This is a genomic window from Nesterenkonia sandarakina (assembly GCF_013410215.1).
Lineage (GTDB): Bacteria > Actinomycetota > Actinomycetes > Actinomycetales > Micrococcaceae > Nesterenkonia > Nesterenkonia sandarakina.
The window spans coordinates 1,303,806-1,360,819 of record NZ_JACCFQ010000001.1; the positions used below are offsets into that span (position 1 = coordinate 1,303,806).

A 57,014-nucleotide genomic window follows, 5' to 3' on the forward strand; every position below is an offset into this window, starting at 1 on the left:
ACCGCCGGCCGCGCCGGCCTGGCCCCGATCTACGATCCTGAGATCGCCGCCGAGGAATACCTCGACCCGCTGCCTCAGGCGCTGCTGCTCACCGCCATCGTGATCGCCTTCGCCCTGGTCAGCATCATGCTGGCGCTGATCTACCGGTCTTGGGTGTTGGCGCGTCAGGACGAGCTCGCCGATGACGAGGAGGACCGGCGCATCGCCTCCTACGCCAACGTCCACGACGTGGAGGAGGACGCCGAGCTGGCCACCGAGACCACCGAGTTCACCGACGAGACCGATGCCGCGGGCCGACAGCTGCTCAACCCACGCCGCGGATCAGACGCCGCCGAGACCGCCGAGGTCACCGGGGCCACGAGGGTCACAAGCACCGCGGGGGCCACGAGGACCACGCAGGCCACTGAGGTCAGCGACACCACGGAGGCCGCCGATGCGACCGATGCGGTGCGCGACGGCGGGACGCACCCTGATCAGCTCGATGTCACCCTCGGCGCCGGACGCGCCGACGGCCCGCCGCGGAAGGCCGCTGTCGACCCCGACGCCGATCCCACCGACGATGGTGCCCACACCGACCTCACCGAGAACCCTGAGGCCGGCGGATCGGCTTCCGAGACCCCGACCAGCGATCCCGACGACGGACCGGACCCGAGCGAAGGAGGTCTGCGCTGATGAACGCCGAGCTGCTCAGCTTCACACCCCTGGCCGTGCTGGTCCCGTTCTTCGGCGCCGGATTCGCCTTCGCCTTCTACCGCAGCAAGTCGGCCCAGCGCGCGATCACCATCGGAGCGCTGGTGATCACTGTGATCCTGGAGATCACGCTGCTCAGCCAGGTCTGGAACGGCGGTGCCCACGCCATCCACCTGGCCGGCTGGCCCGCGCCGTTCGGCATCGTGATGGTCATCGACCGGTTCGCGGCGCTGATGCTGCTGGTCTCCTCGATCATCACCCTGTGCGTGCTGCTCTACGCGGTGGGCCAGGGCGCCGCGGAGGAGAAGGATGACTCCGGCCCGGTCTCGATCTTCTATCCCACCTATCTGATCCTGGTCGCCGGGGTCTCCAACGCATTCCTCGCCGGTGACCTGTTCAACCTCTATGTGGGCTTCGAGATCTTCCTGACCGCCTCCTATGTGCTGCTGACCCTGGGCGGAGGTGAGTCCCGGATCCGCGCGGGCGTGACCTATGTGGTGGTCTCGATCGTCTCCTCGATGCTGTTCCTGATCACCATCGGGATGATCTACGCCGCCACCGGCACCGTGAACTTGGCCGATCTCGCGCTGAAGCTGGGCGATCTTGACCCGAGCATGCAGCTGACCCTGCACGTGATGCTGCTGGTGGCCTTCGGCATCAAGGCGGCAGTCTTCCCGCTGGCCTTCTGGCTGCCGGACTCCTACCCCACGGCTCCGGCTCCGGTCACCGCGGTGTTCGCCGGCCTGCTCACCAAGGTGGGCATCTATGCGATCATCCGCACCGAGACGCTGCTCTTCCCGGGGGAGCGGATCAACACGGCGCTGATGATCGTCGCGGCGCTGACCATGATCGTGGGCATCCTCGGTGCCCTGGCCCAGGCGGACATCAAGCGGATGCTCTCCTTCACCTTGATCAGCCACATCGGCTATCTGGTCTTCGGACTGGCGCTGAGCTCGATCATCGGGATGGCCGCGACCATCTACTACGTGGCTCACCACATCACCATCCAGACCACCTTGTTCCTGGTCACCGGGCTGATCGAACGCCGCTCTGGGACCTCGAACGTGCTGCGCCTGGGCGGACTGGCGAAGATCTCCCCGGTGCTGGGGCTGCTGTTCTTCATCCCAGCGATGAACCTGGCCGGGATTCCGCCGTTCTCCGGCTTCGTCGGCAAGCTGGGCATGATGCAGGGCGGAATCGCGGAGAACACCTGGATCACCTGGACGCTGGTGATCGCCTCGGTGGTGACCTCGCTGCTGACCCTGATGGCGGTGGCCAGGATCTGGACCCGCGGCTTCTGGCGCAAGCCTGAGGACGCCGACGAGACCCCGGAGCGCCAGCTGATGTCCAAGACGCTGGCCCACTCGCGTGCCGCGAACAAGCGCTTCCTGCCGATGTCCATGGTGGCGCCCACGGCGGCGCTGGTGGCGCTGTCGCTGGCCTTCACCGTCTTCGCCGGACCTCTGATGGACTTCTCGCGGGCCGCCGCCCAGGACATGTATGAGCGCACCCCGTACCTGGAGGCGGTCTTCGGACCCGAGCGCACCGAGGGCGTCCGCGATGAGCTTCAGGACTACGCCGCCACCTTCCTGATCGACTATGAGCTCGACGACGACGGCGCCGCCGAGCACGCCCCCGTGGAGACCTCGCTGCAGCCCGATGACGAAGAGGCCGAGGTTGTCCCGGAGATCACAGACGAGGATGATCAGTGATGAAGAGACCTAAGACGCCGCTGAAGTTGGAGCTGCCGCTGATCGCGTTCCTCGGCTTCTTCTGGATGGCCATCTGGCAGGACTTCACCCTTGGGACGCTGATCATCGGTGTGGTCTATGCCACGATCATCGTGCGGGTGTTCTATCTGCCCCCGCTGCGCGGCAGCGGACGGCTCAACCCGCTGTGGGGTCTGGTGTTCACCGTGCGCTTCCTGATGAAGATGGTCGCGGCCTCCTTCCAGGTGTCTTGGATCGCGATCGTCGTCGGGCCCAGGGTGAAGAACTCGATCATCTCCGTGCAGCTGCGCAGCCACGATGACCTGATCGTCACCCTCACCGGGCACGCCCTGGCCCTGGTGCCAGGCTCGTTGGTCCTCGACGTGGACCGGACGACGGCGACGCTCTACCTCCACGCCCTGGACGTGAACTCTGATGAGGACGCCGAGAAGATCCGCCAGGATGCGCTGAAGACCGAGGCGCTGCTCATCCTGACCTGCGGGAACCGCTCGGATGTGGCGGTGGTCAAGGCGGAGAAGCGACTGGGCAGGATGTCGGGCTTCTCCAAGACCGAGCGCGACACCCCGTTCATCCACCGCGGAGATGCTCCGCGCGGGGCTGACCGGGATGCCGAACGCTCCACCTGGGACTCCGCCGCGACCCGGACCCCCGGCGGTCCCGTCCCGTCCGAGCGGACCACGATCGAGGAGGTGGAGCACTGATGCTGGAGATCGCGGTGCCCATCACCCAGGTCCTGCTCGCCGTGGGCGCCCTCGGCAGCGTCTACCGGGTCTATAAGGGCCCCTCCGTGCTGGACCGGGTGATCAGTCTGGACGTCATGCTCATCATCGTGGCCTCGATGATGATCCTGGACATGGTGGTCAACGACCACCAGGACTTCATCATGTTCGTCGTGATCACCGCCGTGATCGGGTTCCTCGGCGCCGTGGCCATCGCCCGCTACGTGGTCGTGCGCTCTCCGGAGGAGGTGGCGAGCCAGACTCCTGAGCAGGACCCATACCCCGCCCCGCCGGTCGCGCCGGCCATCCCGGGTGTCGCCGCGGAGAACGAACCGGAGGCCCCCCATGATCCGGTGAGCACGCCTCGGATGCCTGGCCTGGCAGCCGAGGAGGGCGAGGACGAGTCCACCTCGTGGTTCTCCGCGCTGACCCGCTCCGGGTTCACTCCGCGCCGGCACGATGATCCGACCCCTCCTGCGCGCACCTCAGGCGAGACCGAGTCCGGTGCTGATCCTGCCTCGGGCCGGACCCCAGGCAGGTCTTCGACCCAGGAGGGGCACGATGCTTGACGCTCTCGACACGGACCTGATCCTCGACGCCGTGGCCTCGGTCCTGCTGCTCATCGGCGGTCTGATGTCCCTGGCCGCGGGCGTCGGGCTGGTCCGGCTGCCTGACCTGCACTCGCGGATGCACGCCGCCACCAAACCCCAGGTGCTCGGCCTGCTGTCCCTGCTGCTGGCCGCCGCCATCACCTGGCGATCCTGGGAGTGGGTGGCGATCGTGCTGCTGGCCTGGGGGCTGCAGCTGCTCACCGCCCCGGTCAGCGCGCATGTGGTGGGCCGCTCCGGCTACCGCACCAAACACATGCGCCGGGACCTGCTCACCCACGACGAGCTCGCCAGCGCAGTGGAGCGGATCAGCCGGGACATCCCACCCTCCCGCGGCTGAGCCGCCGGTTCACCGAGGACCGGCGAGGGTCCGCCGTAGGCAGGTCGGCGCAGGCAGGTCGGCGCAGGCAGGTCGGCTTAGGCGGGGCGGCTCAGGTCCAGACCAGGTTCCAGGTGCCGCTGAGGATAGCCGCGCCCACGGCCAGCGCCCCGATCGCGGCGCCGGAGAGGATCACCGGGGCATCGGCCAGGCTGAATCGTGCCGGACGGGCCCAGCTGCGCGCTCCGGCGCCGAACCCGCGCGACTCCATGGTCACCGCGAGCCGGGTGGCCAGTCGGATGGCCTGGACCAGCAGCCCGAACCCTTGCGAGGCCGTGCTGCGCATGCGCCGGAAGAGACCTCCCTGCGCGGTGACTCCGCGGGCCCGTCGGGCGTGCCCGAGAGTGGTCCAATGCTCGGCGAGAAGCCCCAGCAGCCGCATCGCCGCCAGCGCCCCGAGCACGAATCGAGCCGGCAGTCGCAGCTGCTGCGCCAGGGAGTCCGCGAGGTCTGTCGGGTCTGTGGTGGAGAAGACGATCACCGAGGGCAGCACGATCGCGAAGGCGCGCGCCCCCAGTGCAAGCCCCAGGGCGATCGAACCCTCGCTGATCGTGGTGAACCCGAGATCAGCGACCACCGGCCCGGACTCCTCTGAGGCGATCGCAGTGCCCCAGGCCGCCACCAGCGCGCCGAGAGCAAAGGGCCAGATCCGCCGCAGGAAGCCCGCCGGTCGGATCCCGGCCAGCGGCAGCAGCGCGAGGCTCGCCAGGATGACGACGCCGGAGCTGACCACATCGATGGTCATCACCAGTGCCGCAGTGATCAGGAAGACCGCCAGAAGCTTCGCCAGCGCGTTGCGCCGCCCCAGCCAGGACAGCGAGCGCTGCGCCCCGAAGAGCTCCCCACCGGGGGCCTCGGAACGCGGAGGGTCTGCCGGCCCGCCCGAGTCAGGGGCCTGGATGTTCAGCTCTCTGGCGTCGACCCCGCGCAGGAAGGCCGCATCATGGGTGACTGCCAACACCGTCCCCCCGGAGTTGAGATGCTCGCGCAGCAGCAAGATCAGCTCGGCGAAGGTGCGGGCATCCTGACCGAAGGTGGGCTCATCGAGCATCAGCACCTCCGGTCCCGCCGAGAGCACCGTGCCGACCGAGAGTCGCCGCTTCTCCCCGCCGGAAAGGGTGAACGGATTGGCCTCGGCGAGCTCGGTGAGTCCCAGCCTCTCCAGCAGCTCAGCGACCCGCTCCTGGACCTGCTGCTCGGAGAAGAGCCGATCCGTGCCGCCGGGGACTCGTGCCTGCTCGGCCCCCAGGGCGAGCTCCTCGCGCACGGTGCTGCGCACGAACTGGTGCTCCGGCTCTTGGAAGACCACTCCGATCCGGGCGATCAGCTCGGCCGAGCGCCACTGGTGCGGGTCCGGGGTGCCCAGCGCACCGGGTCCGCTGCCGGTGAGTTCCGTCGTGGCGGAGACACCGCCGGCATGTGCTGGGAGCAGGCCCGCCAGGGTCAGCAGCAGCGTGGACTTTCCCGCGCCGTTCGCGCCGGTGATGCCCACGCTCTGACCCCGGCGGATCACCAGGTCGAGATCCGTCAACGTCGGTGGAGCGGGGTGCGCCCGCCGCCAGCCGGCCTTGGGGGAGTGGCGCCCGACCGCGAGCCCCTGAGCCAGCAGCAGCGGCTCGCCCTCCGCTGCGGCGCTCGGCTCAGCTCGATGCTCCATGCCGGGTGCTGCGTCGTGCTGACCTGCGCCGTCGTGGTGGTCGCGGGATCCCTGCCGCCACGGGGGCAGCCCCTGCAGCGGGTCCCGGCCGGGCACCCAGAGCCCCATCTCGCCCAGCTCCTCGCGCAGCGGCGCATCGGTGAAGATGTCACCGGCGCGTCGTTGTCCTCGGATGCCGCCTCCGGTCTCCAGGATGAGCAGGGTGTCCATATGCTCCGCCCAGACCTCGAGCCGATGCTCCACCAGGATCACGGTGGCCCCGGTGGCGGCAGCGGCGGCGAGCACCGCGTCACGGACCTGCCGCACACCCTCGGGATCCAGGTTCGCAGTGGGTTCGTCCAGCAGCAGCAGACCTGGACGCATGGCCAGGATCCCGGCCAGGGCCAGCCGCTGCTTCTGGCCCCCGGAGAGCTTCGCGCTGGGATGATCCAGTCCGAACTCCTGCAGGCCGACATCGCTGAGCGCGGCCTGGACCCGCTGCCAGATCTGCTCCCTGGGCACCGAGAGGTTCTCGGCGGCGAAGGCCACGTCGTCGCCGAGCCGGGAGAGCACGACCTGAGACTCTGGGTCCTGCTGCATCAGACCGGCCCTGCCTCGGGCCTTCTCGGGAGGAACCCCGTCGAGCAGGAGCGTGCCGTGGGCCTCAGCCTCCTCGTCGTGGAGCACCCCGGCCAGCGCGTGGAGCAGCGTGGACTTCCCAGCACCCGAGGGTCCGGCCAGAAGCACCTTCTCGCCTGGCTGGATGCGCAGGTCCAGGTCCTTCACCGCGGGATGCGGGCGTTCGGAATGCGTCCAGGACCAACGCTGCGCGGTGACGTCCACCCCGCGTTCCCGGTGCCCCGGGGATGTCGCCGTCAGCCCCGGTGCAACCTCGGGGACCGGATGGTCACGGACACGGCGGCCTGCGGGCTCACCCACGGGAGCGCCCGAGGCTCAGCCGCGGCTCCCGGTGGGCTCGGCGAGAGGCCAGCGGTCCCAGCACCGAGGCTGCCGCGAGCCCGCGGGTGGCGAGCCAGGGGATGATCCCGGCGATGATCGCTCCGGAGAGCGCGAAGCAGCTGATGTGGATGGCCGTCTCGACCGGTGCGTAGGCGTACATCGGCACGATCCAGTGATAGGTGATCCCACCGGTCAGCCCGGAGGCGGCGCCGGCGAGCATCGCGAACTCCAGCGAGAACCGGCGGTAGGCCACCGCCAGGAAGATCAGCTCCGCGCCGAGGCCCTGCATGAAGCCGGAGGAGAGCACCGTGAGTCCCCACTGCGAGCCGAGCAGCGCCGAGACCGCCGCGGCGACCATCTCGCAGTAGATCGCGGCACCGGGCTTGCGGATCACCAGGGCACCCAGGACGGCGGGAAACAGCCACATCCCGTGGACCAGGGTCTCCACCGGCGGGTAGAAGACGAAGAGGTTGCCGATCAGGTGGTAGCTGAGGTTCCAGCCCCAGAAGATCACCCCGGAGGCGACGGCGAGCACCGAGGCGACCACGATGTCAGAGACCGACCAGCGCCAGGACCGGGCGGGGGAGTGGGCGGTGCCGCTGCGGGCGGAGGAGGTTGCGTGCTGGCTGCTGCTCATGATGCTTCTCCCTGAGTGGGGGGTGGACCAAGAGCACGCAGGAGGGAGGCTCGCGCCGCAGCATGAGCATCCGAGTGAAGATTCTCGACTTCCTTCGCAGGTCCTAACCTGATCAGGTGCGAGGGTCTGGGCCTTCAGCCCACTCTCAGCACCCTGCCGACGCGGTGCTGGCCTTCCGGCCAGGCATTCCGTCGAGGGGTGCTCCCCTGTCGTGTCTCAAATGACGTGCACTAGAGTAACACCAGGACACCGACCCACCACCTGAGGAGAACCCCGTGGACAAGCTTCTGGACAAGGGCATGGCCCTTGGCATCTCACTGGCCGGCGGCTTCGTCGCGACCCGCATCTTCGACTTCGTGTGGAAGCAGGCCACCGGCGACGACGCTCCGCGGGTGGCCAACGATGAGATGACGCTCAAGCGCGCACTGGCCTTCTCGATCGGCTCAGCCGCCGTCTCGGCCACCGTGCAGGTGCTCTCCCAGCGCGGCGCGAGCTCCACGGTGAAGAAGCTGCGCAAGAAGGTCGGGGACCGCGCGGAGGTCTGATCGATGCTCTTAGCTGCTGCGCAGGTCACCACCGGCCCGGACCCGGACGCCAATCTCGAGCTGATCCGCGACTACGCGCAGCGCGCCGCGCAGGCCGGGGCGCGCGTCGTGGTCTTCCCCGAGGCCGCTCAGCGCGCCTTCGGGCATTCGCTCGCCGAGGTCGCGGAGCCGGTCACCGGCCCCTGGGCCGAGCAGGTCCGCGCCATCGCGCGGGAGTCGCAGATCGTGATCGTCGCAGGGATGTTCACCCCGGGAGTGCCCAGCGCCGATGGCCGCCCCCGGGTGGCCAACACGCTGATCGCGGTGGGCCCGGCCGGCTCCGAGATGGAGGTCGACGTCGCCTACGACAAGATCCACCTCTACGACGCCTTCGGCTTCAAGGAGTCCGACGGCGTCCAGCCGGGCCGCAGTCCGGCGCAGTTCCAGGTCGACGGGGTCACCTTCGGGCTGGCGACCTGCTATGACATCCGCTTCCCGAACCTGTTCACCGCCCACGCCCGTTCGGGCGCCCATGTGACCCTGGTGCCGGCCTCCTGGGGCGCCGGGGAGGGCAAGCTCGCGCAGTGGCGGCTGCTTGCCCAGGCCAGGGCGCTGGACTCCACCCAGTACATCCTTGCCTGCGGGCAGGCAGATCCTGCTGCCGCCGGCGTGGATGCGGTGCCGGGAGCTCCTACCGGGGTGGGGCATTCCATGATCGTCTCACCGCTGGGAGTTCCGCTGAGCGAGGCCCAGGCGGCGCCGGAGCTGCTGCTCGCGGAGGTGGACGTGGACGTGGTCAGCCGGACCCGAGAGCTGGTTCCGGTGCTGCAGAACGCCCGCCCGCTCTGAGCCGACGCCCGCCCGCTCTATGCTGACGCATGCGCGGTCTGCGCCTGCGCCCGCACAGTCTGCGCATGCGCACGAACCGGGACGTCAGTCCGTCGGGTGGTTCACCGGGAGGTCCTGGTCCAGGAAGCTGTTCAGCTGCGCGGTGAGCTCCGGGTCCACGGCGAGCTCGTGCTCATCGATCCGATTCACCGGGGCGGCGAGTCGGACCGAGGAGAGCAGCCAGACGTGGTCTGCTGCCCGCAGGTCTTCCGGGGTCAGCGGGCCGTAGCCGAGCTTCCACCCGGCTCGTTCCGCGGCGGTGAAGATGGCGCCCTGTGTGGTGCCGGGCAGGATGCCGGTCTCCAGCACCGGGGTGATCAGGGTCGGGGGCTCGCCCTCGCCCCCCGCCCGGGCGATCAGCACGGTGGAAGTGGGGCCCTCAAGGACCTGGCCGTCGGAGGTGGTGAAGATGACGTCGTCGAAACCTCCGGCCTCGGCGTGACGCAGCGCCGCCATGTTCACCGCGTAGCTCAACGTCTTGGCGCCGAGCACCAGCCAGGGCGCGCGCTCTGCGGCCGTGGAGTCGTAGCCGCGGTCCAGCAGCGTCACGGCCAGCGGCTTCCCGCGGTTGGCGCGAATGCTCTCGGCCACCGGGGTCAGCATCAGCCAATAGGTGCCGGCGAAGGCCGGGTCCTCAGAGGCTGGTTCGTTCTCCACCCCACGGGTGGCCACCAGCTTGATCGCCAGCTCCTCGGGCACCCCGCCCCGGGCACGGTATTCCTCAAGGCCCAGTCCGACCGCCGCCTCCCAGGATTCCGCAGGGGGGACGCCGATGTCGAGGATGGCCGCGGAGCGACGCAGCCGTGCCAGGTGGGCATCGAGCTTTCGTGGCGTCCCATTGACGGCGAACATGGTCTCGAATATCCCATCCCCGCGAATGGCACCGAGGTCGGTGATCCGCAGTTGGGGCTGGTGCGGGTCAAAGACCGCACCGTGGGGGTGTTCGGCGTCGATCCGTACGGCGACGGCGGCCACAGAGTCATCACGAAAGTGCTCAGCCATGGCTACAGCCTAGCCGCTGTGCGGCGCACCGGGTGCGAGGGTGCGGGACGGACCAAGTAGGCTTAAGCCGGGAAGGACGGGGGGATGCGGTGCTGTGGCCATTCAGCGGGTTGGGACTCGACGACCTCCCGCAGTGGATCTTCCTGATCATCCTGGTGTTCGAGGTCGGCGTCCGGGTGGCAGTGATCGGGATCATCCCGTCGAACAGACGCCCCAACACGGCCATGGCCTGGCTGCTGGCGATCTTCTTCATCCCCGCGGTGGGCCTGCCGCTCTTCCTGCTCCTGGGCCGCAGCAAGCTCTCCTCACGTCGCCAGGAGCGGCAGCGCAGGATGAACGAGGCGCTGCTGGAGGCGACCAGCCAGATGGAGCTCTCGGACCAGCTGCGCGAGCATGAACAGCTCAGCGCCACCGTCGTGCTCAACCGCAATCTCGGAGCCTTCCCCATCCAGGAGGGCAACCAGCTCACGCTGATCACGGACTACCGGGCAACCTTCACCTGGCTGGTCGATCAGATCGATGAGGCTCGGGAATACGTCCACGTGCTCTTCTACATCGTCGGCGATGACCCCGAGTTCAGCGGACCGGTCCTGGATGCGATGGAGCGCGCCGCGGAGCGCGGGGTCAAGGTGCGCTTCCTCTACGACCACCTCGGGACGTCCCGGGTCAAGGGCTACCGCCGGCTCAAGCGCAGGCTGCGCCGGTCCAAGATCGAATGGCACCGGGTGCTGCCGATCCGCCCGCTGCGTCGTCGCTTCTCCCGGCTTGACCTGCGCAATCACCGCAAGATCGTCGTCATCGACGGTCTCACCGCGCTGACCGGCTCCACGAACCTGATCGAACCGCACTACCAGCGCCCGGCGGCGGTGCGCATGGGTCGCCACTGGGTGGAGCTCAACGTCGTGCTCACCGGTCCGGCGGTGACCGGGCTCGACATCGTCTTCGCCTCGGACTGGTATGCCGAGACCAACGAGAATCTCGGAGAGAAGCTGCTGGTGGACCTGGAGGCCGACGAAGCCTCATCCGGGGGCTCCCTGGTCCAGGTGGTCCCCTCCGGACCGGGGTTCCCGGATGAGAACAATCTGCGGCTCTTCAACGATCTGATCTATCAGGCCACGGACCGGATCATCATCTCCACGCCGTATCTGGTCCCCGACGACTCGCTGCTCTACGCGCTGACCAATGCCGCGCACCGCGACGTGGAGGTGATGGTGCTGGTCTCGAAGAAGGCCGACCAGTTCACCGTCCAACATGCTCAGCAGTCCTACTACCAGATCCTGCTCGAAGCGGGGGTGCGCATCTTCCGCTACCCGGACCCTGATGTGCTCCACGCCAAATTCATGATCATCGACGAGCACGTCGCGGTGCTGGGCTCCTCGAACATGGATATGCGCTCGTTCTCGCTGAACCTCGAAGTCACCCTGATGATCGTCGACGTCGCCAAGGTCGCCGAGATCGAAGAGGTCTTCACCCGATACCTGCTGCTCTCCACCGAGCTGGACCAGGAGGAGTGGGCGCGCAGGCCCTGGCACGTGCGGTACCTCGACAATACGTTCCGGCTGACCTCGGGCCTGCAGTAGAGCCCTCCGCCAGGAGGCTATATACTCTCTGCCCAGGATCCCGGAGCGCTGGCTTCGGCCCGTTCACCTGTGCCGATGAGACCTGAGGAAACATGATCGGATTGCGTTCGAGCTCCCGCCGAGCCGCGCCCTCCGCGACCCGAACCACGCGTCTCCTGGCCGTCCTCGCCGCCGCGACCCTGACCATGACCGCGTGCTCGCCCGGCGCCGAGGATCCGCAGCCCGCACAGGATGCCGCCGCAGCGAGCTCCCTGCCAGCCGAGAGTCCTGAATCCGGGAGTCCTGGGTCTGCGAGTCCTGAGTCCGGAAGTGCCCCGGAAGGCGGCGACGACGCAGACCAGGACGAATCGGGCACCGAGGCCTCGGCCGATCCGGAGCCCCAGGAGCTGCTCACCCAGCGTGAGATCTCACAGATCCTGCTCACCCAGTCGGAGCTGCCGTTCACCCCGGACAGCCACTCCACGCTCACCGGGCTGGACTTCTTCCAGAACCAGCTCGGAGTCGCCGCCGAGGTGTACACCGAGAGCTTCGGCGAGGGGGAGTGTGCCTCCGCCATGGACCGGATCAATGCCGATCTGATCGGGGAGCGGCCAGAGCTCGGCGTCGTCCAGGAGTACCAGCACGAGCACGATGATCGCACCGAGAGCCTCTACGTCTGGATGCTCGGTCTTGAGGAGTCGCCGGACTCGGGGGCCATCTGGGACCGGGTCGTCGAGGCCTGCACCGCGCAGCCGCTGCGCGGCGAGACCGATTCGGTGGACTTCGAAGCCTACGAGGCCCACGATTTCCGAGGCCTGGAGCTGGACATGGAGGTCCACGACGGGGAGTCCGTGGTGGAGGTCCTCGGGTTCTCGGCAAGCATGGACTACGGCAGGCACCTGCTGATGGTCAGCGCCGCGAATATGGACGCGGAGACCTTCGATGCCATCGTGGAGCTGCAGGCGAAGAAGCTCGCCACCTTTGACCACCAGCGCGGGGAGTAACACCGGGGCGACGAGCAGCACCAGCGCGGCAACCTCGACCGGCCGCGCTGAACAGCGCCGGCGCGGCCAGCGCGTCTCACCCCTCCCGGTGGGCGGCGGCAGGCTCGGGGAACGGCGCCCCGAGGGCCTGCAGCACACCGCGTGACTTGGTGCGCACCTCTTCCCATTCCTCGGCGGGCTCCGAATCGGCGGTGATCGCCCCGCCCAGCCCCAGGTGGAAGCGGCGAGCCTCCGGTGAGCCGCTGAGCACGACCGTGCGGATGAGCACCGCCAGGTCCGCAGCGCCGTTGAGGCTGAAGTACCCTGCCACTCCCGAATAGGGCCCGCGGGCCCCGGTCTCCAGCCGCTGCAGGATCTCCATCGTGGAGATCTTCGGCGCCCCGGTCATCGAGCCCGGGGGGAAGGCATCGGCCACGACCCGCGCCCGGGAGGTGTGCTTCGGGATCTGTGCGCTGATCGTGGAGACCAGCTGGTGCACCGTGGGATAGGTCTCCACGGCGCAGAGCCGCTCTGTGCGCAGACTCCCGGGCACGGCGTGGATCGAGAGATCGTTGCGGACCAGGTCTGCGATCATCACGTTCTCGGCACGATCCTTCGGGTGGGTGCGCAGATCCTTCACCAGCGCCTGGTCCTGCGCCTCGGTGGACCCGCGCGGTCTGGTGCCCTTGATCGGCTCCGAACGCACCCTGCCGGTGGAGCTGATGCTCAGGAAACGCTCCGGTGAGGTGGAGAGGATCTCGGTCTCCCCGATGCTCAGGAACGCCGTGAAGGGCGCCCGGTTCCGAGCGCGCAGCGCCGAGAACACCTCGACGCCGCGCGCGCTGCCCGGCGTCAGGGTCCCAGTGATCGCGGTGGTCAGGCAGATCTCGTAGCTGTTCCCGGCGGTGATCTCCCGCTTGGCCTGCGCGATCGCGGCAAGGTAGGCGCTGCGGGAATCCCGGACCGCAGCCTCGCGGAGAACATCGCGCTGCTCTGACGCTGCGCCCCCGGCGTCGGGGTCCTCCGACCCATCCGACCCATCCGACCCATCCGGTGCTGCGGGGCGGCGCGGGAGTCCTGCCAGGGACCCGGTCACCCGTTCCTCCCAGTCGCCCATCGTGTCCGCCTCCAGGCACTGCAGCTCCAGCTGCCCCCGGTGATGATGAATGACCACGGCGTGGGTGGCGCGGAACAGGCTGGCCTCCTCCGAGGGGAGATCTCCGGACCGGGAGGCGCTCTCGGTCGGCTCGGCGGGATCCTCGATCGGGTCGGGGGAGCCTGCTTCGCGCTTGAGCTCATAGCCCAGCCAGCCCACCCAGCCCAGCGCGAACCGAGGAGCGTCGGCCTGCGCTGGGTCGCCGAACCCCTGACCAATCTGCCAGTTCTCCGCGAGCCAGTCGAAGAAGGACTGCCGGTGCCGGGTGGCTCCGCCGTCGTCCCGCACGCTCATCTGCCCCCGCGAGTGGCTCACCGTCGCCGCCTGAGGCCCGAAGGAGAAGGCCAAGATGCTGTATGCGCTGCGGGCTGGCTGCGTGGTCCGGGCGTGATCGCTGCTCTCCAGCAGTGCGGCCGGGACACCCGGCAGCTGGGAGGTCAGGGCAGCGAAGAGCCGTGCCGCAAGGTCCTCGGCGACGCCGTCCGGGACTCCGCCGGCGCTGCCCCCGGCTCGGGCGAGCAGCTCGTCAAGGTCCAGCAGCCGGCTTCTCGGCGCAGCCCTCATGGAGTCCCCGGTGCAGCGGTCATGGATCAAGGATGGCACAGGCCCGGGGCGCGTCTCGGCGCGCTACGATGTCGCCCATGGCATCTGAGGCACAGCGGTCCGAGATCGTAGAACCGCGACGGGGGCGTCCGCGCAGCGAAGCCTCCCACCAGGCGGTCCTGGACGCCACGGCACGGCTGCTCCGTGCGAGCCCCTACGAGGAGCTCACGGTGGAGGCCATCGCCTCGGAGGCGGGGGTGAGCAAGCAGACCATCTATCGCTGGTGGAAGTCCAAGGCGGCCGTGGTGCTGGAGGTGATGCTCACCGGGGACGCCGAGATCGAGCTGGTCCCCATGCCCTCCACCGGTGACCTGCGCGCGGACTGCCTGACCTGGATCCGCGGCATGATCGTCGAAGCCTTCCGGGAGACCCATGTCGGGATGGCGCGCAGCCTCGTGGTGGCCGGGCTCCAGGGTGATCCTGGAACGGAGCGCCTGCTGCAGCAGGCGAGCATGTGGGATCACGGGCTGCTCGCGGAGCGGCTCCGCGAGGCCGAGCGGGCCGGGGAGCTTCGCGAGGGCGTGGACGTCGCCGCGGCGGCCTCCGCGATCGGAGATCCGCTGATCTTCCGGATGCTCATCGGCTCCGCCCCCAGCCGGGGCTGGGCGGAGAGCCTGGTCGACGTCGTCCTGACCGGGCTGCTGCGTCCCGAGGCGGGAACCGACCGCCCCTGATCCGCTGAGCCTGGTCGCAGACCTGCTTTACAAGCCCGCTTCACAAACCCGGCAGAGAATTTCGAGACGCCGCGTTCCGTTTATGATCGTGTCATGGCAAAGCTCCTTTATCGCCTCGGCCTGCTCTCCGCGCGCCGAGCCAAGACCGTCGTGGCAGCCTGGTTCGCCATGCTCGCCCTCGCCGTCAGCTCCTTCCTCGCCTTCGGCGGACAGCTGACGGATCAGATCACGCTTCCTGACCTGGAGACCACCGCGGTCGCCGATCGCCTGGCCGAGGAGATGCCGGACTCCGGCGGCGGCAACGCCTCGGCGCTGCTCCGCACCGAGGACGGCGAGCCGTTCACCGCGGAGCAGGAGGAGCAGGTCGCGCAGTTCATCGAGGAGCTCGAGACCGAGGACATCGTCAGCGGCGTCACCGATCCCTTCGCCACCGAGGACCAGATCGCTGACGCGCGCAGCGAGATCTCCTCGGGTGAGGAGGAGCTTGAGTCCGGCCGCCAGGAGCTCGAGACCAACCGCGAAGAGCTGGACTCCGGCCGCGAGGAGATCGAGTCCGGGCTCGAGCAGGTCGATGCGGGCCAGGAGCAGCTCGACGCGGCCATCGCCGATGCTCAGGAGCAGGGCATCTATGACGCCGCCGTGGCCCAGTTCGACGCGCAGCAGGCAGAGCTCGACGCCAGCCGCGCCGAGCTTGAGGCCGCGCAGCAGGAGCTCGAGGCCGGGGAGGAGGAGCTGAACTCCGGCGAGGACGAGCTCACCGCCGCCGCCGAGGAGCTCGAGCGCGGCGCCGCGCTGCTGGAGCTCTCCTCCGGGGCCCAGGTGGTCTCTGAGGACGGCGACGTCGCGGTGCTGATGATCAACTTCACCGAGCCCATGGAGAGCATCGGGACCGAGGACCTGGCGACCGTCTCCGAGGCGATCACCGAGGCAGAGATCGGCGGCGTCGAGGCGCTGCCCGGCGGGGACCTGGACTTCGAGCTCCCGCACCTGTTCTCCATCGCCGAGCTGATCGGTCTGATGATCGCCGCAGCGGTGCTGCTGATCATGCTCGGCACACTCATCGGCGCAGGACTGCCGCTGCTCAACGCCCTGATCGGCGTCGGTGTCGGCGTCGCCGGCGCACTGGCGCTCTCCGGCGTCGTCGAGATGATGTCGATGACCCCGATCCTGGGGCTCATGCTGGGTCTGGCCGTGGGCATCGACTACTCGCTGTTCATCATCCACCGGCACCGCCGGCAGCTGAAGGACGGCATGGCGATCCCCAAGTCGATCGCGCTGGCCACCGGCACCGCGGGCAACGCCGTGGTCTTCGCCGGGGCCACTGTGGTGATCGCGCTGCTGGCGCTGAACGTCACCGGGCTGCCGTTCCTGGCCCTGATGGGCAGCGTCGCCGCCGCCTGTGTGGCCATCGCGGTGCTCATGGCGGTGACCATGACCCCGGCCATGCTTGCCCTGGTGGGCCGTCGGATCCTCGCCCGCAAGGAACGCCGCCGCATCGGTGAGCGTCGCAGCAAGGAGATCACCACTCAGATGGGCCATGGCAAGGCGATCGGCATCGCCGCTGCGGCGCTGATCGGACTCGGCGTGCTCTCCATCCCGACCTTCGATCTGCGCCTGGGGCTTCCCGATGCCAGCTCCAATGCCGAAGACTCGGCCTCCTACCAGGCCTACACCGCCACCGAGGAGGCCTTCGGCCAGGGGGTCAACGGACCGCTCCTGGTCCTCGCCGATCTGCCCGAAGGTCTCGACGAGACCCAGGCGCAGGAGTATCAGATCGAGATCGGCACCGCGCTGCTGGAGAATCAGAACATCGCCGCAGCCGTGCCCGCCGCGCTGAACGAGGACAACACGCTCGGGGTCTTCCAGGTCATTCCCGAGGAAGGGCCCGCCGCGGAGTCCACCGAGAACCTGGTGCATGAGTTCCGCGACGGCAACCCGCTCGCCGGCACGGATGCTGCCGATGTCCAGCTCTCTGTGGCGGGGATGACGGCGGCGCAGATCGACATGTCAGATGTCATCTCCGATGCGCTGCCGCTGTACCTGGCCCTGGTCATCGGGCTCTCGCTGCTGCTGATGATCATGGTGTTCCGCTCGATCCTGCTCCCGGTGATCGCGACGCTGGGCTTCGTCGGGTCCTTTGCGGCCGCGGTGGGCATCGTGGTCGCGGTGTTCCAGTGGGGCTGGCTCAGTGACGTCTTCGGCGTCACGACGCCGGGCCCGGTCCTGACCTTCCTGCCGGTGCTGATGGTCGGCATCCTGTTCGGGCTGGCGATGGATTATCAGCTCTTCACCGCCTCCGGGATGCGCGAGGCCTACGCCCACGGCTCCGCGCCGCGGCTGGCCGTGCGCCAGGGCCTGCATGCCGGACGCTCGGTGGTCACCGCAGCAGCCCTGATCATGGCCTCGGTGTTCGCCGGCTTCGTGTTCACCGATGATCCGATGATCGCCTCGATGGGCCTGGGGCTCTCCGTGGGAGTGCTGCTGGATGCCTTTGTGGTGCGACTGCTGCTGGTGCCGGCGCTGCTCCACCTGGCTGGGCCCGCCGCCTGGTGGCTGCCCAGGTGGCTGGATCGCCTGATCCCAGACGTCGACGTCGAAGGCGCTCAGCTTGAGCGCGAGGTCGTCAGTGATCCCGCCAGCTCCTCTGATGGGATCGAGCCGCTGGGGGACAGGAGGCAGCCTGCGCACACGCGCTGATCGATCCGCATATAGAGTCGCCCGGCACCGCAATGAGGTGCCGGGCGACTCTATGTGATCGCCTGTCCGGTCCTGGCAGGGCCAGGCGGTCCTGTGCGAGGGATCTACTGGGCGTCGTCGTCCTGGTCCACGGGGTCCTCGAGCAGCTCGTAGACGCCGTCGATGATTTGGTTCGGACGGAACGGGAAGTCCGCGATGCTGGCGCGGCTGGAGAGCCCGGTCATCACCAGGATCGTGTGCATCCCGGCCTCCATGCCGGCCACGATATCGGTGTCCATCCGGTCCCCGATCATCGCGGTCTCCATGGAATGCGCACCGAGATGATTCAGCGCCGATCGGAACATCATCGGGTTGGGCTTGCCGACCACATACGGGACCCGCCCGGTGGCCTTGGTGATCAGTGAGGCGATGGCGCCGGTGGCTGGCAGCACGCCCTCCGGGCTCGGCCCGGTCGCGTCGGGGTTGGTGAGGATGAACCGTGCGCCGTCGTTGATCAGCCGGACGGCCTTGGTGATGGCCTCGAAGCTGTAGTTCCTGGTCTCACCGACGACCACGTAGTCCGGATTGGTCTCGGTCATGATGAAGCCTGCCGCGTGGACCGCAGTGGTGAGTCCGGCCTCGCCGATGACGTAGCAGCTGCCCTGAGCGTTGGACTCCGGGTCGATCTGGTTCGCCAGGAACGTGGCAGAGGCCAGCGCTGAGGTCCAGATGCGCTCCTCCGGCACGACCAGTCCGGAATGTCGCAGCCGGGCGCTGAGATCCCGCGCGGTGAAGATCGAGTTGTTCGTCAGCACCAGGTAGGGGAGATCCTTGCGCCGCCACTGCTCCAGCAGCTCTGCGGCACCCGGAAGCGCCTCCTGCTCCCGGACGAGCACCCCGTCCATATCGGTCAGCCAGCATTCGATGTTCTCACCGTTCATGACCTGATCCTATGTCCTCCGGCCACAGGGCTACCAGCAATCAGCCCTGGGACCTGGGACACAGCCGCGATGCAGACCCTTGACGCGGCACTACCTCTATGGTTCATTAGTAGAGTAACTAACCATAGAGGTAGCGCACCGGGTATTGTCGAGGTGATCTCAAGGAGAGGCGGGTCAGGTCGTGGAAGAGGGTCGGGCACTCTTCGTGCAGATCGCCGAGCAGCTGGAGGCCTCCGTCCTTGACGGTTCCCTGGCTGAAGGCGAGCGTGCCCCCTCGACCAATGAGCTGGCATCCTTCCACCGGATCAATCCGGCCACGGCCGCCAAAGGCATCAACCTGCTGGTGGACCGCGGGATCCTGCTCAAGCGCCGAGGGCTGGGCATGTTCGTGGCTCCCGGCGCCCGGGAGATCCTCACTGCCCAGCGTCGTGCGCAGTTCGCCGCGAACTACCTCGACCCGGTCATCACCGAGGGCCGCGCCGTCGGACTCTCGGTGGACTCCATCATTGAGATGCTCCGCGCCAGGGCGTGAACAGCGCGCAGGGCGCCGAAGGAAGGAGTCGGTCATGAGCACCGCCATAGAACTGATCCGAGTCTCGCGCAGATATCGCAGTGCCACGGCGCTGCAGGAGATCTCGCTGCGGCTCGAGAAGGACGTCATCCACGGGCTGCTCGGTCGCAACGGTGCCGGGAAGACCACGCTGATGTCCATCGCCACAGCTCAGGACTGGCCCTCGAGCGGAGAGGTGCGGGTCCTGGGGGAGCGCCCGCATGAGAACGAGCAGGTGCTTCCGAAGATCTGCTTCGTCCGCGAGGAACAGCGCTACGTCGACGACGCGCTGGCCAAGCACGCCTTCGCAGCTGCAGGCCGGGCGTTTCCGAATTGGGACGCTGAGCTGGCCGCTCAGCTGGCCCGCGAATTCAGAGTCCCGGAGAAGACCCGGATCAAGAAGATGTCCCGAGGTCAGCGCTCCGCCGTCGGTGTCATCATCGGGATCGCCTCGCGAGCCGAGGTGACCTTCTTCGACGAGCCATACATGGGGCTTGATGCCGTGGCCCGCCAGCTGTTCTACGACCGGCTGCTCGAGGACTATGCCGAGCATCCGCGCACCGTCGTGATCTCCTCCCACCTGATCGATGAGATCGCGCACCTGATAGAGACCGTCGTGTTGATCGACCAGGGCCAGATCCTGCTCCAGGAGCCGGTGGAGCAGCTGCGCGACCGCGCCGTCACCCTGGTTGGCCGAGCAGACGCCGTGGCAGAGATTGCCGGCGCCAGAGAGGTGCTGCACCACGAAGCGATGGGGCGGATCGTGCGGACCACCGTCCTGGGCGCCCTCGACGAGACACAACGTCGGGCGTTGCAGGAGCGGGATGTGGATGTCGCCCCCGTCTCCCTGCAGCAGCTCATCGTGCGCCTCACGGCACGGGAGCATTCGATTCACCAGACCGTTGCGGATCCGACCGAGGAGGTGGCCCGATGAGCATCACCCTTGACCCCACGACTCCGGAGGCTCAGGGGGTGGGAACGAGGCGCTCCAGCTTCGCCCGAGTTCCCGCAGCCTTCAGGCTGCAGTTCACGGTGCCTTCGGCCATGATCGGAGTCCCGCTGGTCGTGTTCTTCGGTGCCTGGGCCGTGGCCGTCGGCATCGGCCACTGGGTGCGCTACCTGGCAGGCGGCGATCCGGGGCCCGGGTATACCGGGGCTGCACAGGCCACGGTCTGGGCACTGGCCTTCATGGCCGCCTACTCGGCCTCGCACACCTTCCCTTTCGCCATGGCGCTGAGCTACAGCAGAAGGGTCTTCGTGCTCGGGGCGTTCCTGGCCTTCGCGGCGGTGTCTGCCGGTTTCGGTGCACTCTTCTCGATCGCCATCCTCCTTGAACGTGCGACCAATGGGTTCTGGGCCGAGAGCTACAGCTTCGATCTGCCCTTCATGACTCAGAACGCCGGGGTACCAGGTGCTGGGCTTCTCGCGGGGGCACTGTGTCTGGCGGCCATGATGGTCGGGTTCTTCTGGTCGATCCTGTATCGGCGCGTCAGCCTGCTTCTCCTCTGGGTCATCATCCTGGGTCTCGTGGCGCTGTTGGCGGTCGTGGTCATGGTCACGACGCAGAACGAGTGGTGGCCCCATGTGGGGGACTGGTTGGCGGCGCAGAGCGCGTACTCCTTCGCCGGGTGGGTGTTGTTGCTGGTCCTGGGGGTGACCGCGCTGAACTATGGGGTGATCCGGCGAGCGGTGCCCACCGTCTGAACCGCCCCGGCCGCCAGGGCCGGGAAGCAGAAAGAAGGAAGCCCCAGATCGGCCAGCGTGAGGGGGACGCTTCATGGGCCGATCCGGGGCTTCCGAATCACTCGCACCTTGATGAGGTAGTCACTAATCTAAGGGGATTCCATGAACGGACACTTGCCGTTGGCTGGTGATCTACTGGGAATCCAGAACCTCGCGCTGGGCATGAGAAGAGCCCCGAGTCAGCCTGCGTGAGGGGACGCATCTATTGGCTGGCTCGGGGCTCTTAATCACTCGCACCTTGATGAGGTAATTAATACTCTAGGTGCCATTCTTGACGATTTCCCGTGCAGTTCCTGGGAGATCCCTGGGACTCTCTGTAGTCCAGGTCTTCGCCCAGCTGCGGGCGGTCTACTGATCCGGTCGCGGGGTGCCGGGGTGCAGCATCAGATGATCCCCGGAGATGGTGATCTGGTGCGTCCTCACCGGACGCAGCGCGGGGAGGGTCTCCGGGACGCCCGTACGCAGGCAGAACGCGGAGGCATGCATGGGGCATTCCAGGGTGTCCTCTTCGACGTATCCGTCGGAGAGTGACACTGCCTCATGGGAGCAGGTGTCGTCCAAGGCGTAGAAGCCGCCGTCTTCGGCGTGGACCACAGCGATGTCGTCGCTCCACCCAGTGTCCTGGGCGGAGACCCGGAAGACCTCACCCTCCGGGAACTTATCGGCCGGACCGAGGTCGAGCGGCGGGAGTGCATCGGTGGTGGACATCGGTACTGCCTCTCTGCGAAGAACTGTGTGCGCCTGCATTCTTTCAGACACGGTCACTCCGGGAGCTTGCCGCGCAGCTCCTCGAGCTTTCTGCGCTCCCGTTTGGTGGGACGCCCCGATCCACGCGCGCGCACCGGCAGTCCGACGTCGCGGGGCCGGACCCGTTCTGGCGAGTGGTCCCGATAGGCCTCCCTGGCAACAGGGGGTCCCACTCGTTTGGAGAGCGTGTGGACCACGTCCAGGATCAGCTCATGCCCGGGGCGACGGATATGAATCCGGGTTCCCGGCGCGATGCGCAGAGATGCCTTCGCCGGATTGCCGTCGATGGTGATGTGGCCGGCGCGGCAGGCCGCTGTCGCAGCGGAGCGGGTCTTGAAGAGCCGGACGGACCAGAGCCATGCATCGATGCGGACCGGACCGGTGGGGCCGGGGGTGGCGGCGGTCTCTGTCATGGGCTTAGTCTAGAGATTCATCTCCTGCGCTGCCCGGGGGCAGCTGGCGAACACACAGACCCCGCGTCCGGAAGTGTGAGGGGACACTGTTCCGAAACGCGGGGTCTGCTGAATCACTCGCACCTTCAAGAGGCACTCTCCAACCTAGGAGGCCTTCTTGGGTGTCCGGTGTTTGTGGGCTGGGAACTCTCTGAGGACAGGGAGTCGCGACGCCCGGAGGCTAGGCATCGTCCCCGGGGGTCTGGTTGTGATACTCCCCATCGCAGAATTCCACGGTCAGCCAGCCTGCGACCGGCTCGGCGGCCACCAGGACCGATTCCTCGTCGAGAGTCTCCACGTCGGTGTCGAGCAGAGTGAGAATGTTGCGCAGCGGCTCACGAAGCTCCTCGGGCACGAGGATGTAGTTCTGCTCGACGGCAGAATATATGTCGTCTAGAACGTCTTGTTCTTCAATCCCGGAATTCATATCTGATTCCAGTCCATCGATCATTGATCCGACGGACATGCAGGCTTCTTCTTCTGAGAAGTAAGCCCCAAGTTCCTCGGTCCTTTCGAGGTCGAGCGAGTCGGGATCCTGCAGCTCCCCACTGGGTCCTTCGGGCGAGGGAATCTCGCCGAGGTCTTCGCTGGGTGTGTCCTCGTCGGGGGTGTCTGTCTCGTCGGAATTCGGCGTTCCATCGGGCTGTGGGGACTCCGGCGCCTGGGAGCCGGGGGCCTCGGGGGCGTCGCTGGTCTCACTGCCGGTATTGGACTCGTCCTCTGCCATGCATCCCAGGAGCAGCAACGGTGCCATCGCCACCAGGGCAAGCGCGCCGCGGGCGCGAGTCCGCGGGGTCCCGACGCTTCGCTCCGGAGTGGTCTTCGAGGGGATGATCGATGTCATGCGTCCAGTGTTGCACGCGCTTCACACGGCCGGTCACGTTCTCATCACAATGGCTCCGAACCCTGGCGCAGTGAGCCTTCATTCGTCGCGGCAGTGGGATACTTTTCCGGCGGGGCAGTGCAGCGCCACGCGAGCGTCCTGCGGTAGTGACGTTCGTCAGCTGCGCTGCCCTTCCCTCGTTCCACCCGCGGCCAGGCGGCTGCGTGTGTTGACTCCCGCGCGCAGTCTTCGCTGATTCCCCTCGTTCACCTGCGCATCGTGTTCTGTTCGTTTCCACGATCACAGGCTGGTTAAAGTCACGCTGGAAGCTTTTCGAAAAACTCTTGTCGCAGACAACTAATCATGGGTTACAGTAGTCACGACTCGGCAGGCTGTACGCGCAGACTTCCCATCATCAAGTACAGTTCGCTGCTTCCCCAGTCGCCATATCTGCTCACGAATACTCTGCATGCACGTGCCTTGGCGTGCTGGCCCTCACCCACCCCGCAAGGGGCTTCCCGGTCTCCCAGCCGGCGATGAAAGAGGCCTCCAGCCGCTTGCCGCAGGTGCTGCCCCGGTGTTCGTGGAGCCGTTCTGATCTGAACGACTAGTGAGGAAGCACCCGTGCCGAAGAAACTCTCGTCTGCCGTCGTCGGCACTCTGGCCGTTGGCCTGACCATGCCGCTGACCGCGAATGCCGCCGCTGCGGACACCGCGCCGCTGAACGCGATGCCGCTGCCCGCGACCGGGGTGGATGCCCCCGCGATGAACGCCTCCGGGCTGAGCACCGTCGACATCTCCGCCACCCGAAATGCCACCCAGTTCAGGTTCCCGCTGGCTCAGCGCTCCTACAGCTACACCTCCCCCTACGGTCCACGCTGCATGCCAGCTCCGGGCGCCTCGACATGGCATCTGGGGCAGGACCTCGGGGCTGCTGATGGCAGTCCGATCTACTCGGTGGCCGAGGGCACCGTGGTGCGGACCTTCAACGGCAACCGGTACAACGCCGGCTACGTCGTCATAGAGCATCGGGTGGACGGCAAGACCTTCCACAGCGCGTATTACCACATGTGGGATGCGAACTCCCACGTCAGAGTTGGTCAGAGTGTCCAGGCCGGTCAGACGATCGCTCGGATCGGCAACTCGGGCCCGTCCACCGGCCCCCACCTGCACCTGGAGATCTGGGAAGGCGCCTGGATCAACGGCACCTCGCATGATCCGACCACCTGGCTGGCTCAGCGCGGCGTCAACCTGCGCGCCGGAGCTACCACGGTGCTCAACATCTCAACACCGTCCTCCTGCGACTACTACACCTCGACCTCCACCGCGCTGCGCTCCACGGCGAGCAGCTCCGGGGCGGTCATCACGCAGCTTGGAGCTGGCACAGCGCTGACAGCGGCGCCAGGGGCCATCAGCAACTCGATGCTGCGGGTGACGGCCAACGGCCGCACCGGCTGGGTGGCGCACTCGGCTGTGACGCCGAACCGCCCCGCAGGCACCGTGCCCGCCTCGAGCGCCCCGCAGGGCACCTCGATCACCCCCACCAAGTACCGGACCACCGCCTCGCTGAACGCCCGCAGCGGACCCGGAACCAACTACGCCGTCCAGCAGGGCCTGGCGTCAGGGACCGAGGTCACTGTCATCGCCACCCACGGCAGCTGGCTGAAGTTCAGCCGCAACGGCCAGACAGTCTGGTCCCACAGCGACTTCATGACGAAGGTGGCGACAACCCCGACGACGCCGACCACGGCGGCCAGCGGCACCTATAAGGTCCAGGCCGGTGTGAGTCTGCGGGCGCGCAGCGGCCCAGGCACCTCGAACTCGATCGTGAAGGTTCTCGACCCCGGCACCACCGTGAGCGTGACCGGGAAGAACGGTGACTGGTTCAGCTACCGCGATGGATCTCGGACGCTGTGGCTGCAGGGCAGCTTCCTGGAACAGGTGATGACGACTCCGACGACGCCGACCACGGCGGCCAGCGGCACCTATAAGGTCCAGGCCGGGGTGAGTCTGCGGGCGCGCAGCGGTCCAGGCACCTCGAACTCGATCGTGAAGGTGCTCGACCCGGGCACCACGGTGAGCGTGACCGGGAGGAACGGTGAGTGGTTCAGCTACCGCGACGGATCTCGGACCCTGTGGCTGCAGGCCACCTGGTTGGACCAGGTCACCACCCCGACGACGGCGGCCAGCGGCACCTATCAGGTCCAGTCCGGGGTGAGCCTGCGGGCGCGCAGCGGCCCAGGGACCTCCAATTCTATTGTGAAGGTGCTCAACCCGGGCACCACGGTGAGCGTGACCGGGAGGAACGGTGAGTGGTTCAGCTACCGCGACGGATCCCGGACCCTGTGGCTGCAGGCCACCTGGTTGGACCAGGTCAGCGCGTCGTCGGGCAGCTCGTCGAACACCGGGTCGACCACGGCGGCCAGCGGCACCTATAAGGTCCAGTCCGGGGTGAGTCTGCGGGCGCGCAGCGGTCCAGGCACCTCGAACTCGATCGTGAAGGTGCTCAACCCGGGCACCACGGTGAGTGTGACCGGGAGGAACGGTGAGTGGTTCAGCTACCGCGACGGATCCCGGACGCTGTGGCTGCAGGCCACCTGGTTGGACCAGGTCACCACCCCGACGACGGCGGCCAGCGGCACCTATCAGGTCCAGTCCGGGGTGAGTCTGCGGGCGCGCAGCGGCCCAGGGACCTCCAATTCGATCGTGAAGGTGCTCAACCCGGGCACCACGGTGAGTGTGACCGGGAGGAACGGTGAGTGGTTCAGCTACCGCGACGGATCCCGGACCCTGTGGCTGCAGGCCACCTGGCTGGACCGGGTCACCACCTCGACCGGTGCCGGTTCGGGCACCGAGACGATCCCCGGTGGCCCAGAGTCCTCCAGCTCCACGCCCACCACGAGCAGCGGCCAGTACACCGTGAAGAGTGGAGTGAACCTCAACGCGCGCACGGGAGCGAGCACCTCAAGCTCCAGCGCCAAGGTGCTTGCACCCGGCACAAGGATCTCCATCACCGGTGAGCAGAACGAATGGGTCAGCTTCAAGGACGGGTCACGGACCCTCTGGGTGCATTCTGGATACCTGGACCAGGCATCGGCTAACCAGGACGCCGAGCGCACCAGCGCCGCCAGCGGCGCATACCGGGTCAAGAACGGCGTGAGCCTGCGCGCACGCAGCGGCGCCAGCACCTCGAGCTCGATCGTGAAGGTTCTGAATCCGGGCACCACCGTGGAGATCACGGGAAAGAACGGAGCGTGGTTCAGCTACAAGGACGGCTCACAGACGCTGTGGGTGCAGGCAAGCTTCCTTGATCAGGTCACAGGTTCCACCGGCAACGGCTCCTCCTCCAACACGGGCTCAAACGCGGGCTCGAACACCGGGTCCTCCTCGACCAGCGCGGCCAGTGGCACGTTCCAGGTCAAGTCCGGTGTGAACCTCAACGCTCGGACCGGCGCATCGGCGACCAGCTCCAGCGCGAAGGTGCTGGCCCCGGGGACGAAGATCTCCATCACTGGCAAGCAGGGCGACTGGGTCAGCTATAAGGATGGCTCCCGGACGCTGTGGGTGCACTCGGGCTACCTGACCCAGGCGTCGGGATCCAGCTCGAACGGTTCCGGCAGCGGCTCCTCCTCGAACACGGGCTCGAACACCGGGTCCTCCTCGACCAGCGCGGCCAGTGGCACGTTCCAGGTCAAGTCCGGTGTGAACCTCAACGCTCGGACCGGCGCCTCGGCGACCAGCTCCAGCGTGAAGGTGCTGGCCCCGGGCACGAGGATCTCCATCACCGGCAAGCAGGGCGACTGGGTCAGCTATAAGGATGGCTCCCGGACGCTGTGGGTGCACTCGGACTATCTGACCCAGGCGTCGGGATCCAGCTCGAACGGTTCCGGCAACGGCTCCTCCAACACGGGGTCGAACTCCGGGTCCTCCTCGAACACGGGGTCGAACTCAGGGTCCTCTTCAGGGTCCACGGGTTCGACCACCTCGGCGAGCGGGAAGTACCACGTCAAGAACAACGTCTACCTGAACGCGCGCAGCGGCCCCGCCACCTCGCACCCGATCGTGTTGAACCTCAACCCCAAGCGGGAGTTCGAGATCACCGGTCGCAGCGGCAACTGGGTGAGCTTCGTGTTCAGCGGCAAGACCGTCTGGGTGGACTCCACCTACATCAACTCCGGTCCCGCCAGCAGCTCCGGGTCCAGCAGCTCCGGGTCCAGCAGCTCCGGGTCCAGCAACAGCGGATCCAGCAGCTCCACCCCCACCCTGGCCAACTCGACGAACAGCAAAAGCAAGGTCGTCGGAACCGCCTACGCCACGGCCCAGGTCAACGTCCGGATGGGCCCGAGCACACAGAACAGCGCGATGTTCTCCGTGCGCACCGGCACCAAGGTCGAGCTGCTTGAGAAGAAGTCCAACGGCTGGCAGGAGATCAAGGTCAACGGCGCCACCGGCTGGATGTCGGCGCAGTACCTCTCCACCTCCGCCCCGGCGACCTCCGGCTCGAACAACTCCGGTTCGAATTCCGGGTCCTCCGGCAGCGGCTCCTCCACCGCTCCGTCGACCGCGAGCATGCACAAGAAGAGCGCCAACGGACCGTACAGCTCGGCCTGGGACAAGCTGGCCCAGTGCGAATCCGGTGGGAACTGGAAGATCAACACCGGCAACGGCTTCTACGGCGGCATCCAGTTCAGCCCCGAGTCCTGGAAAGAGGTGGGCGGCTCCGGCTTCCCGCACCAGGCGAGCAAGGAGGAGCAGATCAAACGGGCCTACATGCTCTGGAAGAAGCAGGGCTGGAAGGCCTGGCCCCACTGCACCTCCCAGCTGGGCCTCAAGGGCGACCCCGGTGGCTACGGGGACGACTACTACAAGGTCCACCCCAGCGCGAAGACCGCCTCATCGGTCTCCTCCGCCGGAACCTGGACCTCCTCCCACAGTGTGCCGCTGCGCGAGACCGCCGCCACTTCGAGTGACAAGCTCGTCCAGATCCCGCGCGGCGCTCAGCTCGAGCAGCTCCAGCGCGAAGGATCCTGGCTGAAGGTGCGCTTCACGCAGGGTGGGGACACCCACACCGGCTGGGTCAACACCAGCTACATCCTGCAGGCCTGAGCCCCCGGTTCAGTCCCTCGGTGCCCAGCACCGGCAGAACCCTCCAGGACTGTTCAGGAAGCGGCACCACCAGGTGCCGCTTCCTGAACAGCCGCGCTGCGCGCGGGCAACCTGATCACGCACGACGACGGCGGGCTCGACTCCCTGATTCGCGGGAGAGTCGCGCCCGCCGTCGTCGTCTCGGTGATCAGCAGTCCCGAGGAGCGGCAGTGCGCCGTGTCAGCGGAAGCGGGCCTGCACGGCGTCGCCGTGTGCTGGGAGGCCTTCGGTCTGCGCCAAGGCCGAGACGTGGTCTGCCACCGCGCGCAGTCCTTCACGTCCATAGTGGATGACCTGCTGGGAGCGCAGGAAGCTGGAGGCGTTGAGCCCCGAGGAGTAAGCGCTGGCGCCCCCGGTGGGCAGCACATGGTTCGATCCGGCGCAGTAGTCGCCCAGAGACACCGGGGTGTGGGCCCCGACGAACACCGCCCCGGCATTGTGGATCCGCTCCACGATTCCGGCATCATCGCGCGTCATCAGCTCCAGGTGCTCCGCGCCGTAGGCATTGGCGATCTCCACGCCCTGGTCCATGGTGTCCACCACGAGCACCGCAGACTGGGTGCCGCTCAGCGCCTGCTTCACCCGGTCCACATGCCGAGTCTCCTGCGCCTGCTGCTCGACCTGGGTCAACACGGCCTCGGCCAATGACATCGAAGGGGTCACGAGCACCGCTGCCGCCAGTGCGTCGTGCTCGGCCTGGGAGATCAGATCCGCCGCGATCAGCTCCGCGGGAGCCTCCTCGTCAGCGAGCACCATGATCTCGGTGGGTCCGGCCTCGGAGTCGATGCCCACCACCCCCTGGACCGCGCGCTTGGCGGTGGCCACGAAGATGTTCCCGGGCCCGGTGATCAGCGAGACCGGCGGGCACACCTGCTGGCCAGCCTCGTCCTTGGCGCCATAGGCGAACATCGCCACCGCCTGCGCGCCGCCGACCGCGTAGACCTCCTCGATCCCCAGCAGGTGCGCGGCGCCGAGGATGCTCGGGTGCGGCAGCCCGCCGAAGTCGGCCTGCGGCGGAGACGCGATGGCCAGCGAGCTGACCCCTGCCACCTGCGCCGGAACCACGTTCATCACCACCGAGGAGGGATAGACCGCCTGGCCACCGGGCACGTAGAGCCCCACCCGGCGGATCGGGACCCAGCGGTTGAGCACCCGGGCGTCCGGTCCGGGGGAGACCTTGGAGGATTCGGGGAGCTGCGCGTCATGGACCTGCCTGGCACGCAGGATCAGCTCCTGAAGTGCGGCGCGGACCTCGGGCTGCAGCTGCTCGGCCGCCTCCCGGAGCTTCTCCGCCGGGACCCGCAGCGAGGGCGGACGCACGCCGTCGAACTTCTCGGAGTATTCGAACAGGGCGGAGACGCCATCGCGCCGCACGTTCTGAAGGATCGGGGCCACGGTCTCGATGGTGGTCGAGATGTCCTGCGAGGCGCGGGGCAGCACGGCGGCGGCGTCGATCGTGCGCCCGCGCAGATCCTTGAGGGTGAGCATGGGTCTCCTAGTGGGTGCGGTCAGTGTTCACCCGCGGGCTCGCAGGTGGACACCCCTCCATTGTCTCCATACCGGCCGCCTTGCGCCCACTTCGTGACGTGAGAGCCCACACACCGGATGTTCCGCGGTGTTCCAGTGCCCGTTCAGAACGCCATGGCAAGATGCTGGCCATGGTCTTTTCCCGGATGGATTCTTCACCGAGCTCACCTGCCTTCACCGCGGCAGACACCACGGACGTCACCCCGGAGGAGCCGACCCCCACCGAGGGGGTCGGTGACGTCGTCGAAGAGAGCGTCCCGGAGGGACTGGAGTCCCTGATCGTCGAGCAGGGCCCCTTCTTCGGGATCATCACCGGCCTGGTCATCGCGCTGCTGGTCGCCCTGGTGGTCACGGTGATGTCCTCGATGCTGCTCAAGCAGATCTTCCGGCACCACGACGGGGTCAAGCAGGCGGTGAACCGCACCCGGACCCCGCTGTTCATCACGCTGGTGCTCATCGGCGCCTGGTTCACGCTGAACATCACGCTCAGCGCCGCCACCTGGTTCCAGCCGGTCTCCTTCGTGCTGCTGGTCGCCGTGGTGATCGGTCTCGCCTGGTGGGCGCTGCGGATCGTGCGCATCGTCGAGGCGATGATCTACTCCCGGTACATCGGCTACTCCGAGGGGGAGCTGGACGTGGAGGACCGGCGCGGGCGCCGCCTGGCCACCCAGGTCTCGCTGATCCGACGCATCCTCACCGCAGTCATCATCACCCTGGCCGTGGCGGCGATCCTGCTGATGATCCCGCAGGTGCGTGCGCTCGGCGCGGGGCTGCTCGCCTCCGCCGGTGTGGCCTCGGTGGTGGTGGGCCTGGCCATGCAGTCGGTGCTCACCAACGTCTTCGCCGGCATCCAGCTGGCCTTCACCGATTCCATCCGCGCCGGAGACGTCGTCGTGGTCGAGGGCAACTTCGGCACGGTGGAGGACATCACGCTGACCGCCGTGGTCATCAAGTCCTGGGATGAGCGGCGCTTCATCTACCCCTCCAGCTACTTCGTGGCCACCCCGTTCGAGAACTGGACCCGGGTGGGCACCGACATCCTGGGCACCGTGGAGCTCGACGTCGACTGGCGGGTCCCAATGGACCCGCTGCGCGCCCGGCTGAAGCGGCTGCTGGACTCCGCCGAGCTCTGGGACGGCCGGGACTACTCGTTGCAGGTCACCGACGCGGTGGGCGGCATGGTCAAGGCCCGCGTGGTGGTCTCCGCGCGGAACTCCGGGGAGCTCTGGGATCTGCGCTGCCTGATCCGCGAGGACCTGGTGAACTACCTGCGCGCCGAACATCCGTATGCGGTGTTCACCCAGCGGATGCTGCTGACCAACGAAGAAGCCCTGGCGCGGTCCTCGGACCCGGTGCGCACCGGCCAGGTCGGCGTGGTGGACTCCGGGGCCGACTCCCAGCCGGTCACCCAGGCGGGGGAGGGAGCATCGGTCTTCACCGGCTCCATCGCCGCGGTCCAGCGCAACCGCGAGTTCTCCGGCCCCGGTGCCGATGCCTACCGGGAGCGGCTGGAGCGCCAGGAGGAACGCCAGGACGGTCAGGAGCTCGACGCCGACGGCACCGCCTACCCCGAGGATGTCGCCGCCACGCAGGCGATCCAGGTGCCCGAGGGTGAAGCAGCGCGGGCAGAGGCCACGCAGACGCGCGAGGTCTCAGCCAGTCAGGACGCCACTGAGGAGACCTTCGGGGCCGCCGCCAAGCGTCGTCCTGGTACGCCGCCGCGCCCGGGTTCCCAGCGCTGAGCCCAGCCCGCGCTCAGGGCCCTGTCCGCGCGCTGACCCGAGCCCGAGCACTGCCTGCGGGTGCTCCGCCGTGCGAGCTGGCTCAGTCCTCCGGCGGACGTGCCGCCCGGGCTGCGCTGGCCTTGGCGGAGCTCTTCGCCTTGGCCGACTTATAGGCGTCCACGGTGTTGATCGCCTCGGTGGTGGGTTCCGCGGTGCCGTCGCCGCCGCCGTACTCCGCCACTGCCGCGTCCGCGCCGACGCGCTGCTCCGCAGCGTCCTCATCCGGGGAGCCGGTGCGCTTGTCCACGGCCCACTGCACCATCGAATCAGGCATGAAGCGCAGCCCGGCGGTGAGCACCTGGTAGCTGCGCGCCGGCACGCAGGTCGCCGCGCCCTGGGCGTTGGCCGTCAGGGCCTGGCGCACGACGTCGTCGGCGTCCAGCCACATCCAGCGCTTCGCCGATTTGATCGTGATGCCAGAGCGCTGATGAAACTCGGTGCGCACCAGCCCGGGGACCAGGGCGGTCACCGTCACCCCGCGAGAGCGCAGCTGAGAGTGCAGCCCCTTGGAGAAGTTGATCACCCAGGACTTCGCCGCCGAGTAGGTCCCGGTGGGGGTGTACCCCGCCACGGAGGCCACATTGATGATCCGCCCGCCACGACGGCGTGCCATCGCGTTCGCGGCGGTGTGGGAGAGCTCCATGGTGGTCTGAACATGAAGTCGCAGCAGGTCGCGCTCGGCCTGGAGATCCGAGTCGATGAAATCTGTGGCCAGCCCGTGCCCGGCGTTGTTCACCAACAGGTGCACCGGGTGGGTGCGATCGGCGAGTCGCTCCTGGACCGCGGCCACGCCATCGTCGGTGACCAGGTCGGCAACGATGACCGAGGTCTTCACCCCGTATTGGGAAGCCATGGATTCCGCCTGCATTCGCAGGCGCTTCCCATCGCGGGCCACCAGGACGAGGTCGTAGCCCTGGGCGGCCAGCTGGCGAGCAAATGCTGCGCCCAGGCCGGCGGTGGAACCGGTGATGACGGCCGTGTGGTTGCTCATGCTGGCTATCCTAGAGGGCAGAGATGGGCGCTGCGATCAGCGTTCTGTCAGGAGCGTCGGGTCCTGAGCCTGAATCCACACACCAGGAGGGTCATTGCGCTGGAAGAGACGTGCCGCATGGGGACACCGCCCCCTGGCGGCCGATGAATGGGCGGTGCTGCATGCCGAGATCGTCGCCGAGGACCTGATCGCCGTGGATGACGCGGTGGAGGAGCTCACCGGCTTCATGGACCCCTTCCGCGCCGACATCGCAGAGGGACCGCTGGTGGGGGTCACCGATGGCCAGCTGGCCGTGGCGAAGGCCGAGTTCCACGAGCCGCGAGGCCGGCGCGGGCTGAAGCTGAGCTTCTACGCCGCGGGACCGGCCGACGGACCCGCCGAGGACGCCTTCGCCCGGCTGAACTCCGCCGCCTCGGCGTTTCTGGACCACCTCACGGCCGAGGGGATCGCGGTGGAGTCGATCCGCTGGATCGAGGCCGACCACATCCCGCGACCCTTCTGAGGGCCCCTGCCGGTGCGCATCTGAGCGCCCGGGCCGGTGCGCTCACCGGCCCGGGTCACCGCTCGCCGAGGTGTTCCAGATGCTTCAGCTGCGCGGCAGCGATCTTGGTGGTGATCCCTGCCGGCAGCCCCGCCCGCTCGCCGTAGATCAGCCTGCCCAGCGCCGCCGCGTCCAAAGCGACTCCCCGCTGCGCCGCGTCGTCCAAGAGGGAGCGCACCTGGTCCAGGCGTTCCTGGCGGTGGGTGAGATAGCGCCGCGCCGCAGCGGCGACACTGGGCTGGGCCGGCCCGTGGGCCGGCAGGAGCCGCGCGTGGACGTACTGTTCCAGGCGTTGAAGGCTGTGCAGGAAGTCGGTCAGTGTCCCGTCAGGGTGATCCAGCATCGTGGTGCCTTCGCCCAGGATGGTGTCCCCGGTGAACATGGCCTGTTCAGCACCTTCCGCAGCGCCCTGGAGCCAGAAGCAGACCGAATCCGAGGTGTGTCCCGGGGTGTGCAGCACGCTGAGCCGGAGCTGAGCGAGCTCGAGCACCTCACCGTCGGTCAGCGCCGCGGCGGGCCGGCCGGGCGCATCGATGCACTGCTGCGGGCCGTGTCCGCGCACCGGCGCCGCGAAGGCCGCACCGAAGCTCGCAGCCGCCCCGGAGTGGTCGGCATGACGGTGGGTGAGCAGGATCTGCGCCACCTCACGGTCGCCGACGACGGCGCGCACGCGATCCAGGTGATCCGGATGGTCGGCCGGCCCGGGATCGATGATGATCAGCTGCCGCGCCTGATCGCCGCCCAGGACGTAGGTGTTGGTCCCCTGAAGCGTCATCGGGGAGGGGTTCTCGCAGGTGATCGAGTGCACCAGGCTGGCCTGTGACATGAAATCAGCCTACCGAGGTTCACGCGTAGGCTGGGCCCATGGCCCAGAACAGTGAAGCTCAGCCCACCACCGAACCGCAGAAGACCGCAGGCACGGAGCACTCCACCAAGGGTGCCTACGTGACCGGCGGCGAGTTCACCCGTGACACCAACTACATCGAGGATCGCGTCGTCGCAGATCCGCAGGCGGTGCGCTCGGCTCCGCAGGAGGAGCCCTCCTCCATCGGTGATCCGCGCATGGCGGGTCTGACCGAGGGGGGACAGGCCTGGCCGGTCGAGCCCGACCGTTACCGACTCGTCGCGGCCCGCGCCTGCCCCTGGGCCCACCGCTCCATCATCATCCGCCGCCTGCTCGGCCTCGAGGACGTCATCTCACTGGGAACCCCCGGGCCGACCCACGACGCGCGGTCCTGGACCTTCGACCTGGACTCCGGCGGAGTCGACCCGGTGCTCGGCACCGAGCGGCTCCAGCAGAACTACTTCGCCCGGTTCCCGGACTACCCGCGGGGCATCACCGTCCCGGCTCTGGTGGACATCCCCTCCGGGGGTGTGGTCACCAACAACTATCCGCAGCTGACCTATGACCTCTCCACCCAGTGGAGCGCCCATCATCGGAGCGGGGCACCCGACCTGCTTCCCGAGGACAAGCTCGATGAGATGCTCCCGGTGATCAAGCGGATCTTCACCGAGGTCAACAACGGCGTCTACCGGGCGGGCTTCGCAGGCTCCCAGAGCGCCTACCAGGATGCCTACGACCGTCTCTTCACCGCGATGGACTGGCTGGAGGATCGGCTCGCCGGCAGCCGCTACCTGATGGGAGAGCACATCAGCGAGGCTGATGTGCGGCTGTTCACCACCTTGGTCCGCTTCGACCCGGTCTACCACGGACACTTCAAGTGCAATCGGAACAAGCTCTCCGAGATGCCGAACCTCTGGGCCTACGCCAGGGACCTGTTCCAGACCCCGGGCTTCGGCGACACCGTGGACTTCGACCAGATCAAACGGCACTACTACGAGGTCCACGAGGACATCAACCCCACTCAGATCGTCCCGGTGGGCCCGGACCTGCAGAACTGGCTGAGCGATCACGGGCGCGAGGCACTGGGCGGATCGCCCTTCGGCGCCGGCACGGCTCCCGGCCCGGTGGCACCCTCGGAGCGGTCGGCCGGAGCCAACCCGCTCTACGGCTGATAGGTGACGATCACCTGGGAGTCGTCGTGCCGGGTCAGACCGGCGTCGGCGGCTTCCAGGTACTTCGCGCGCGCGGCCTCGAGCATCGGGGCCTGGAAGCCATGCGCGCTGGCAATCTCGCTCACCAGTGACGAGTCCTTCACAAAAATTCCCACTGCACTGGCCACCTGTGCATCCTGGCCCTGCAGCATCCTCGGCCCCCGGTCGCTGAGCATGAATGAGCCCGCCGCGCCTTCGGCCACCGCCTCGAGCACCTGGGCCTGATCGAGTCCCAGCCGATCCGCCAGGGCCAGCGCCTCGGCGGCGGCCACGATGTGCACCGAGCACAGCAGCTGGTTGATCGCCTTGAAGGACTGGCCGTCGCCGATCTCGGTCCCGCATTCCACGATGCCGCCCATCGACTCCAGCAGGGTCCGGTTCTGCTCCACCGCGGTGGGTTCGGCGGAGACAAACAGGCGCAGCGAGCCCTCGGCGGCGCGGGCGATCCCGCCCGTGACCGGTGCGTCGATCAGCGTGATCCCGCGCTCGGTGGCGGGGATGCTCAGCTGCTGCACCGCCTCGGGGCCCACCGTGCTCATCACGATCAGACTCGAGCCCGGCCGCATCGCGCTGAGCAGACCGGCTGATCCCTGATCCGGGGATCCCAGGGCGGCGCTGCGCAGCTGATCCCCGGTGGCCACCATGACGATCACCGCGTCGGCCGTGGCGGCAGAGGCCGCCGAGTCCTCGGCTCGCAGGCCCTGCTGTGCGGCCGCCGCCCGCTGCTCCGCCGAGAAGTCGACGGTGGTCAGCTCGAATCCCGCGCTCGCGACCCGGGCGGCCATCGGCAGGCCGATGGCGCCGATGCCGACGAAGGTTACCTGCTGCGTGGTCGAGTGCTGGCTCATCTGTGGTCCTCGTCTCGTGATTGGCTTCACATTCTGATTCCGCCATGTTAGCTTATGTGAACTTGCTTGTGAATATTCACACAAAGGGACGGGCCGGTCCTCGCACCGGCGGAACACGAGAGGGAGGGACCTCATGGCGCTGCGCATAGGCGTGCTGGCGGACGATTTCACCGGAGCCACCGACATCGCCGGGTTCCTGGTCTCGGCCGGGATGACCACCGTCCAGTTCACCAGCCCCGAGGGCCTGCCGGAACAGCTCGACGATCGCGTGGACGCCGCGGTGATCAGCATGAAGACCCGCTCCATCGCACCCGGCGACGCCGTGGCGCAGAGCCTTCAGGCGCTGAACGCACTGCGAGCTCACGGCGCCGAGCAGATCATCTTCAAATACTGCTCCACCTTCGACAGCACCGGTGAGGGCAACATCGGCCCGGTCACCGACGCCCTCCTCGACGCCATGGGGGAGACCTTCACCGTGCTCGCCCCGGCGCTGCCGGTCAACGGGCGCACCGTGTATCAGGGGCACCTCTTCGTCCATGACCAGCCGCTGGATGAATCCGGGATGCGCGACCACCCGGTCACCCCGATGACCGACTCCAGCCTGGTTCGACTCATCCAGGCACAGGCCCAGGGCAGCGCCGTCGTCATTCCCTATGCCACGGTCCAGGCCGGACCGGAGGCCGTGCAGCAGGCCCTGCAGGATGCCCGGTCCTCCGGCGCGCGCTACGCCGTGCCCGACACCCTGGACATGCGCCACCTCGAGACCCTGGGAGCGGCGCTCACCGACATGCCGCTGATCACCGGGGGCTCCGGGATCGGCTACGGACTGGCCCGCGCAGTGACCCAGACCCGCGCAGTGACCCAGACCCGCGCAGTGACCCAGACCCGCGAGACAGGGCAGGACGCCGGGGCTTCCCGCTCTGCCGACGCGGACTGGACCTTCACCTCCGGGCCCGCCGTGGTGCTCTCCGGATCCAGCTCCCAGATGACCAATGCTCAGGTGCGCGACTACCGCGGCCGCGCCGCGGCCCTGCCCCTGGAGATCAGCTCGGTGCTCGCGGACGCGGAGGGCTATTGCACCGAGGTCGTGAGCTGGGTGATGGAGCAGCAGTCCGCGGACACGCCGGCCCCACTGGTCTACGCCACCGCCTCTCCCGAGGAGGTCCGCGCCGCCCAGCGGGAACACGGCGCCCAGGAGCTCTCCGCGGCGATCGAGAAGTTCTTCGCCCGGCTTGCCCGCGCCCTGCGCGAACACGGCACCCGCCGCTTCATCGTCGCCGGCGGGGAGACCTCCGGGGCCGTCACCCAGGGGCTTGGAGTGCGCGGATTCGAAGTTGGGCCGCAGATCGCGCCGGGAGTCCCGTGGACCCGTACCCTGCCCGGCGAGCATCCGCAGCCCGCCGGCGAGGAGACCCTCGATCTCGCGCTGAAATCCGGGAACTTCGGCGAGGAGGACTTCTTCGCCGCCGCCCAGCAGCTGGTCTCCCAGCAGCCCTCGACCCAGGAAGGTCGAGCCTGATGCCCCAGTTCGCCGCCAACCTCACCCTGATGTTCACCGAGCGTGACTTCCTGGATCGCTTCTCCGCCGCCTCCGAGGCCGGATTCCGCGCCGTGGAGTACCTCTTCCCCTATGAGCATTCGGCCGAGGACGTCGCGGCCGCGCTGCACGGCGCCGGTCTGACCCAGGCGCTGTTCAACGCTCCGGCCGGGGACTGGGCCGCAGGGGAGCGCGGCATCGCTTCACTGCCCGGGCGCGACGACGAGTTTGCCGCCGGTCTGCTGACCGCCATGGACTACGCCCAGGCGCTGGACTGCCGGCAGATCCATGTGATGGCAGGGATCCCGGGAGCCGATCCGGACGCTCGCACCCGCTATGTCCGACGACTCCGGGAGGCCGCCGAGGTGGCCGCCGCCCACGGGGTGCGCGTGCTCGTCGAGCCGATCAACCCGGTGGACATGCCGGGATACTTCGTGGACAGCGTGCGTGCGGGCGTGGAGCTGCTGGAGGAGATCGATCACCCCAACACCGGCCTGCAGCTGGACCTGTACCACGCGCAGATCACCGATGGGGATCTCACCCGGCTGATCAAGCGCGTCGCCCCGGTGACCGATCACATCCAGATCGCCTCCGTGCCGGAGCGGCACGAACCCGACTCCGGCGAGCTCAACCATCCCTACCTCTTCGAGCTGCTGGATGCCGCGGGGTACACCGGCTGGGTCGGCTGCGAATACCGTCCCGCCGGAAGCACCGAGGACGGCCTCGGCTGGTTCGCCCGCCATCGAGAGACCCAGACCGGTGCCGCCCGGCCCGGATTCACCAGGCCTGGATTCACCCAGCCTGGATCTTCGCAGTCCGGTCATCTTCCCGCCGGGGACCAGCCGTGATCCCGGACGAGCGCCGTCGTCGACTGGTGCACATGGTCGCGGAGCAGGGCGCGGTGAGCATCGCCGCGCTCACCGAGGTCCTGGGCGTCTCGCATATGACCATCCGCCGCGACATCAAGATGCTCGAAGACGCCGGCCGCCTGGTCTCGGTCAGCGGGGGAGTCACCATGCCCTCCCGGATCCAGCTCGACGCCACCCACCAGGCGAAGCTGGACATCCGCCCCGGCGAGAAGGACTCCATCGCCGCCCGCGCCGCGGACCTGGTCTCCGCCGGGGACCTGGTCTACCTCGACGCCGGCACCACCATGCTCGCGCTGGCGCGCACCCTGGTGGCGCGGGCCGGGACCGAGGGCCTCGACGTCGTGACCAACGATCTGCTCGTCGCGGCGGCCGTCGGCGAGCACCCGCAGGCCCGGGTCCATGTCCTGGGCGGACGGCTGGACTCCAGGAACATGTCCACCGACGGTCCGCTCACCGCCGCGGAGCTCGCCGAGTTCAACATCGACCTGGCCTTCGTCTCTGCCTCCAGCTTCGATCTGCGCGGACTCTCGGTGCACAGCCAGGCCAAGGTCATCGTCAAACGCGCGATCATCGAGAACTCCCGGCGCGCCTATCTGGCCACCGACAGCTCGAAATATGGGCGGGTGGCCGCCTTCAAGGCCATCCCCTTCGAGGCGTTCGAGGGCATCATCACCGATCCAGCCCTCCCCGAGCCTGCCCGCGAGCGCGCGGCGGAGCTCGGCGTGGACCTGATCACGGCAACTGCTTCCACCCGAAAGGACACCACTGCGCCATGAACATCGTCGTCACCGGAGGTGCCGGCTTCCTCGGCAGCCGGGTCATCACCGAACTGCTCGCCGCCGCCGACGCCGGGAAGCTCCCGCACCCGCTCACCAAGGTGATCTCGCTGGACCTGGCGGCCTGCCCGATCCAGGACCCACGCGTGGTCTCGCTCACCGGGGACTTCGCCGACCCGGCTCTGCTGCGGCAGGCCGTCGACGCCGACACCGCGGGGATCTACCACCTCGCGGCGGTGCTCTCCGGCGGATCGGCCGAGGACTTCGACCTCTCGCACCGGGTCAACGTCGAGGCGACGCATCGGCTGCTCGAAGCAGCCCGCGCCATCGGCTCCCGGCCGACCTTCGTCTTCACCAGCTCGCTGGCGGTCTTCGGCGGAGCCATGCCCGAGGTCGTCCCGGGCAATCTCGCGACCCAGCCGGAATCCACCTACGGCGCGTTCAAGGCCATGGGTGAGCTGCTGGTCAATGAGTACTCGCGCAAGGGCTGGGTCGACGCACGGATCGCCCGGCTGCCCACCATCTCGGTGCGCCCGGGCAGGCCGAACTCCGCGGCCTCCTCCTTCGCCAGCGGGATCATCCGCGAACCGCTTCAGGGGATCCCGGCGGTGTGCCCGGTGCCGCTGGACACCCGGATGTGGCTCTCCTCCCCGAACACCGCCGTGGCCAACCTGGTCCACGCCTACCTGGTGCCCGCCGCCGAGCTTCCCGCCTGGCGGGTGCTCGACATCCCCGGTGTCAGCGTCACCGTGGGCGAGATGCTCCACGCCCTGGAGGCCGTCGGCGGCGCCGAGGCCCGTGCCCTGGTCAGCGAGGTCCCCGACGAATCGATCATGGAGATCGTCTGCTCCTGGCCCGGCGTCTTCGACATCGAGCGGACCCTCGCCCTGGGCTTCGCCCCGGACCACAGCTTCGAATCCGCAGTGCGGCAGTTCCACGCCGAATTCATCGCCTGACCTGCAGACCTGCAGACCCGCATGACGTGTCAAGGAGGACACTATGACTGAAACGATGGGCTCCTCGGAGCTCGCGGCCATCATCGGCCTGGCGGCCGCGGTGGCGCTGCTGATCTTCTTCGTGCTGCGGACGAAGATCCACGCGGTGCTGGCGCTGATCATCGCGGCCTCCATCGCCGGGCTCGCCGCGGGCATGGCCCCGGATGAGGTGATCGACTCGATCACCACCGGCTTCGGCTCCACGCTGGCCACCATCGGCCTGGTCATCGGCCTGGGCGTGATGATGGGCCGGATCTTGGAGGTCTCCGGAGCTGCCGAGAAGCTCGCCTACACGTTGATCCGCTGGTTGGGGAAGAAGAAGGAGGAGTGGGCGCTCGCCGGCGCCGGCTTCATCATCTCGATCCCGATCTTCGTGGACAGCGCCTATGTGATCCTCTCGCCACTGGTGAAGTCGCTCAGCCGCACCACCGGGCGTTCGATCCTGACGCTGGGCATCTCGCTGGCCGGCGGTCTGATCCTGACCCATCACGCCGTGCCGCCCACACCAGGTCCGCTCGGTGCCGCCGGGATCTTCGGCGTCAGCATCGGGGAGATGATCCTCTGGGGCATCATCCTGACCCTGCCCGCGCTGTTCTTGATCGTGCTCTACGCCAAGATCATGGGACCACGCATCGAGGCGATGATCGAGGCCGACACCGGAGAGGCGCTGACCCCCACCGAGGCCTTCGACGAGTTCCAGGTCCGCGCCGAGGAGCGTGAGAAGCAGCTGCCCTCGCTGTTCCTCGCGATCCTGCCGATCCTGCTGCCGATCGTGCTGATCTTCTTCAACACCCTCTCTGCCTACATCGCCGATGCCGGGATCCTCGACCTCCCAGCGACCCTGGTCTCGATCGCGGCCTTCATCGGCAACCCGGTGATCGCGCTGCTCGCCGGCGTGCTGGTGGCCATCTACGGCCTGACCCGCAGGCAGAGCCGGCAGGGAACCCTGGATGACATGGAGCACGGCGTCCAGGCGGCGGGCATCATCCTGCTGGTCACCGGCGCCGGCGGAGCGCTCGGCGCGGTGCTGCGTGACAGCGGCACCGGTGACTCCATCGGCGCCTGGGTCGCAGGACTGCCGCTTCCCACCATCATGATCCCGTTCCTGATCGCCACCGTGGTGCGCATCATCCAGGGCTCCGGCACCGTCGCGATCATCACCGCAGCCTCGATCTCCGCCCCGATCCTCGCCCAGGTGCCCGATGTGAACATGGTGCTCGCCGCGCAGGCCGCCGCACTGGGCTCGCTGTTCTTCGGCTACTTCAACGACAGCTTCTTCTGGGTGGTCAACCGGATGCTCGGGGTGAAGAACGCCAAGCACCAGATGCTGGTCTGGTCCATCCCGACCACCATCGGCTGGGCCACGACCCTGGTGATGCTGCTCATCGCCAGTGCGATCTTCTAGAGCCGCACATGAGAATCTGGCCTGTGCGAAGCCCCTGCCCATCCCTTCTGCCACGCATCCCATCCGCTGCGCCTGCGCAGCCCGACTCGGCGCCCGCCGGGGGAGGACGTCACCGATGACATCACCAGCTGAGAACGAGTCGGCGCTGCGCGAGCGCATCGTGGCCCTGGGGGCAAGCCTGTTCGACCGCGGCTTCTCCGTGGGCAGCGCCGGGAACATCAGTGTGCGCACCCAGGACGGTTTCCTGATGACCCCCACGAACTCCTCCCTGGGACGCCTGGACCCGGAGGCGCTCTCGGTCTTGGACCCGCAGTGGGTGCACACCGCAGGGCCCAAACCCTCCAAGGAGGTGGTGATGCACCAGGCGATGTATCAGGCCCGACCCCAGGCCGCCGCCGTCGTGCACCTGCACTCCACCTACGTGACCGCGCTCAGCTGCCTCGAGACAGAGCCGGCGATCCCGCCGCTGACCCCGTACTTCATCATGCGGCTGGGTCGAGATGTGCCGACGGTGCCCTACTACAAGCCGGGCTCACCAGCGGTCCTGGCGGATCTTCAGGCGGCGGGGGAGCGCGGCCCGGCGGTGATCCTGGCCAACCACGGCTCGATCGTGGCGGGCGGATCGCTGGAGGATGCGGTCAACGCCGCCGAGGAGCTTGAAGTCTCGGCGCAGCTGGCCTTCCTGCTCGAGGGCAGGGCCACCCGGCCATTGAATCAGGAGCAGATTCAGCACCTGCTCGGCTGATCGCGGGCCCTTCCGGCTCCAGGTTCAGTCCTGGCCTGGCCACCGGTAGGGTTGCAGCAGATAGTACGCCAGCCGCATGCGAACGGGAGGGCTCAATGTCCGCATCAGATCAACTCGACGGTCCTTTTCAGAAACGCTTCGTCGCCCTGGGGGACTCGTTCACCGAGGGCGTGGCGGATATCGACCCGTCCAGCCCCAACGGGGTGCGCGGATGGGCCGACCGGGTGGCCGGCCAGCTGATCTCCAACGACTCCTCCTGGGGCTACGCGAACCTCGCGGTGCGCGGGAAGAAGCTCCAGCAGGTGCTCGACGAGCAGCTGGACCCCGCGATCGGGCTCGGCCCCACCCTGGTGACGGTCTACGCCGGGGGCAACGACATCCTGCGCCCCACGGTGAACATCGACGCCCTGATGGAGCGCTACCGCTGGGGCGTGGAGAAGCTGCTCGCCAGCGGCGCCCGCGTGGTGCTGTTCACCGGATTCGACTCCGGCCAGGCCCCACTGTTCAAGGCCACCCGCGGCCGGACCGCGATCTACAACGAGCACGTGCGCAAGATCGCCGCCGACTTCGACCTGGATCTGGTCGACTTCTGGCACATGCGTGAGTTCCAGGACTGGCGCTACTGGGACGAGGACCGGATGCACCTGGGCATCGCCGGGCACATGATGATGGCCAAGGAGGTGCTCAAGGTCCTCGGCGAGAAGGACGAGATCGAGGACCCCGAGGTCGACGACGCACCGCTGGCCTCCCTGCCCGAGCGCCTGATCAGCGAGCTGACCTGGACCAAGGACTACCTCTACCCCTGGGTCCGGCGGCGGGTCACCCGCACCTCCTCAGGCGATGACATGTCCCCGAAGTACCCGCAGCTGACCTCCCGGGTCTGGTAGCCGGGGCCGGCTGACGCACCGGACCGGCGTCGACCGCCGGCCCGCCGCTCAGGCGAGGACGGCGGCCACCGCCTCGGACCACATCGCGACCGCCTGGTCCACCTCGGACTCCGAGACCACCAGCGCCGGGATGAACCGGACCACCTCACCCCAGGAGCCGCAGATCAGCAGCAGCAGCCCGCGACGGGCAGCCTCCTGCTGCACGGCGGTGGCGGTGGCGGGGTCCGGCGCTCCGTGGGCGTCGCGGAACTCATTGCCCACCATCAGACCCAGGCCGCGCACCTCGGCGATGCGCTGCGCACCGGCGCGGGCGTTGGCCTGCGCGGCGACCTCGCGCAGCCCGGCGCGCAGCTGCTCGCCGCGCTCCGCACTGTTCTCCACGAGCCCCTCTTGGGCGATCACCTCCAGGGTGGCCACCGCCGCGGCGCAGGCCACCGCGTTCGCGCCGTAGGTCCCGCCCTGGGACCCCGGCCAGGCCTTGCCCATCAGCTCGGCGGAGGCCGCGATCCCCGAGATCGGGAACCCGGAGGCGATCCCCTTGGCGAACATCATGATGTCGGGCAGTCGTGCAGCGCCCTCGGAGACGAAGTGGTCATGGCCCCAGAACTTTCCGGTGCGCCCGAAGCCTGTCTGGACCTCGTCGATGATCACCAGGATCCCGTGCCGGTCCGCGCGCTCGCGCAGCCCGGCGAAGAAGCGCTCATTGCCCGGGACGTACCCGCCCTCGCCGAGCACCGGCTCGACCAGGAACGCCGCAGTGTCCGCCGGGTTGGACTGGGTCTGCAGCAGCAGGTCCAGCTCCTTGAGCGCGAAGTCGGTGGCCTGCTCCGCGTCCCAGCCGTAGTCGCGATAGTGGCTCGGATTGGGGAACGGCGCGACCACCACGCCTGACATCAACGGGCTGAACCCGGCCCGGAACTTGGTGCCGGAGGTGGTCATCGACGCCGCCGCGACGGTGCGGCCGTGGAAGCCGCCCTGGAAGACCACGATGTTCGGGCGCCCCGTCGCCTGCCGCGCCAGGCGCAGCGCGGCCTCCGCGGCCTCGGAGCCGGAGTTGGAGAAGAAGACCGAGTCCAGGCCCGCCGGCAGCACCTCGGAGAGCCGCTCGGTGAGCGCCAACAGCGGCTGGTGCATGATCGTGGTGTATTGGCCGTGGATCAGGCTGCCCACCTGGGCCTGGGCAGCTGCGACCACATGGGGGTGACAGTGGCCGGTGCTGGTGACCCCGATGCCGGCGGTGAAGTCCAGATGCGGCTGGCCCGCCTCGTCGTAGAGCCACACGCCCTCTCCACGGGTCGCCACCACGGGGGTCGCCTGCTTCAGCTGGGGAGACAGCGTCGCCATCGAAATACACCTTTCGGATTGTTGACAATCTTCTTGGGCTCCAGATTAGCGGTCATCGCGGCGCAAGGCCAGAACCATACCCAGGACTCCCGCAGCACCCAGCGACGGCGGCCGCAGGACCGGCGTAGGCTGGCCCTCGAAGGCCCACGTCACGTCCATCGCACCCTCTCAAGGAGGACCCATGGCAGAGCAGAGCATCACCGCAGAGCGCGAATCCAGCCTGATCCAGGCGACGCCCAAGCGCCTCTACATCAACGGGGAATGGGTGGACGCCGAGGGCGGAGCCACCCTGGAGGTCCACGATCCCTCCACCGGCAGGCTGCTCTGCACCGTGGCCGACGCCTCCGAGCGCGATGGCTGGAACGCGCTGAAGGCCGCCGAGGTCGCGCAGCCCGGGCTCGCCGCCATGCCCCCGCGGGAGCGGGCGAACATCCTGATGCGCGCCTTCGAGCTGATGCATGAGCGCAAGGACGACCTCGCACTGTTGATGACCCTGGAGATGGGCAAGCCGCTGGCAGATTCCTATGGCGAGGTCACCTATGCCGCGGAGTTCTTCCGGCACTTCGCCGAGGAGGCCACCCGGATCAGCGGCAGCTACCAGACCGCGCCCGCCGGAGGTGCCCGCTTCCTGGTGGCCAAGCAGCCGGTGGGCCCCACGATCCTGATCACCCCGTGGAACTTCCCGCTGGCCATGGGCACCCGGAAGCTCGGCCCGGCCATCGCCGCGGGCTGCACCTCGGTGCTCAAGCCTGCCGAGCTGACCCCGCTGTCCATGCTGGCCCTGGCGGACATCCTGCATGAGGCCGGGCTGCCCGCCGGCGCGGTGAACATCCTGGTCACCTCCACCGCAGGCAAGGTGATGGAGCCGCTGATCCGCTCCGGGATCGCGCGCAAGCTCTCCTTCACCGGGTCCACCGGGGTCGGCCGCAAGCTGCTGGAGCAGGCCTCCGAGCGGGTGCTGCGGACCTCCATGGAGCTCGGCGGCAACGCCGGGTTCGTGGTCTTCGAGGACGCCGACATCGACGCCGCCGTGGCCGGTGCGCTGCTGGCGAAGATGCGCAACACCGGCGAGGCCTGCACCGCTGCCAACCGGATCTTCGTCCATCGCAGCGTGATCGATGAGTTCGCGGCCAAGCTGGCCGCGGAGATGGAGCAGCTGCCCCTGGGCCGTGGAGTCCAGGAGGGCGTGCGCGTCGGGCCGCTGGTCGACGCGAAGCAGCTGGCCAAGGTCGATGAGCTGGTCACCGACGCGGTCGACGGCGGCGCCAGGGTCCTGCTCGGCGGTGCGCCGGTGGACCGCGAGGGCTACTTCTACCCGCCCACCGTGCTCACCGACATCCCCTCCAACGCCCGGATGCGTCAGGAGGAGATCTTCGGGCCCGTCGCGCCGCTGACCCCCTTCGACGCCGAGGAGGAGGTCATCGAATGGATCAACGCCACTGAATACGGCCTGGTCAACTACGTCTACACCGAGAATCTGCGTCGCGGCATCCGGGTCGCCGAGGCCGTGGAGTCCGGCATGGTGGGGCTGAACCAGGGCGCGGTCTCCAACCCGGCCGCACCCTTCGGTGGAATCAAGGAATCGGGGCTGGGTCGCGAGGGCGGGGACACCGGCATCGAGGAGTTCCTGGAGACCAAGTACATCGGCATTGCCATGTGAACTCGATCTCACCCAGCCGCGGCCTGCGGGCTGGAGGGAATGGAATCCGCAGAGCCGCGGTTGGACCGGGAGTAGAAAGTTGAGTCACCTGCACTCAAGTCAGTTTGACACCACGTCGAGCGAGTACAAGACTTGAGCGCAGTTCACTCAACACCGCTCTCGAGAAGGAGATCGCATGTCCCGCTCAGTAGGTATCGACCTCGGCACCACGAACTCTGTCGTGACCGTCCTTGAAGGTGGCGAGCCCACCGTCATCGCCAACGCCGAGGGTGCCCGCACCACTCCCTCCGTCGTCGGCTTCTCCAAGTCCGGCGAGGTCCTCGTCGGTGAGGTGGCTCGCCGCCAGGCAGTCTCCAACCCGGACCGCACCATCGCCTCGGTCAAGCGCCACATGGGCACCGACTGGTCCACCGAGATCGACGGCAAGAAGTACACCGCCCAGGAGATCTCCGCCCGCACCCTGATGAAGCTCAAGCACGACGCCGAGTCCTACCTGGGCGAGGACGTCACCGAGGCCGTCATCACCGTGCCGGCCTACTTCAACGACGCCGAGCGCCAGGCCACCAAGGAAGCCGGCGAGATCGCTGGCCTGAAGGTCTCCCGGATCGTCAACGAGCCCACCGCCGCAGCGCTGGCCTACGGCCTGGACAAGGGCAAGGAGGACGAGCTCATCCTGGTCTTCGACCTGGGCGGCGGCACCTTCGACGTCTCCCTGCTCGAGGTCGGCAAGGATGAGGACGACTTCTCCACCATCCAGGTCCGCTCCACCTCCGGTGACAACCGCCTCGGCGGCGACGACTGGGATCAGCGGATCATGGACTGGCTGGTCGCACAGGTGAAGTCCAAGGAGGGCGTGGACCTCTCTAAGGACAAGATCGCCGTGCCGCGTCTGAAGGAAGAGGCCGAGCGTGCCAAGAAGGAGCTCTCCTCGACCTCCAGCGCCAACATCAACATCCCCTACGCCACCCAGAACGACGGCGTCCCGGTCCACGTGAACGAGACCCTGTCCCGTGCGAAGTTCGAGGACATGACCTCGGACCTGCTGGACCGCACCAAGAAGCCGTTCAACGACGTCATCAAGGAAGCCGGGGTCAAGATCTCTGAGATCGACCACGTGATCCTGGTCGGCGGCTCCACTCGGATGCCCGCGGTGGCCGATCTGGTCAAGCAGCTCTCCGGCAAGGACGCCAACAAGGGTGTGAACCCGGACGAGGTCGTCGCCGTCGGCGCGGCCCTGCAGGCCGGCGTGCTCGCCGGTGAGCGCAAGGACGTGCTGCTCATCGACGTCACCCCGCTGTCCCTGGGCATCGAGACCAAGGGCGGTGTGATGACCAAGCTGATCGAGCGCAACACGGCCATCCCGTCCAAGCGCTCCGAGGTCTTCTCCACCGCTGAGGACAACCAGCCCTCGGTGGCGGTCCAGGTCTTCCAGGGCGAGCGCGAGTTCACCCGGGACAACAAGGCGCTGGGCACCTTCGAGCTGACCGGCATCGCCCCGGCGCCGCGCGGGGTCCCCCAGGTCGAGGTCACCTTCGACATCGACGCCAACGGCATCGTCCACGTCTCCGCCAAGGACAAGGGCACCGGGACCGAGCAGTCGATGACCATCACCGGCGGCACCTCGCTGGAGAAGGAAGACATCGAGCGCATGGTCGCCGACGCCGAGGCCCACGCCGAGGAGGACAAGGCTCGCCGCGAGGCTGCCGAGAAGCGCAACGCCGCCGAGTCCACCGCATACTCCGTGGACAAGCTGCTCAAGGACAACGGCGACAAGCTGCCCGAGGAGGTCAAGACCGAGGTCCAGGCCGACGTCGACGAGCTCAAGAAGGCACTCGAGGGTCAGGACAACGAGTCCGAGGTCAACGCCGCCTACGAGAAGCTGCAGGCCTCCCAGGTCAAGATCGGTGAGGCGCTCTACTCGCAGGCTCCCGAGGCCTCCGCCGACGGCACCGGCGAGCCGGCGCAGAACGAGGATGAGGACATCGTCGACGCAGAGGTCGTCGATGAAGAGGACGAAGCCGAGAAGAAGTAAGGGGGCCGCACACATGGCAGATCACAAGAACCCTGAGGTTCCCAGCGGCGAAGAGCCCGAGGAGCAGGACCCGGTGCAGGATCCCTTGGCCCGGGCCGAGAAGATCCTGCAGGACCTCCCGGTGGAGGACGCCCAGGACACCGAGACCCTCGGTGCCCAGGGACAGTCCGAGAGCTACGGCGCGGCCGGGGACCCGGTCACCGAGGAGGAGGTCGCAGGCGTGGCCTCCGACGAGGCCGACCCCCTGATCGCCGAGGAGCCCGAGCTCTCCGAGGTCTCCGCGGAGGACGGGATCACCGGCGGCACCGAGACCGAGCCCGAGGAACGGATTCAGGCGGCCGACGACTTCCTCCGCGGCACGGAGGAGGAGACGATCGCCGAGGCCGCCATGGCGATGGACCCCGAGGCCATCCTGGCCGAGGACAGCATCCGCGAGGATGCTCCCGCTCAGGAAGGGGTGCGCGAGGCTGAGCTGCAGGCTGACCTGCAGCGACTCCAGGCCGAGTACATCAACTACCGGCGTCGGGTGGAGCGTGACCGGGCGACCGAACGTGATCGCACCAAGGGTCAGCTGATCACCGAGCTCATGCCGGTGCTCGATGACATCTCCTCGGCCCGCCAGGCCGGAGACCTGCAGGAGGGGCCCTTCGCGCACATCGCGACCCGCCTGGAGTCGGTGCTGCAGAGCCAGGGCCTTGAAGTGCTGGGAGAGATCGGGGAAGCCTTCGATCCCAACCAGCACGAGGCGATCATGACCCAGCCCCATGAGGAGATCCCCGCCGACCACGTGGCCATCGTGCTGCGCGCCGGCTATCGCCACGGTGACCGCCTGCTCCGGGCGGCCCAGGTGATGGTCTCCTCCGGCCCCGACCAGGGCTGAACCGCAGAGCAGCAGAAAGGAGGGAGGCGCCATGGCCTCACAGGACTGGATCGAAAAAGATTTCTACGCCATCCTTGGCGTCTCCCGCGATGCCTCCGAGGAGGACATCAAGAAGGCGTACCGAAGACTCGCCCGCAAGCACCACCCCGATAAGAACCCCGGGGATGATGCCGCGGAGCAGAAGTTCAAGGACGTCGCCGAGGCCCATTCAGTGCTCGCGGACAAGGAACAGCGCGAGCAGTACGACGCCGTGCGCGCCATGGGCTCGGGCGCCCGATTCTCGGGCGGCCCGGGCCCCGGCGGGGGCGGCGGATTCGAAGACCTCTTCGGCAACCTCTTCAACGGCGGATCCGGCGGCGGACGCGGCGGCTTCGGTCGCGGCGGCAGCGGCGGACCCGACCTCTCGGACCTCTTCGGGGGAGCCGGCGGGTTCGGCGGCTCCGGCCGATTCGGCGGGGGAGCCGCCGCCAAGGGCGCGGACCGCACCGCGCGGACCACGATCTCCTTCGGAGGTGCCATGCGCGGGACCACCGTGGGGCTGCGTGAGCCCGACGGCGGGGTCATCGACGTGCGGATCCCCGCGGGAATCCGCACCGGACAGAAGGTTCGCGTGAAGGGCAAGGGCCAGCGAGGATCCGGCGGAGCTGGGGACCTCCTGGTCGAGGTCGTCGTCTCGGGTCACCAGTTCTTCGAGCGTGAAGGCGATGACATCCGGATCCATCTTCCTGTCGCCTTCGACGAGGCGGCCCTGGGCACCACGGTGCAGGTCCCGACGGTCCACGGTGAGAAGGTCAACATCAAGATCCCCGCCGGAGTGACCTCCGGACGCGTGCTGCGGCTCAAGGGTCACGGCGTGCGCCGGAAGGAGAAGGGCAAGGAGATCGCCGGCGACATGCTGGTCACGGTCCAGGTGCAGGTTCCCAAGGACCTCTCGGCCGACGCGGTGGAAGCCGTGAAGGCCTATGCGGAGGCCACCAAGGGGCTGGATCCCCGGAAAGGCCTCGAGGCGAAGGCGGTGCTGTGATGGTGGAACCCCGGAGCAGGGAACCCCGCACGACGGGCCCGCGGCTCCTCGATGCGCGGCTCCTGGAGCCCGAACATCGGCATGCCCCGATGTTCGTGATCTCCGTGGCCGCCGAACTCACCGAGATGCACCCACAGACGCTGCGGCAGTATGACCGGATCGGTCTGGTCACCCCGCGGCGCCAGGGTGGACGGCACCGCCGCTACTCGCCGTATAACATCGAGCAGCTGCGCCAGATCCAGCAGTTCTCCCAGGAGGGAGTCTCGCTGGAAGGCATTCGCCGGATCCTGCAGCTGCAGAACCGGGTCGAGGTGCTCGAGGAGACCGTGGACGCGCTGCGCCAGGAGCTGCGGGAATCCCAGCGTCACTCCACCAAGCCGCGCTTCTTCGCGGTGGGCCCGCATGGGGACGTGGTCACCGTGGACCGTGGCCGTCGAGCCCGCGCCAACACGCAGGCGCTGGTCCTCTGGGAGCCCGCCCCGCGACGGCGCTGACCTGGGGCCCCTTTGCCCTCACCCCGCGAGTCCTGCCTGTGACGGGTGCGGGGGACCGCGATACTGAGACCATGTCTGACTCCGCACGCTCCCGGCTGATCCTCCCCGGCGTGGTGTCAGCCGCAGCCCTGATGCTGCTCACCAGCTGCAGCGCCGACCCCTCCGAGACCGTGGAGGAGGCCGCCGGCGCGCTGGCCTCCGCGGTCTCCAGCGGGGACTTCTCCGGGCTGAGCTTCGACTCCGGGGATCCCGAGACCATGGCGACGGCCGTGGAGAACCTGCATGCGCCCCTCGAGGACCTCGCCCCGGAGGTCGAGGTCGGGGAGATCGTGCTCGACGAGCCGCCCGAGGACTCACCGCGACCGGTCACCGCCACCGTCCCGCTGCAGCACAGCTGGGACCTCGAAGAGCTCGGCGTCGACGGCGAGGCCTGGACCTATGAGACCTCCGCCGAGCTGGTCTACGACGAAGAGACCGAGACCTGGGCGGTGGCGGCCGAGCCTGCGATCGTCCTGCCGGACTACACCGGTGCCGAGTCGATCGCCCTGGCCACCACCGCAGCGGACCGCGGCCGGATCATGGACGACGACGGACGGGCGATGGTCTATAACCGCGACGTCGTCCGGCTGGGGATCGACAAGTCTCAGCTCGCCCAGGACGGTGAACCCGCCGATGAGGACACGCTGCGCTCCTCCGCCGAGGCGCTCGCCGAGCTGGTCGGGATCTCTGTGGATCCCTACGTTCAGAGCGTGCTCGGCGGCGGCGAGCTGGCCTTCGTGGAGGCCATCACGCTGCGCCGCTCCGAGGACGAGGTCACCGCCGACGACGTCGACGCGATCCCGGGTGCGCTGGCCATCGACGATCAGATGTCCCTGGCCGACTCGCGCGACTTTGCCCCGCTGCTGCTGGGCCGGGTGGGACCGGTGACCGCTGAGGCGTTGGAGGCGGACCCCAGCCTGAGCGTCGGGGACACCATCGGCACCTCCGGGATCCAGGCCTCCTACGAGGAGACCCTGCGCGGGGCTCCGGGCCTGGCGATCCAGAAGGACGGGGAGACGCTGTACTCGGTGGAGGCCGCCGACGGGGGAGACGTGGAGACCACCATGGTCCCGCGGCTGCAGAACCTGGCGCAGGAGATCGTCGACGATCAGGACACCGCTGGCGCCGTCGTCGCGATCCGACCCTCCGACGGCGGGGTCCTTGCCGCCGCCAGCCACGACCCTCAGGAGGGCTTCGTGGAGATCGCCACCCAGTCCAGCTATGCGCCCGGGTCCACCTTCAAGGTGGTCTCCTCGCTGGCGATGCTGCGCGAGGGGCTCACCCCAGACTCCTCGGTGACCTGCTCGAACCAGACCACTGTGCACGGACAGTCCTTCGGCAACTACACCGGCTTCCCCTCCGAGTACCTCGGCGAGATTCCGTTCCGCGACGCCGTCGCCGTCTCCTGCAACACCGTCTTCGCCGACGCCTACGACGATGTGACCTCCGAGGAGGTCCACCAGGCGGCGGTGGACCTCGGGATTACCGAGGAGACCCACCTCGGGGTGCCTGCCCGGATGGGATCCGTGCCGCAGGACTCCGAGCTGAACCTGCATGCCTCCAACCTCTTCGGCCAGGGCGTGGTGGAGGCCTCCACGCTGGGCATGGCCACCGTGGCCGCCTCGATCGCGGCCGGAGGCACCGTCTCACCGCACCTGGTGGTGCCCTCGGATGAGTCAGAGTCGCAGGCCAGCGGCCTCAGCGAGGAAGAGGCTGAGGACCTGCGCACGCTGATGACCGACACCGTGAACTTCGGTTCACTGGAGTCCCTGGTGGAGGTTCCCGGCGAGCCGGTCTACGCCAAGACCGGCACCGCAGAGGCCGGAGAGGGTGACGACTCCTACGCCCATACCTGGGTGATCGCCATGCAGGGAGACCTCGCGGTGGCGATCTTCCTGCAGGAGGGCGAGTTCGGCGGCTCCACCAACGGCCCGCTGCTCCAGGAGTTCCTGGAGGGGGCCTCCGCTATCCTGTAGCGGTGACTTCCCAGCCCGATCCCGCCCAGCCCGACCTCTCCCAGCCCGAGACCGCCCAGCCTGATCCCTCCGACTCCGAGACGGTCTCGCCGCCGATGCGCCGCCCGCTCTCCTTTGTGCGGCGCAGCAATCGGCTCAAGCCCAGCTACCAGCGGACCTGGGATGCAGCTCTGGGGAACGAGCTCCTGGACATACCCCACGGGCAGCGCGACACCTCCGTGGCGGAGGGCTTCCGGATCGACTGGGCTGCAGAGTTCGGCCGCACCGCACCGATCATCGTCGAGATCGGGTCCGGCTCCGGGGAGGCCGTGGCCCATGCCGCCGCCGAGAACCCCGACACTGACTTCCTGGCCATCGAGGTCTATAAGCCCGGCGCCGCCCAGCTGGTGAGCCGGATCCGCCGCGAGGGGCTGAGCAACGTCCGGGTGGCCGTGGCCAACGCTCCTGAAGTCCTGGACCAGCTCTTCGCCCCCGGCCAGCTCGCCGAGGTCTGGATCTTCTTCCCCGACCCCTGGCACAAGAGGAAGCACAACAAGCGCCGACTCGTCGACGAGGACTTCATCGCTCGCCTCGCCCGCGTCCTGCCCCCAGGCGGAGTCTGGCGCCTGGCCACCGACTGGTCCGGCTATGCCGAGCAGATGCGAGCCCTGATCGGGGCCTCCCCGCAGTTCAAGAATCCCCACGCGGGGGAGCGCGCCGGCGCGGATTCCCCGCTCACCGAGGTCCGTCTGCATGATCTTGACGCGATCTCGATGGGCAGGCAGCCGGCGCCGCTGCCGCTCGAAGAGGCCCTTGACGACGACGGCGGCTGGGCCCCCCGGTTCCCCGGCCGCACCCAGACCGACTTCGAGACCAAGGCGCTCGCCGTCGGGCGCAGGATCTTTGACCTCACCTATATCCGGGAGCCGTAGCTCGCCGCCGAAGACGAGCGCCACGCGTGCGCCGAGGGACGCACCACTGACGCTGACCACTGACTTGCACCACTGACTCGCACCTGTACAGATCTTCCGGCGTCAGAGTCGGAAGAGCGACAAAGATAGAGGTACACCACCGATGTCCGAAGAAGAGCCACGCACCCGCAGCCAGCGGCTCGGTGCCGAGACCCGACGGGTCTCGCGCCAGGCCGGTCAGGCGCTGGGCCAGCTGAACCCGATCTCCCGCTCGAGCTACCCGCATGACATCCACCCCGCGCTGGTGCCCGGGATCGGCATCGATGAGCAGCGCAGGCGCTACAGCATCGACTGGCTGATCTTCGCGATCACCGGTGTGCTCACCGTGGCCTTCGTGATCTGGGGGATCACCAGCCCGGAGAGCGTCGGGACCGTCTCCGGGAGGGCCTACGGCTGGACCATGGAGCATGCCGGCTGGCTGTTCAACGCGCTGGCCATCGTGGTCCTGGTCTTCCTGCTGATCCTGGCCTTCACCCGCTATGGCAAGATCCCGCTGGGCAAGGACGGGGAGAAGCCGGAGTACTCCACCTTCGCCTGGATCGCGATGCTCTTCGCCGCGGGCATCGGCATCGGGGTGCTCTTCTGGGGCCCCGCCGAGCCGCTGACCTACTTCCACAATGTGCCAGCGCCGCTGGATCATGCGCCGGAGTCGGAGCAGGCGCTGCACAGCGCCATGGCCCAGACCTACTTCCACTGGGGACTGCACGCCTGGGGCATCTATGCCCTGGTCGGCGGCGCAGTGGCCTACGCCGCGTATCGCCGCGGCCGGGTCCCGCTGATGTCAGCGATCTTCGAGAAGCTCTTCGGCAAGAAGCACTCCGAGGGCTTCGCCGGTCAGATGATCGACATGTTCGCCATCATTGCCACGCTCTTCGGCACCGCCGCGGCGCTGGGCATCGCCGTGATGCAGATCGGGCAGGGAGTGGTGATCGTCTCCGGAGCCTCGGAGCTGACCAACGCCATGATGATCGGCATCATCGCCGTGCTGAGCGCCTGCTTCGTGGTCTCCGCGGTCTCCGGGATCTCGCGCGGGATCCGCTACCTCTCGAGCCTGAACATCGTGCTCACCATCGGTGTCATCGCACTGTTCTTCTTCGCCGGACCCACGCTGTTCCTGCTGAACCTGCTGCCGTCCTCGCTGATGGAGTACTTCGGGACGATGTTCGAGATGATGGGCCGCTCCGCCTCCTGGGGTCAGGACACCCTGGACTTCCAGTCGACGTGGACGGTCTATTACTGGGCCTGGTGGATCTCCTGGTCGCCCTTCGTGGGCATCTTCATCGCCCGGGTCTCCCGCGGCCGTACCATCCGGCAGTTCATCCTGGGCGTCATCCTGGTCCCCTCCTCGCTGCTCTTCGTGGCCTATGGAGTCATGGGCGGAACCTCGATGTGGCTCTCCCGCGAGGGCCAGGGCGATGTCAGCCCTGATCTGAGTGCCCCGGAGGTGCTCTTCGCGGTGATCGATGCGCTGCCCTTCCTGCAGTGGCTGCCGATCGTCGTCGTGTTGATCCTCTCGATCTTCTTCATCACCTCCGCGGACTCCGCCTCCGTGGTGATGGGCATCCTGACCACCCGCGGGGACCAGGACCCGAACAAGATCGTGGTGGTCTTCTGGGGGCTGGTCATGGCCGGTGTGGCCACGGTGATGCTGCTGCTCGGCGATGGGATCGCGCTGGAGGGCCTGCAGTCGCTGGTGATCGTCACCGCGCTGCCCTTCGCCCTGGTGCTGATCCTGATCATGATCGCCTGGTCACGTGAACTGGCCACCGACCCGCACGCGCTGCGGGAGAGGTACGCCGATCTCGCCATGAGCAACGCGGTGCTCGACGGCGTCCAGCGCTATGGCGACGACTTCGCCATCGAGGTGGTTCCCACCCACCCCGGTGAGGGCGCCGGGGCCGAGGTGGACTCCGAGCATGATGACTACACCGAGTGGTACCAGCGCACCGATGAGGACGGAACCCCGGTGGGCTATGACTTCGCCACCGGGGAATGGGCCGACGGCTGGGACCCCGAGACCGGAGAGATCGGCACCGTGGTCGCGGAGAACGGCAGCGCGACCGGCGGCGCGGAGAACGGCAGCGCGCGGCCGGGTGACAAGCCGGCCCGCGGGCCCGATCCTGAGCCGGGTCAGACCACCAGCCGGTAACCGCGCTTGACCACGGTCTTGACCATCGAGGGGTCAGGCAGCGCCTGGCGCAGCCGGGAGACCCACATCTCCAGGGCGTGCTCTGAGCCGCAGTGCGGCAGCATCGCCAGCAGGTGCTCCCTGGAGAGCACCGCGCCCTGAGCCTTCATCAGCGCTCGCATCACCGCGAGCGGCCCCGGCGCCAGCTGGACCGGGGCGGTGTTCGGCGGCGGCAGATGCAGGGTGTCACCGCAGACCTGGATCTCCCCGGAGCTGGTGTGCAGGCGCAGGGCAGAGTCCGCTTCCGCCGGCGGCTGTGCCGGAATCGTCATCGCCGTGCCTCCCCGCCCTAGCCTGAGTGCAGACAGCTGCTGGGCTGTCTGGACTCAGGCTAGAGCGAGGGCGTTTCTCCGCTTTGTCGGCAGTGTGACGCTGATGTGTCCGGGACTTCTCGGCGGGCGTCCAGCACCGGTCGGGCGCCCAGTGCAGCGCAGCTCCCCCAGCGCAGCTCAGCCACCCAGCGCAGCTCGGGCGTCAAGCACCGCTGTGCGGTTCTTCACCGATCGGTGACCTCTCCGAAGGCGCGACGAGCGAAGACCATCAGGCCCACCAGCAGCAGCCCAGGCAGGATCCACCCGGAGACTCCCTGCAGCGTGGCCTGGCGCAGATCCACCATCTGCCCCGCCTCGGCGAACCAGAAGTGCAGGATCGCGGCCGCAGAGATCATCGACTGTGCGAAGGCCGCGGGCCAGATCGACCCGGACTGCATCCGCAGCCAGGCCAGCACGCCTCCGATGATGATCGAGAAGCCCAGCATCAGCGCCAGCGCCTGGAACACCGGAGTCTGGTCATAGAAGAACCCGGCGGCGAGCAGCGGGGCGTACCAGATCCCTGAGATCACCCCGGTCACCACGACGGCGGCGCGCGGTCCCCAGCGCAGCGCCAGCCTGGGGAAGAGGTAGCCGCGCCAACCCATCTCGATCCCGGCGTGCAGGAACACCCCGAGCACCGAGGCGGTGAAGATCAATCCGACCTCCACCAGCACGCCGGTGGCGATGAACTCGGTGGCGTCGCGACCCAGCCGCGAACTCAGATCCTGGACGAAGAGCGGCATCGACGGGTCGAAGGGGTAGACGCCCAGAGCCCCGCCAAGCGGCAGCGCGGCGAGGCTGAAGGCGAAGAAGAGCAGCAGTCCGAGCACCGACCAGCTCAACAGTCGGCGCACCGGACGCAGCGGCGTGATGCCCAGGGCATCGGTCACACTCTGTGGCTTCAGCGTCCGGGCGGGCCGCTCCTGGGGCTGCTCGTCCTGCATCTCCGGCTGCTGGTCCCGGGCAACCTGATGATCCTGGGCAGCCGCTTCGGCGCGGTGGCCATAGAGCACATTCAGCGGCTGACGGCGCTCCAGCAGGTACGCGGCCAGCGCGGCCACTGCCGGGGTGAGCATGAACAGGTTGTAGTAGAGATCCAGCGGTGCGGCGCTGCGCTCCTCGGGGCTCATCAGCACCAGGGGCAGGCCGATCAGCCAGCCCAGTGTCAGCGCCACCAGCACGAAGCTGCTGAGGACGATCAGAGGTGTGCGCGGCGTCGTCGTCGTCGAGACAGGAGAGGGAACAGTCACGCGATGACCCTACCGGCTCCGGCTCCCGGTTCGGCCTGCGGACCGCGCGTGCGGCGCAGCCGAGCCCGGTTCAGGACCGGC

The 57,014-nt window shown here is 68.1% G+C and carries 49 protein-coding genes and 1 riboswitch (2 of these 50 cut by a window edge); of the genes, 33 read left to right on the top strand and 16 right to left on the bottom strand.

The features are described 5' to 3' along the window. The 5 genes in view from HNR11_RS06085 to mnhG are tightly spaced (each overlapping or abutting the next) and all read left to right on the top strand, a layout consistent with a single transcriptional unit that may run on beyond the window. A protein-coding gene (locus HNR11_RS06085; RefSeq protein ID WP_179441558.1) for a Na(+)/H(+) antiporter subunit C crosses the window boundary here: on the top strand, positions 1–672 show its 3' portion. It extends 141 nt beyond the left edge of the window; 672 of the gene's 813 nt are visible here — the last part of the coding sequence; the start codon falls outside the window, past its left edge; the stop codon is at positions 670–672. Continuing rightward, positions 672–2,402 carry a Na+/H+ antiporter subunit D gene (locus HNR11_RS06090; protein WP_179441559.1) on the top strand — a complete coding sequence of 577 codons (1,731 nt, stop codon included), beginning with the start codon at positions 672–674 and terminating at the stop codon, positions 2,400–2,402. Before HNR11_RS06085 ends, HNR11_RS06090 begins: the two co-directional genes overlap by 1 nt. After that, the gene (locus tag HNR11_RS06095) at positions 2,402–3,121 is read left to right on the top strand and encodes a Na+/H+ antiporter subunit E (protein ID WP_179441560.1); all 720 of its coding nucleotides are present in this window, start codon (positions 2,402–2,404) and stop codon (positions 3,119–3,121) included. The genes HNR11_RS06090 and HNR11_RS06095 overlap by 1 nt, the downstream gene beginning before the upstream one ends. After that, on the top strand, positions 3,121–3,708 hold the full coding sequence (locus HNR11_RS06100; RefSeq protein ID WP_179441561.1) for an MrpF/PhaF family protein: 588 nt from the start codon (positions 3,121–3,123) through the stop codon (positions 3,706–3,708). The genes HNR11_RS06095 and HNR11_RS06100 overlap by 1 nt, the downstream gene beginning before the upstream one ends. Further along, positions 3,701–4,087 (top strand): monovalent cation/H(+) antiporter subunit G, encoded by a 387-nt coding sequence (gene mnhG / locus HNR11_RS06105; RefSeq protein ID WP_058888109.1) that lies wholly within the window; start codon positions 3,701–3,703, stop codon positions 4,085–4,087. The genes HNR11_RS06100 and mnhG overlap by 8 nt, the downstream gene beginning before the upstream one ends. A gap of 91 nt (positions 4,088–4,178) precedes the next feature. On the opposite strand, the gene HNR11_RS06110 is transcribed toward mnhG, so the two are convergent. Beyond that, the gene (locus tag HNR11_RS06110; protein ID WP_218849889.1) at positions 4,179–6,641 is read right to left on the bottom strand and encodes an ATP-binding cassette domain-containing protein; all 2,463 of its coding nucleotides are present in this window, start codon (positions 6,639–6,641) and stop codon (positions 4,179–4,181) included. A 52-nt stretch (positions 6,642–6,693) separates the two neighbouring features. Then, a complete protein-coding gene (locus tag HNR11_RS06115) occupies positions 6,694–7,359 on the bottom strand; it encodes an ECF transporter S component (protein WP_083504698.1) in 666 nt (221 codons plus the stop codon). Positions 7,360–7,431: 72 nt separating this feature from the next. Next, a riboswitch (TPP riboswitch) is annotated at positions 7,432–7,577 on the bottom strand. A gap of 57 nt (positions 7,578–7,634) precedes the next feature. Between HNR11_RS06115 and HNR11_RS06120 the strand changes: the two genes are divergently transcribed. Together HNR11_RS06120 and HNR11_RS06125 are read left to right on the top strand one after the other, a co-directional pair. Next, positions 7,635–7,904 (top strand): DUF4235 domain-containing protein, encoded by a 270-nt coding sequence (locus HNR11_RS06120; protein WP_058888110.1) that lies wholly within the window; start codon positions 7,635–7,637, stop codon positions 7,902–7,904. Between the two features lie 3 nt (positions 7,905–7,907). Next, on the top strand, positions 7,908–8,732 hold the full coding sequence (locus tag HNR11_RS06125) for a carbon-nitrogen hydrolase family protein (RefSeq protein WP_179441562.1): 825 nt from the start codon (positions 7,908–7,910) through the stop codon (positions 8,730–8,732). Positions 8,733–8,816: 84 nt separating this feature from the next. On the opposite strand, the gene HNR11_RS06130 is transcribed toward HNR11_RS06125, so the two are convergent. After that, a complete protein-coding gene (locus HNR11_RS06130) occupies positions 8,817–9,773 on the bottom strand; it encodes an aminodeoxychorismate lyase (RefSeq protein WP_179441563.1) in 957 nt (318 codons plus the stop codon). Positions 9,774–9,862: 89 nt separating this feature from the next. Between HNR11_RS06130 and cls the strand changes: the two genes are divergently transcribed. Next, positions 9,863–11,353 (top strand): cardiolipin synthase, encoded by a 1,491-nt coding sequence (cls, locus tag HNR11_RS06135; protein WP_179441564.1) that lies wholly within the window; start codon positions 9,863–9,865, stop codon positions 11,351–11,353. A 92-nt stretch (positions 11,354–11,445) separates the two neighbouring features. Beyond that, complete coding sequence (locus HNR11_RS06140; protein WP_179441565.1) at positions 11,446–12,336, top strand: hypothetical protein; 891 nt, start codon at positions 11,446–11,448, stop codon at positions 12,334–12,336. Between the two features lie 76 nt (positions 12,337–12,412). Here the strand turns inward: HNR11_RS06140 and HNR11_RS06145 are convergent, their stop codons facing one another. After that, positions 12,413–14,035 (bottom strand): anthranilate synthase component I family protein, encoded by a 1,623-nt coding sequence (locus HNR11_RS06145; protein WP_179441566.1) that lies wholly within the window; start codon positions 14,033–14,035, stop codon positions 12,413–12,415. Positions 14,036–14,112: 77 nt separating this feature from the next. Here HNR11_RS06145 and HNR11_RS06150 point away from each other — a divergent pair, with 77 nt between their 5' ends. Next, a complete protein-coding gene (locus tag HNR11_RS06150; RefSeq protein WP_179441567.1) occupies positions 14,113–14,748 on the top strand; it encodes a TetR/AcrR family transcriptional regulator in 636 nt (211 codons plus the stop codon). Positions 14,749–14,841: 93 nt separating this feature from the next. Beyond that, on the top strand, positions 14,842–17,445 hold the full coding sequence (locus HNR11_RS06155) for an MMPL family transporter (RefSeq protein WP_179441568.1): 2,604 nt from the start codon (positions 14,842–14,844) through the stop codon (positions 17,443–17,445). Positions 17,446–17,549: 104 nt separating this feature from the next. Here the strand turns inward: HNR11_RS06155 and HNR11_RS06160 are convergent, their stop codons facing one another. Continuing rightward, the gene (locus HNR11_RS06160) at positions 17,550–18,365 is read right to left on the bottom strand and encodes an HAD-IIA family hydrolase (RefSeq protein WP_058888116.1); all 816 of its coding nucleotides are present in this window, start codon (positions 18,363–18,365) and stop codon (positions 17,550–17,552) included. 181 nt (positions 18,366–18,546) lie between these two features. Here HNR11_RS06160 and HNR11_RS06165 point away from each other — a divergent pair, with 181 nt between their 5' ends. From HNR11_RS06165 to HNR11_RS06175, 3 genes are read left to right on the top strand one after another with little or no spacing between them, the layout of a single operon-like run. Continuing rightward, positions 18,547–18,897 (top strand): GntR family transcriptional regulator, encoded by a 351-nt coding sequence (locus HNR11_RS06165; protein ID WP_179441569.1) that lies wholly within the window; start codon positions 18,547–18,549, stop codon positions 18,895–18,897. A 34-nt stretch (positions 18,898–18,931) separates the two neighbouring features. Beyond that, on the top strand, positions 18,932–19,849 hold the full coding sequence (locus tag HNR11_RS06170; protein WP_179441570.1) for an ATP-binding cassette domain-containing protein: 918 nt from the start codon (positions 18,932–18,934) through the stop codon (positions 19,847–19,849). Further along, on the top strand, positions 19,846–20,619 hold the full coding sequence (locus tag HNR11_RS06175; RefSeq protein ID WP_179441571.1) for a hypothetical protein: 774 nt from the start codon (positions 19,846–19,848) through the stop codon (positions 20,617–20,619). Before HNR11_RS06170 ends, HNR11_RS06175 begins: the two co-directional genes overlap by 4 nt. Before the next feature lie 387 nt (positions 20,620–21,006). On the opposite strand, the gene HNR11_RS06180 is transcribed toward HNR11_RS06175, so the two are convergent. The 3 genes from HNR11_RS06180 to HNR11_RS06190 all read right to left on the bottom strand — a co-directional run bounded on the left by HNR11_RS06180 (position 21,007) and on the right by HNR11_RS06190 (position 22,701). Further along, positions 21,007–21,366 carry a Rieske 2Fe-2S domain-containing protein gene (locus HNR11_RS06180; RefSeq protein ID WP_179441572.1) on the bottom strand — a complete coding sequence of 120 codons (360 nt, stop codon included), beginning with the start codon at positions 21,364–21,366 and terminating at the stop codon, positions 21,007–21,009. 53 nt (positions 21,367–21,419) lie between these two features. After that, on the bottom strand, positions 21,420–21,818 hold the full coding sequence (locus HNR11_RS06185) for an RNA-binding S4 domain-containing protein (RefSeq protein ID WP_179441573.1): 399 nt from the start codon (positions 21,816–21,818) through the stop codon (positions 21,420–21,422). Between the two features lie 220 nt (positions 21,819–22,038). Continuing rightward, complete coding sequence (locus tag HNR11_RS06190) at positions 22,039–22,701, bottom strand: hypothetical protein (protein WP_179441574.1); 663 nt, start codon at positions 22,699–22,701, stop codon at positions 22,039–22,041. A gap of 603 nt (positions 22,702–23,304) precedes the next feature. On the opposite strand from HNR11_RS06190, the gene HNR11_RS06195 reads away from it, so the two are divergent. Beyond that, positions 23,305–27,786 (top strand): SH3 domain-containing protein, encoded by a 4,482-nt coding sequence (locus tag HNR11_RS06195; RefSeq protein ID WP_179441575.1) that lies wholly within the window; start codon positions 23,305–23,307, stop codon positions 27,784–27,786. 219 nt (positions 27,787–28,005) lie between these two features. On the opposite strand, the gene hisD is transcribed toward HNR11_RS06195, so the two are convergent. Then, positions 28,006–29,313 carry a histidinol dehydrogenase gene (gene hisD, locus HNR11_RS06200; RefSeq protein ID WP_179441576.1) on the bottom strand — a complete coding sequence of 436 codons (1,308 nt, stop codon included), beginning with the start codon at positions 29,311–29,313 and terminating at the stop codon, positions 28,006–28,008. A gap of 185 nt (positions 29,314–29,498) precedes the next feature. Between hisD and HNR11_RS06205 the strand changes: the two genes are divergently transcribed. Beyond that, positions 29,499–31,094: a mechanosensitive ion channel family protein gene (locus tag HNR11_RS06205; RefSeq protein WP_246310331.1), complete on the top strand. Its 1,596-nt coding sequence runs from the start codon at positions 29,499–29,501 to the stop codon at positions 31,092–31,094. 82 nt (positions 31,095–31,176) lie between these two features. Here the strand turns inward: HNR11_RS06205 and HNR11_RS06210 are convergent, their stop codons facing one another. Then, positions 31,177–32,127 (bottom strand): SDR family NAD(P)-dependent oxidoreductase, encoded by a 951-nt coding sequence (locus HNR11_RS06210; RefSeq protein ID WP_179441577.1) that lies wholly within the window; start codon positions 32,125–32,127, stop codon positions 31,177–31,179. 94 nt (positions 32,128–32,221) lie between these two features. On the opposite strand from HNR11_RS06210, the gene HNR11_RS06215 reads away from it, so the two are divergent. Next, positions 32,222–32,629 (top strand): hypothetical protein, encoded by a 408-nt coding sequence (locus HNR11_RS06215; protein WP_179441578.1) that lies wholly within the window; start codon positions 32,222–32,224, stop codon positions 32,627–32,629. 55 nt (positions 32,630–32,684) lie between these two features. Here the strand turns inward: HNR11_RS06215 and HNR11_RS06220 are convergent, their stop codons facing one another. Continuing rightward, the gene (locus HNR11_RS06220) at positions 32,685–33,494 is read right to left on the bottom strand and encodes an MBL fold metallo-hydrolase (protein ID WP_179441579.1); all 810 of its coding nucleotides are present in this window, start codon (positions 33,492–33,494) and stop codon (positions 32,685–32,687) included. A gap of 38 nt (positions 33,495–33,532) precedes the next feature. Here HNR11_RS06220 and HNR11_RS06225 point away from each other — a divergent pair, with 38 nt between their 5' ends. Continuing rightward, positions 33,533–34,684 carry a glutathione S-transferase family protein gene (locus HNR11_RS06225; RefSeq protein ID WP_179441580.1) on the top strand — a complete coding sequence of 384 codons (1,152 nt, stop codon included), beginning with the start codon at positions 33,533–33,535 and terminating at the stop codon, positions 34,682–34,684. Here the strand turns inward: HNR11_RS06225 and HNR11_RS06230 are convergent. After that, positions 34,675–35,757, bottom strand: coding sequence for an NAD(P)-dependent oxidoreductase (locus HNR11_RS06230; protein WP_343050602.1), 1,083 nt, complete (start codon positions 35,755–35,757; stop codon positions 34,675–34,677). The two genes, HNR11_RS06225 and HNR11_RS06230, sit on opposite strands and share 10 nt — an antisense overlap. Here HNR11_RS06230 and otnK point away from each other — a divergent pair. The 7 genes from otnK to HNR11_RS06265 all read left to right on the top strand — a co-directional run bounded on the left by otnK (position 35,705) and on the right by HNR11_RS06265 (position 42,785). After that, positions 35,705–37,090 carry a 3-oxo-tetronate kinase gene (gene otnK / locus HNR11_RS06235; RefSeq protein WP_179441582.1) on the top strand — a complete coding sequence of 462 codons (1,386 nt, stop codon included), beginning with the start codon at positions 35,705–35,707 and terminating at the stop codon, positions 37,088–37,090. The two genes, HNR11_RS06230 and otnK, sit on opposite strands and share 53 nt — an antisense overlap. Then, positions 37,090–37,956, top strand: a complete 867-nt coding sequence (gene otnI, locus HNR11_RS06240; RefSeq protein ID WP_179441583.1) for a 2-oxo-tetronate isomerase — start codon at positions 37,090–37,092, stop codon at positions 37,954–37,956. The genes otnK and otnI overlap by 1 nt, the downstream gene beginning before the upstream one ends. Beyond that, entirely contained in the window at positions 37,953–38,753 is an 801-nt protein-coding gene (locus HNR11_RS06245) for a DeoR/GlpR family DNA-binding transcription regulator (RefSeq protein ID WP_058888210.1), read from the top strand. The genes otnI and HNR11_RS06245 overlap by 4 nt, the downstream gene beginning before the upstream one ends. Further along, on the top strand, positions 38,750–39,709 hold the full coding sequence (gene denD, locus HNR11_RS06250; protein WP_179441584.1) for a D-erythronate dehydrogenase: 960 nt from the start codon (positions 38,750–38,752) through the stop codon (positions 39,707–39,709). Before HNR11_RS06245 ends, denD begins: the two co-directional genes overlap by 4 nt. 43 nt (positions 39,710–39,752) lie before the next feature. Beyond that, entirely contained in the window at positions 39,753–41,153 is a 1,401-nt protein-coding gene (locus tag HNR11_RS06255) for a GntP family permease (protein ID WP_246310333.1), read from the top strand. 115 nt (positions 41,154–41,268) lie between these two features. Beyond that, positions 41,269–41,898 carry a 3-oxo-tetronate 4-phosphate decarboxylase gene (otnC, locus tag HNR11_RS06260; RefSeq protein ID WP_179441585.1) on the top strand — a complete coding sequence of 210 codons (630 nt, stop codon included), beginning with the start codon at positions 41,269–41,271 and terminating at the stop codon, positions 41,896–41,898. Positions 41,899–41,993: 95 nt separating this feature from the next. Further along, entirely contained in the window at positions 41,994–42,785 is a 792-nt protein-coding gene (locus HNR11_RS06265) for an SGNH/GDSL hydrolase family protein (protein WP_179441586.1), read from the top strand. 48 nt (positions 42,786–42,833) lie between these two features. Here the strand turns inward: HNR11_RS06265 and HNR11_RS06270 are convergent, their stop codons facing one another. Next, positions 42,834–44,129, bottom strand: a complete 1,296-nt coding sequence (locus HNR11_RS06270) for an aspartate aminotransferase family protein (RefSeq protein ID WP_179441587.1) — start codon at positions 44,127–44,129, stop codon at positions 42,834–42,836. 181 nt (positions 44,130–44,310) lie between these two features. Between HNR11_RS06270 and HNR11_RS06275 the strand changes: the two genes are divergently transcribed. The 8 genes from HNR11_RS06275 (at position 44,311) to HNR11_RS06310 (ending at position 55,333) form a co-directional block, all read left to right on the top strand. Next, positions 44,311–45,789, top strand: a complete 1,479-nt coding sequence (locus HNR11_RS06275) for an NAD-dependent succinate-semialdehyde dehydrogenase (protein ID WP_218849661.1) — start codon at positions 44,311–44,313, stop codon at positions 45,787–45,789. Between the two features lie 175 nt (positions 45,790–45,964). Further along, on the top strand, positions 45,965–47,821 hold the full coding sequence (dnaK, locus tag HNR11_RS06280) for a molecular chaperone DnaK (RefSeq protein ID WP_179441588.1): 1,857 nt from the start codon (positions 45,965–45,967) through the stop codon (positions 47,819–47,821). Positions 47,822–47,834: 13 nt separating this feature from the next. Continuing rightward, positions 47,835–48,701 carry a nucleotide exchange factor GrpE gene (locus HNR11_RS14010; RefSeq protein ID WP_246310335.1) on the top strand — a complete coding sequence of 289 codons (867 nt, stop codon included), beginning with the start codon at positions 47,835–47,837 and terminating at the stop codon, positions 48,699–48,701. A 31-nt stretch (positions 48,702–48,732) separates the two neighbouring features. Beyond that, entirely contained in the window at positions 48,733–49,725 is a 993-nt protein-coding gene (locus tag HNR11_RS06290; RefSeq protein ID WP_179441589.1) for a DnaJ C-terminal domain-containing protein, read from the top strand. Beyond that, entirely contained in the window at positions 49,725–50,219 is a 495-nt protein-coding gene (locus tag HNR11_RS06295; protein WP_281366233.1) for a heat shock protein transcriptional repressor HspR, read from the top strand. Before HNR11_RS06290 ends, HNR11_RS06295 begins: the two co-directional genes overlap by 1 nt. Before the next feature lie 71 nt (positions 50,220–50,290). Next, a complete protein-coding gene (locus tag HNR11_RS06300; RefSeq protein ID WP_179441590.1) occupies positions 50,291–52,234 on the top strand; it encodes a penicillin-binding transpeptidase domain-containing protein in 1,944 nt (647 codons plus the stop codon). Between the two features lie 2 nt (positions 52,235–52,236). After that, positions 52,237–53,145, top strand: a complete 909-nt coding sequence (trmB, locus tag HNR11_RS06305; RefSeq protein WP_343050603.1) for a tRNA (guanosine(46)-N7)-methyltransferase TrmB — start codon at positions 52,237–52,239, stop codon at positions 53,143–53,145. A gap of 142 nt (positions 53,146–53,287) precedes the next feature. Continuing rightward, positions 53,288–55,333 (top strand): BCCT family transporter, encoded by a 2,046-nt coding sequence (locus HNR11_RS06310; protein WP_179441591.1) that lies wholly within the window; start codon positions 53,288–53,290, stop codon positions 55,331–55,333. On the opposite strand, the gene HNR11_RS06315 is transcribed toward HNR11_RS06310, so the two are convergent. From HNR11_RS06315 to HNR11_RS06325, 3 genes are all read right to left on the bottom strand, one after another. Then, complete coding sequence (locus HNR11_RS06315) at positions 55,315–55,644, bottom strand: winged helix-turn-helix domain-containing protein (protein WP_179441592.1); 330 nt, start codon at positions 55,642–55,644, stop codon at positions 55,315–55,317. The genes HNR11_RS06310 and HNR11_RS06315 overlap by 19 nt on opposite strands. A gap of 224 nt (positions 55,645–55,868) precedes the next feature. Further along, positions 55,869–56,933 carry a CPBP family glutamic-type intramembrane protease gene (locus HNR11_RS14260; RefSeq protein WP_179441593.1) on the bottom strand — a complete coding sequence of 355 codons (1,065 nt, stop codon included), beginning with the start codon at positions 56,931–56,933 and terminating at the stop codon, positions 55,869–55,871. Positions 56,934–57,003: 70 nt separating this feature from the next. Further along, positions 57,004–57,014: the end of a methyltransferase domain-containing protein gene (locus HNR11_RS06325; RefSeq protein ID WP_179441594.1), read on the bottom strand. 769 nt of this gene lie beyond the right edge of the window; the window shows 11 of its 780 coding nt (coding positions 770–780); its start codon lies beyond the right edge, outside the window; it ends in the stop codon at positions 57,004–57,006.

Excerpts from the sequence above, each read along its gene's own strand:
- HNR11_RS06180 (WP_179441572.1), bottom strand. The coding sequence starts at position 21,366 with ATGTCCACCACCGATGCACTCCCGCCGCTCGACCTCGGTCCGGCCGAT.
- HNR11_RS06090 (WP_179441559.1), top strand. The coding sequence starts at position 672 with ATGAACGCCGAGCTGCTCAGCTTCACACCCCTGGCCGTGCTGGTCCCG.
- otnK (WP_179441582.1), top strand. The coding sequence starts at position 35,705 with ATGGCGCTGCGCATAGGCGTGCTGGCGGACGATTTCACCGGAGCCACC.
- mnhG (WP_058888109.1), top strand. The coding sequence starts at position 3,701 with ATGCTTGACGCTCTCGACACGGACCTGATCCTCGACGCCGTGGCCTCG.
- HNR11_RS06170 (WP_179441570.1), top strand. The coding sequence starts at position 18,932 with ATGAGCACCGCCATAGAACTGATCCGAGTCTCGCGCAGATATCGCAGT.
- HNR11_RS06145 (WP_179441566.1), bottom strand. The coding sequence starts at position 14,035 with ATGAGGGCTGCGCCGAGAAGCCGGCTGCTGGACCTTGACGAGCTGCTC.
- HNR11_RS06160 (WP_058888116.1), bottom strand. The coding sequence starts at position 18,365 with ATGAACGGTGAGAACATCGAATGCTGGCTGACCGATATGGACGGGGTG.
- HNR11_RS06265 (WP_179441586.1), top strand. The coding sequence starts at position 41,994 with ATGTCCGCATCAGATCAACTCGACGGTCCTTTTCAGAAACGCTTCGTC.
- HNR11_RS06290 (WP_179441589.1), top strand. The coding sequence starts at position 48,733 with ATGGCCTCACAGGACTGGATCGAAAAAGATTTCTACGCCATCCTTGGC.
- HNR11_RS06190 (WP_179441574.1), bottom strand. The coding sequence starts at position 22,701 with ATGACATCGATCATCCCCTCGAAGACCACTCCGGAGCGAAGCGTCGGG.
- HNR11_RS06175 (WP_179441571.1), top strand. The coding sequence starts at position 19,846 with ATGAGCATCACCCTTGACCCCACGACTCCGGAGGCTCAGGGGGTGGGA.
- HNR11_RS06095 (WP_179441560.1), top strand. The coding sequence starts at position 2,402 with ATGAAGAGACCTAAGACGCCGCTGAAGTTGGAGCTGCCGCTGATCGCG.
- HNR11_RS06205 (WP_246310331.1), top strand. The coding sequence starts at position 29,499 with ATGGATTCTTCACCGAGCTCACCTGCCTTCACCGCGGCAGACACCACG.
- HNR11_RS06185 (WP_179441573.1), bottom strand. The coding sequence starts at position 21,818 with ATGACAGAGACCGCCGCCACCCCCGGCCCCACCGGTCCGGTCCGCATC.
- HNR11_RS06125 (WP_179441562.1), top strand. The coding sequence starts at position 7,908 with ATGCTCTTAGCTGCTGCGCAGGTCACCACCGGCCCGGACCCGGACGCC.
- HNR11_RS06220 (WP_179441579.1), bottom strand. The coding sequence starts at position 33,494 with ATGTCACAGGCCAGCCTGGTGCACTCGATCACCTGCGAGAACCCCTCC.
- HNR11_RS06115 (WP_083504698.1), bottom strand. The coding sequence starts at position 7,359 with ATGAGCAGCAGCCAGCACGCAACCTCCTCCGCCCGCAGCGGCACCGCC.
- HNR11_RS06140 (WP_179441565.1), top strand. The coding sequence starts at position 11,446 with ATGATCGGATTGCGTTCGAGCTCCCGCCGAGCCGCGCCCTCCGCGACC.
- HNR11_RS06210 (WP_179441577.1), bottom strand. The coding sequence starts at position 32,127 with ATGAGCAACCACACGGCCGTCATCACCGGTTCCACCGCCGGCCTGGGC.
- HNR11_RS06275 (WP_218849661.1), top strand. The coding sequence starts at position 44,311 with ATGGCAGAGCAGAGCATCACCGCAGAGCGCGAATCCAGCCTGATCCAG.
- HNR11_RS06310 (WP_179441591.1), top strand. The coding sequence starts at position 53,288 with ATGTCCGAAGAAGAGCCACGCACCCGCAGCCAGCGGCTCGGTGCCGAG.
- HNR11_RS06300 (WP_179441590.1), top strand. The coding sequence starts at position 50,291 with ATGTCTGACTCCGCACGCTCCCGGCTGATCCTCCCCGGCGTGGTGTCA.
- HNR11_RS06130 (WP_179441563.1), bottom strand. The coding sequence starts at position 9,773 with ATGGCTGAGCACTTTCGTGATGACTCTGTGGCCGCCGTCGCCGTACGG.
- HNR11_RS14010 (WP_246310335.1), top strand. The coding sequence starts at position 47,835 with ATGGCAGATCACAAGAACCCTGAGGTTCCCAGCGGCGAAGAGCCCGAG.
- HNR11_RS06100 (WP_179441561.1), top strand. The coding sequence starts at position 3,121 with ATGCTGGAGATCGCGGTGCCCATCACCCAGGTCCTGCTCGCCGTGGGC.
- denD (WP_179441584.1), top strand. The coding sequence starts at position 38,750 with ATGAACATCGTCGTCACCGGAGGTGCCGGCTTCCTCGGCAGCCGGGTC.
- otnI (WP_179441583.1), top strand. The coding sequence starts at position 37,090 with ATGCCCCAGTTCGCCGCCAACCTCACCCTGATGTTCACCGAGCGTGAC.
- HNR11_RS06295 (WP_281366233.1), top strand. The coding sequence starts at position 49,725 with ATGGTGGAACCCCGGAGCAGGGAACCCCGCACGACGGGCCCGCGGCTC.
- HNR11_RS06225 (WP_179441580.1), top strand. The coding sequence starts at position 33,533 with ATGGCCCAGAACAGTGAAGCTCAGCCCACCACCGAACCGCAGAAGACC.
- HNR11_RS06155 (WP_179441568.1), top strand. The coding sequence starts at position 14,842 with ATGGCAAAGCTCCTTTATCGCCTCGGCCTGCTCTCCGCGCGCCGAGCC.
- hisD (WP_179441576.1), bottom strand. The coding sequence starts at position 29,313 with ATGCTCACCCTCAAGGATCTGCGCGGGCGCACGATCGACGCCGCCGCC.
- otnC (WP_179441585.1), top strand. The coding sequence starts at position 41,269 with ATGACATCACCAGCTGAGAACGAGTCGGCGCTGCGCGAGCGCATCGTG.
- HNR11_RS06230 (WP_343050602.1), bottom strand. The coding sequence starts at position 35,757 with ATGTCGGTGGCTCCGGTGAAATCGTCCGCCAGCACGCCTATGCGCAGC.
- HNR11_RS06255 (WP_246310333.1), top strand. The coding sequence starts at position 39,753 with ATGACTGAAACGATGGGCTCCTCGGAGCTCGCGGCCATCATCGGCCTG.
- HNR11_RS06270 (WP_179441587.1), bottom strand. The coding sequence starts at position 44,129 with ATGGCGACGCTGTCTCCCCAGCTGAAGCAGGCGACCCCCGTGGTGGCG.
- HNR11_RS06315 (WP_179441592.1), bottom strand. The coding sequence starts at position 55,644 with ATGACGATTCCGGCACAGCCGCCGGCGGAAGCGGACTCTGCCCTGCGC.
- dnaK (WP_179441588.1), top strand. The coding sequence starts at position 45,965 with ATGTCCCGCTCAGTAGGTATCGACCTCGGCACCACGAACTCTGTCGTG.
- HNR11_RS06150 (WP_179441567.1), top strand. The coding sequence starts at position 14,113 with ATGGCATCTGAGGCACAGCGGTCCGAGATCGTAGAACCGCGACGGGGG.